54 protein-coding genes and 1 tRNA gene (2 of these 55 only partly in view) are annotated in these 56,371 nt (G+C 70.0%); 18 read left to right on the top strand and 37 right to left on the bottom strand.

Translation table 11 applies throughout. The features are described 5' to 3' along the window. Positions 1-465: the final stretch of an MFS transporter gene (locus FHX50_RS07715; RefSeq protein ID WP_183376282.1), read on the top strand. It extends 915 nt beyond the left edge of the window; 465 of the gene's 1,380 nt are visible here — the last part of the coding sequence; its start codon lies off the left edge, out of view; it ends in the stop codon at positions 463-465. 21 nt (positions 466-486) lie between these two features. Here the strand turns inward: FHX50_RS07715 and FHX50_RS07710 are convergent, their stop codons facing one another. Both FHX50_RS07710 and dcd read right to left on the bottom strand, forming a co-directional pair. Then, positions 487-1,182: a hypothetical protein gene (locus FHX50_RS07710; RefSeq protein WP_183376280.1), complete on the bottom strand. Its 696-nt coding sequence runs from the start codon at positions 1,180-1,182 to the stop codon at positions 487-489. Next, positions 1,179-1,769 (bottom strand): dCTP deaminase, encoded by a 591-nt coding sequence (gene dcd / locus FHX50_RS07705; RefSeq protein ID WP_183376278.1) that lies wholly within the window; start codon positions 1,767-1,769, stop codon positions 1,179-1,181. The genes FHX50_RS07710 and dcd overlap by 4 nt, the downstream gene beginning before the upstream one ends. Before the next feature lie 84 nt (positions 1,770-1,853). Here dcd and FHX50_RS07700 point away from each other — a divergent pair. Next, a tRNA-Gly gene (locus tag FHX50_RS07700) sits at positions 1,854-1,927 on the top strand. A 55-nt stretch (positions 1,928-1,982) separates the two neighbouring features. Here FHX50_RS07700 and FHX50_RS07695 read toward each other — a convergent pair. Beyond that, positions 1,983-3,248, bottom strand: a complete 1,266-nt coding sequence (locus tag FHX50_RS07695; RefSeq protein ID WP_343064063.1) for a GmrSD restriction endonuclease domain-containing protein — start codon at positions 3,246-3,248, stop codon at positions 1,983-1,985. A 110-nt stretch (positions 3,249-3,358) separates the two neighbouring features. On the opposite strand from FHX50_RS07695, the gene FHX50_RS07690 reads away from it, so the two are divergent. Continuing rightward, positions 3,359-5,791: an ATP-binding cassette domain-containing protein gene (locus FHX50_RS07690; protein WP_183376276.1), complete on the top strand. Its 2,433-nt coding sequence runs from the start codon at positions 3,359-3,361 to the stop codon at positions 5,789-5,791. Between the two features lie 70 nt (positions 5,792-5,861). Here the strand turns inward: FHX50_RS07690 and FHX50_RS07685 are convergent, their stop codons facing one another. Genes FHX50_RS07685 through FHX50_RS07670 form a run of 4 tightly spaced genes read right to left on the bottom strand, consistent with a single transcriptional unit; the run spans position 5,862 to position 11,978 of the window. Next, positions 5,862-8,078, bottom strand: coding sequence for a hypothetical protein (locus FHX50_RS07685; protein ID WP_183376274.1), 2,217 nt, complete (start codon positions 8,076-8,078; stop codon positions 5,862-5,864). Continuing rightward, on the bottom strand, positions 8,078-10,003 hold the full coding sequence (locus FHX50_RS07680; protein WP_183376272.1) for a redoxin domain-containing protein: 1,926 nt from the start codon (positions 10,001-10,003) through the stop codon (positions 8,078-8,080). Before FHX50_RS07680 ends, FHX50_RS07685 begins: the two co-directional genes overlap by 1 nt. Next, the gene (locus tag FHX50_RS07675) at positions 9,996-10,688 is read right to left on the bottom strand and encodes an HAD family hydrolase (protein ID WP_183376270.1); all 693 of its coding nucleotides are present in this window, start codon (positions 10,686-10,688) and stop codon (positions 9,996-9,998) included. Before FHX50_RS07675 ends, FHX50_RS07680 begins: the two co-directional genes overlap by 8 nt. Positions 10,689-10,697: 9 nt before the next feature. After that, positions 10,698-11,978, bottom strand: a complete 1,281-nt coding sequence (locus FHX50_RS07670) for an O-acetylhomoserine aminocarboxypropyltransferase/cysteine synthase family protein (RefSeq protein WP_183376267.1) — start codon at positions 11,976-11,978, stop codon at positions 10,698-10,700. Between the two features lie 111 nt (positions 11,979-12,089). Between FHX50_RS07670 and FHX50_RS07665 the strand changes: the two genes are divergently transcribed. Continuing rightward, the gene (locus tag FHX50_RS07665) at positions 12,090-13,295 is read left to right on the top strand and encodes an NAD(P)-binding domain-containing protein (RefSeq protein WP_183376265.1); all 1,206 of its coding nucleotides are present in this window, start codon (positions 12,090-12,092) and stop codon (positions 13,293-13,295) included. Here FHX50_RS07665 and FHX50_RS07660 read toward each other — a convergent pair. The 7 genes from FHX50_RS07660 to FHX50_RS07630 are packed head-to-tail and all read right to left on the bottom strand — an operon-like array spanning position 13,253 to position 20,489. Continuing rightward, entirely contained in the window at positions 13,253-14,941 is a 1,689-nt protein-coding gene (locus FHX50_RS07660) for a CopD family protein (RefSeq protein ID WP_183376263.1), read from the bottom strand. The genes FHX50_RS07665 and FHX50_RS07660 overlap by 43 nt on opposite strands. Further along, positions 14,938-15,324: a fluoride efflux transporter FluC gene (locus FHX50_RS07655; RefSeq protein WP_183376261.1), complete on the bottom strand. Its 387-nt coding sequence runs from the start codon at positions 15,322-15,324 to the stop codon at positions 14,938-14,940. The genes FHX50_RS07660 and FHX50_RS07655 overlap by 4 nt, the downstream gene beginning before the upstream one ends. Then, on the bottom strand, positions 15,321-15,836 hold the full coding sequence (locus FHX50_RS07650; protein ID WP_183376259.1) for a fluoride efflux transporter FluC: 516 nt from the start codon (positions 15,834-15,836) through the stop codon (positions 15,321-15,323). Before FHX50_RS07650 ends, FHX50_RS07655 begins: the two co-directional genes overlap by 4 nt. Before the next feature lie 3 nt (positions 15,837-15,839). After that, entirely contained in the window at positions 15,840-17,279 is a 1,440-nt protein-coding gene (locus tag FHX50_RS07645) for a dihydrolipoamide acetyltransferase family protein (RefSeq protein WP_183376257.1), read from the bottom strand. 11 nt (positions 17,280-17,290) lie between these two features. After that, positions 17,291-18,271, bottom strand: a complete 981-nt coding sequence (locus FHX50_RS07640) for an alpha-ketoacid dehydrogenase subunit beta (protein ID WP_221187265.1) — start codon at positions 18,269-18,271, stop codon at positions 17,291-17,293. Beyond that, complete coding sequence (locus FHX50_RS07635) at positions 18,271-19,407, bottom strand: thiamine pyrophosphate-dependent dehydrogenase E1 component subunit alpha (protein ID WP_183376253.1); 1,137 nt, start codon at positions 19,405-19,407, stop codon at positions 18,271-18,273. The genes FHX50_RS07640 and FHX50_RS07635 overlap by 1 nt, the downstream gene beginning before the upstream one ends. After that, positions 19,404-20,489 carry a histidinol-phosphate transaminase gene (locus tag FHX50_RS07630; RefSeq protein ID WP_183376251.1) on the bottom strand — a complete coding sequence of 362 codons (1,086 nt, stop codon included), beginning with the start codon at positions 20,487-20,489 and terminating at the stop codon, positions 19,404-19,406. Before FHX50_RS07630 ends, FHX50_RS07635 begins: the two co-directional genes overlap by 4 nt. A gap of 41 nt (positions 20,490-20,530) precedes the next feature. Between FHX50_RS07630 and purB the strand changes: the two genes are divergently transcribed. After that, positions 20,531-21,931 carry an adenylosuccinate lyase gene (gene purB, locus FHX50_RS07625; RefSeq protein WP_183376249.1) on the top strand — a complete coding sequence of 467 codons (1,401 nt, stop codon included), beginning with the start codon at positions 20,531-20,533 and terminating at the stop codon, positions 21,929-21,931. Further along, on the top strand, positions 21,924-22,217 hold the full coding sequence (locus tag FHX50_RS07620; protein WP_183376247.1) for a metal-sensitive transcriptional regulator: 294 nt from the start codon (positions 21,924-21,926) through the stop codon (positions 22,215-22,217). Before purB ends, FHX50_RS07620 begins: the two co-directional genes overlap by 8 nt. A gap of 20 nt (positions 22,218-22,237) precedes the next feature. On the opposite strand, the gene FHX50_RS07615 is transcribed toward FHX50_RS07620, so the two are convergent. From FHX50_RS07615 to mshD, 10 genes are all read right to left on the bottom strand, one after another. Next, positions 22,238-23,422, bottom strand: a complete 1,185-nt coding sequence (locus FHX50_RS07615; protein ID WP_183376246.1) for an amidohydrolase — start codon at positions 23,420-23,422, stop codon at positions 22,238-22,240. Positions 23,423-23,429: 7 nt separating this feature from the next. Further along, entirely contained in the window at positions 23,430-25,052 is a 1,623-nt protein-coding gene (locus tag FHX50_RS07610) for an MFS transporter (RefSeq protein WP_183376245.1), read from the bottom strand. A 113-nt stretch (positions 25,053-25,165) separates the two neighbouring features. Next, positions 25,166-25,894, bottom strand: a complete 729-nt coding sequence (locus FHX50_RS07605) for an SDR family oxidoreductase (RefSeq protein WP_183376244.1) — start codon at positions 25,892-25,894, stop codon at positions 25,166-25,168. Continuing rightward, complete coding sequence (locus FHX50_RS07600; protein ID WP_183376243.1) at positions 25,891-26,217, bottom strand: rhodanese-like domain-containing protein; 327 nt, start codon at positions 26,215-26,217, stop codon at positions 25,891-25,893. The genes FHX50_RS07605 and FHX50_RS07600 overlap by 4 nt, the downstream gene beginning before the upstream one ends. A 181-nt stretch (positions 26,218-26,398) precedes the next feature. Further along, a complete protein-coding gene (pstB, locus tag FHX50_RS07595) occupies positions 26,399-27,178 on the bottom strand; it encodes a phosphate ABC transporter ATP-binding protein PstB (protein ID WP_183376242.1) in 780 nt (259 codons plus the stop codon). A gap of 26 nt (positions 27,179-27,204) precedes the next feature. Continuing rightward, positions 27,205-28,464, bottom strand: coding sequence for a phosphate ABC transporter permease PstA (pstA, locus tag FHX50_RS07590; RefSeq protein WP_183376241.1), 1,260 nt, complete (start codon positions 28,462-28,464; stop codon positions 27,205-27,207). 10 nt (positions 28,465-28,474) lie between these two features. Next, positions 28,475-29,425 (bottom strand): phosphate ABC transporter permease subunit PstC, encoded by a 951-nt coding sequence (pstC, locus tag FHX50_RS07585; RefSeq protein WP_183376239.1) that lies wholly within the window; start codon positions 29,423-29,425, stop codon positions 28,475-28,477. A 4-nt stretch (positions 29,426-29,429) separates the two neighbouring features. Next, positions 29,430-30,533, bottom strand: coding sequence for a phosphate ABC transporter substrate-binding protein PstS (pstS, locus tag FHX50_RS07580; RefSeq protein ID WP_183376237.1), 1,104 nt, complete (start codon positions 30,531-30,533; stop codon positions 29,430-29,432). Positions 30,534-30,669: 136 nt separating this feature from the next. Further along, positions 30,670-31,599, bottom strand: coding sequence for an NUDIX hydrolase (locus tag FHX50_RS07575; RefSeq protein WP_183376235.1), 930 nt, complete (start codon positions 31,597-31,599; stop codon positions 30,670-30,672). A 66-nt stretch (positions 31,600-31,665) separates the two neighbouring features. Next, positions 31,666-32,544 carry a mycothiol synthase gene (mshD, locus tag FHX50_RS07570; RefSeq protein WP_183376233.1) on the bottom strand — a complete coding sequence of 293 codons (879 nt, stop codon included), beginning with the start codon at positions 32,542-32,544 and terminating at the stop codon, positions 31,666-31,668. Between the two features lie 76 nt (positions 32,545-32,620). Here mshD and FHX50_RS07565 point away from each other — a divergent pair, with 76 nt between their 5' ends. From FHX50_RS07565 to FHX50_RS07540, 6 genes are all read left to right on the top strand, one after another. Then, entirely contained in the window at positions 32,621-33,388 is a 768-nt protein-coding gene (locus FHX50_RS07565; protein ID WP_183376231.1) for a hypothetical protein, read from the top strand. A 217-nt stretch (positions 33,389-33,605) separates the two neighbouring features. Continuing rightward, on the top strand, positions 33,606-34,148 hold the full coding sequence (locus tag FHX50_RS07560) for a heme-binding beta-barrel domain-containing protein (protein WP_183376229.1): 543 nt from the start codon (positions 33,606-33,608) through the stop codon (positions 34,146-34,148). Then, complete coding sequence (gene ygfZ / locus FHX50_RS07555; RefSeq protein ID WP_183376227.1) at positions 34,145-35,239, top strand: CAF17-like 4Fe-4S cluster assembly/insertion protein YgfZ; 1,095 nt, start codon at positions 34,145-34,147, stop codon at positions 35,237-35,239. The genes FHX50_RS07560 and ygfZ overlap by 4 nt, the downstream gene beginning before the upstream one ends. A gap of 1 nt (position 35,240) precedes the next feature. After that, positions 35,241-36,524: an FUSC family protein gene (locus FHX50_RS07550; protein ID WP_239376238.1), complete on the top strand. Its 1,284-nt coding sequence runs from the start codon at positions 35,241-35,243 to the stop codon at positions 36,522-36,524. Between the two features lie 9 nt (positions 36,525-36,533). Then, positions 36,534-36,827 (top strand): DUF2516 family protein, encoded by a 294-nt coding sequence (locus FHX50_RS07545; protein WP_183376225.1) that lies wholly within the window; start codon positions 36,534-36,536, stop codon positions 36,825-36,827. Beyond that, positions 36,824-37,051: a hypothetical protein gene (locus FHX50_RS07540; protein ID WP_183376223.1), complete on the top strand. Its 228-nt coding sequence runs from the start codon at positions 36,824-36,826 to the stop codon at positions 37,049-37,051. Before FHX50_RS07545 ends, FHX50_RS07540 begins: the two co-directional genes overlap by 4 nt. 20 nt (positions 37,052-37,071) lie before the next feature. On the opposite strand, the gene FHX50_RS07535 is transcribed toward FHX50_RS07540, so the two are convergent. The 3 genes from FHX50_RS07535 to FHX50_RS07525 are packed head-to-tail and all read right to left on the bottom strand — an operon-like array spanning position 37,072 to position 39,619. Continuing rightward, entirely contained in the window at positions 37,072-37,719 is a 648-nt protein-coding gene (locus tag FHX50_RS07535; protein ID WP_183376221.1) for an iron dependent repressor, metal binding and dimerization domain protein, read from the bottom strand. Next, positions 37,701-38,969, bottom strand: coding sequence for an Nramp family divalent metal transporter (locus tag FHX50_RS07530; protein WP_183376219.1), 1,269 nt, complete (start codon positions 38,967-38,969; stop codon positions 37,701-37,703). Before FHX50_RS07530 ends, FHX50_RS07535 begins: the two co-directional genes overlap by 19 nt. Positions 38,970-38,998: 29 nt before the next feature. Continuing rightward, positions 38,999-39,619, bottom strand: a complete 621-nt coding sequence (locus tag FHX50_RS07525; protein ID WP_183376217.1) for a hypothetical protein — start codon at positions 39,617-39,619, stop codon at positions 38,999-39,001. A gap of 216 nt (positions 39,620-39,835) precedes the next feature. On the opposite strand from FHX50_RS07525, the gene FHX50_RS07520 reads away from it, so the two are divergent. Continuing rightward, entirely contained in the window at positions 39,836-41,377 is a 1,542-nt protein-coding gene (locus FHX50_RS07520) for a UDP-glucose dehydrogenase family protein (RefSeq protein ID WP_246370859.1), read from the top strand. A 147-nt stretch (positions 41,378-41,524) separates the two neighbouring features. On the opposite strand, the gene ulaA is transcribed toward FHX50_RS07520, so the two are convergent. Beyond that, complete coding sequence (ulaA, locus tag FHX50_RS07515) at positions 41,525-43,147, bottom strand: PTS ascorbate transporter subunit IIC (protein ID WP_183376215.1); 1,623 nt, start codon at positions 43,145-43,147, stop codon at positions 41,525-41,527. Between the two features lie 51 nt (positions 43,148-43,198). Between ulaA and FHX50_RS07510 the strand changes: the two genes are divergently transcribed. Beyond that, positions 43,199-43,939, top strand: coding sequence for a glutamine amidotransferase (locus FHX50_RS07510; RefSeq protein ID WP_183376213.1), 741 nt, complete (start codon positions 43,199-43,201; stop codon positions 43,937-43,939). Here FHX50_RS07510 and FHX50_RS07505 read toward each other — a convergent pair whose 3' ends face one another. The 3 genes from FHX50_RS07505 to FHX50_RS07495 all read right to left on the bottom strand — a co-directional run bounded on the left by FHX50_RS07505 (position 43,940) and on the right by FHX50_RS07495 (position 48,219). Next, on the bottom strand, positions 43,940-44,779 hold the full coding sequence (locus FHX50_RS07505) for a PTS sugar transporter subunit IIAB (protein ID WP_183376211.1): 840 nt from the start codon (positions 44,777-44,779) through the stop codon (positions 43,940-43,942). 176 nt (positions 44,780-44,955) lie between these two features. Further along, on the bottom strand, positions 44,956-45,987 hold the full coding sequence (fbaA, locus tag FHX50_RS07500) for a class II fructose-bisphosphate aldolase (RefSeq protein WP_183376209.1): 1,032 nt from the start codon (positions 45,985-45,987) through the stop codon (positions 44,956-44,958). A gap of 99 nt (positions 45,988-46,086) precedes the next feature. Next, positions 46,087-48,219: a sensor histidine kinase gene (locus tag FHX50_RS07495; protein WP_183376207.1), complete on the bottom strand. Its 2,133-nt coding sequence runs from the start codon at positions 48,217-48,219 to the stop codon at positions 46,087-46,089. Between the two features lie 151 nt (positions 48,220-48,370). On the opposite strand from FHX50_RS07495, the gene FHX50_RS07490 reads away from it, so the two are divergent. Next, positions 48,371-49,156 carry a response regulator gene (locus FHX50_RS07490; protein WP_183376205.1) on the top strand — a complete coding sequence of 262 codons (786 nt, stop codon included), beginning with the start codon at positions 48,371-48,373 and terminating at the stop codon, positions 49,154-49,156. 30 nt (positions 49,157-49,186) lie between these two features. Here the strand turns inward: FHX50_RS07490 and FHX50_RS07485 are convergent, their stop codons facing one another. From FHX50_RS07485 to FHX50_RS07475, 3 genes are read right to left on the bottom strand one after another with little or no spacing between them, the layout of a single operon-like run. Then, positions 49,187-50,275, bottom strand: a complete 1,089-nt coding sequence (locus tag FHX50_RS07485) for an NAD(P)-dependent alcohol dehydrogenase (protein WP_183376203.1) — start codon at positions 50,273-50,275, stop codon at positions 49,187-49,189. A 38-nt stretch (positions 50,276-50,313) separates the two neighbouring features. After that, positions 50,314-51,048, bottom strand: a complete 735-nt coding sequence (locus FHX50_RS07480; RefSeq protein WP_183376201.1) for a TrmH family RNA methyltransferase — start codon at positions 51,046-51,048, stop codon at positions 50,314-50,316. Beyond that, positions 51,045-51,710 carry a DedA family protein gene (locus FHX50_RS07475; RefSeq protein WP_183376199.1) on the bottom strand — a complete coding sequence of 222 codons (666 nt, stop codon included), beginning with the start codon at positions 51,708-51,710 and terminating at the stop codon, positions 51,045-51,047. Before FHX50_RS07475 ends, FHX50_RS07480 begins: the two co-directional genes overlap by 4 nt. 209 nt (positions 51,711-51,919) lie before the next feature. On the opposite strand from FHX50_RS07475, the gene ypfJ reads away from it, so the two are divergent. Further along, positions 51,920-52,828: a KPN_02809 family neutral zinc metallopeptidase gene (gene ypfJ / locus FHX50_RS07470; RefSeq protein WP_183376197.1), complete on the top strand. Its 909-nt coding sequence runs from the start codon at positions 51,920-51,922 to the stop codon at positions 52,826-52,828. 155 nt (positions 52,829-52,983) lie between these two features. Here the strand turns inward: ypfJ and FHX50_RS07465 are convergent, their stop codons facing one another. Continuing rightward, positions 52,984-53,589 (bottom strand): orotate phosphoribosyltransferase, encoded by a 606-nt coding sequence (locus tag FHX50_RS07465; RefSeq protein ID WP_183376195.1) that lies wholly within the window; start codon positions 53,587-53,589, stop codon positions 52,984-52,986. 27 nt (positions 53,590-53,616) lie between these two features. After that, entirely contained in the window at positions 53,617-54,495 is an 879-nt protein-coding gene (locus FHX50_RS07460) for an SDR family NAD(P)-dependent oxidoreductase (RefSeq protein ID WP_183376193.1), read from the bottom strand. 72 nt (positions 54,496-54,567) lie between these two features. On the opposite strand from FHX50_RS07460, the gene FHX50_RS07455 reads away from it, so the two are divergent. Then, positions 54,568-55,353: an exodeoxyribonuclease III gene (locus tag FHX50_RS07455; protein WP_183376191.1), complete on the top strand. Its 786-nt coding sequence runs from the start codon at positions 54,568-54,570 to the stop codon at positions 55,351-55,353. On the opposite strand, the gene FHX50_RS07450 is transcribed toward FHX50_RS07455, so the two are convergent. After that, complete coding sequence (locus FHX50_RS07450) at positions 55,320-55,838, bottom strand: tetratricopeptide repeat protein (RefSeq protein WP_183376189.1); 519 nt, start codon at positions 55,836-55,838, stop codon at positions 55,320-55,322. The two genes, FHX50_RS07455 and FHX50_RS07450, sit on opposite strands and share 34 nt — an antisense overlap. Positions 55,839-56,096: 258 nt before the next feature. Between FHX50_RS07450 and FHX50_RS07445 the strand changes: the two genes are divergently transcribed. Next, positions 56,097-56,371: the 5' portion of a nucleotide-binding protein gene (locus FHX50_RS07445; RefSeq protein ID WP_183376187.1), read on the top strand. It continues 748 nt past the right edge of the window; the window shows 275 of its 1,023 coding nt (coding positions 1-275); it begins with the start codon at positions 56,097-56,099; its stop codon lies off the right edge, out of view.

The following is a 56,371-nucleotide window of genomic DNA, read 5'->3' as shown; positions in this document are numbered from 1 at the left end:
GCAAACCTCATCGCCGGTGTGGGTGTCTTCATCGGTGGGCGTGTTGAGGACCGGATGGGTCCGCGCGCCGTCATCGTCGCGTCCCTGGTGGCGGTGATCGTGCTGGGCTGCGTGATCCTCGTAGCCGGCACAGCGGCCGCGTTCTGGGCGGCGGGTCTTGCCCTGTGCTTCTTCGTGGGGCCGATCAACGCCTCCAGCCGCACCCTGCTGACGCGCCTGAGCGACCCGGACCGCTACACCGAGAACTTCGGCCTGTACGCCACCTCGGGGCGCGCGTTCGGATTCCTCGGCACCGGCGCGTTCACCCTCGCGGTGACGCACCTGGGCGGGGTCACGATGGGCATCCTCGGGATCGTGGCGGTGCTGCTGCTGGGCCTGGTGCTGTTCCTGCCGGTCAGGCTCGGTGCCGCGGGGCGGGCACCCGTCGGCCCCTCCCCCGCCGAGGAGCGGGAGGCCGACGGGTGATGCCCGCGCGGTGAGGCGTCGTCAGTGGATGTCGTCGGGGTTGACGAGGAAGCCGTCGCCGTCCACGATGAATCCGCCGACCTTCTCGTGCAGCTGCTTGGCCACCGCCGCGCACGCCAGGTAGGCCTCGCGCTCCATCCGCCGGCGGGCCGCGTCATCGAGCCCCTGGCCCTCTTCGCGGTCGGGCCGCTGCGTGAGGGACACGTGGTAGCGGACCGCGCCCTCCTTCACCCAGTCCACGTGCGCCACCGTCATCACTTCGCCATCGAAGAGGGGCCGGGCCCGCACGATGACATCGGCGAAGGGGAACACGGCGGCGGAGATCTGGTGGGCGGCTCCGTTCGCGTGGGGGCCCTCATCGAGCACGGCTTCGCGGATGAGACCCTTCACCACAGCGAGGGTGTCGTCCTCCTCCAGTGCGTACGGGGAGATGACGTCGAGGGCGGGAACGTCGAAGCGGCTCGGCTCGATCTCGTGGCCGCCCTCCAGCTCCGCCTTCCCGCCGATGCGGCGGGCGATCGCGACGATCAGATCCTCCATCCCCTCCGCGTCACCGGGCTCGAGGGTGAGTTCGCGCTCCCCCGCGGAGGTCAAGGATGCGCCCTGACCGATCTCGATGGTGTCGAGGTTGTGGGTCGCTTCGGGGTAGCGGGAGCGCACCAGGGAGTGAACGGCGTCGAGGTCGATCGGGTCGTCGGCCAGCAGGCGGTGGCTCATGCGGTCTCCTTGGGGATGTGGGTGCGGTGGAAGTTCAGGTAGGAGCGGGACGCGGTCGGTCCGCGCTGCCCCTTGTAGCGGTTGAGGTTGCCGGCGCTGCCGTACGGCTTGTCAGCGGCGGAGGACAGCCGGAAGAAGCACAGCTGCCCGATCTTCATTCCGGGCCACAGCGCCACCGGCAGGGTCGCCATATTGGACAGTTCGAGGGTGATGTGGCCGTCGAACCCGGGGTCGATGAACCCGGCGGTGGAGTGGGTGAGCAGGCCGAGGCGGCCGAGGCTGGATTTGCCTTCGAGACGGGCAGCGATGTTGTCGGGCAGTTCCACGGTCTCGTAGGTCGAGGCGAGGACGAACTCCCCGGGATGCAGCATGTACGGCTGGTCCGGGTCCACCTCCACGAGGCGCGTCATCTCGTCCTGCTGCTCGGCAGGGTCGATCATGGCGTACTTGTGGTTGTCGAACAGCCGGAAGAACCGGTCGATGCGCACATCGACGGACGCCGGCTGGATGAACTGGTCATCGAACGGGGTCAGGCGGATGCGGCCCTGCTCGATCTCACTGCGAATATCGCGATCCGAAAGCAACACGCCCCCAGACTACCCGGCCCGGCCGTGATTGCGGCCCCCTCGTTTTGGCCGACGGGGCGTGCCGGGGCTAAGCTGACGGGGTACGCGGGTGTAGTTCAATGGTAGAACTTCAGCTTCCCAAGCTGACAGCGCGGGTTCGATTCCCGTCACCCGCTCCACGGAACCCCAGGTTCCAGCCCCGGCTGGCCTGGGGTTCACTCGTTGCCGCGGGTGTCAGCGCGGGCGCTTCTCGCAGGCGACGCCGTCGCCGTCGCCATCATGCTTCGACTCGTAACCGGGGTCGCCGCGGCGCAGGGGCGCGGCGCCCGCATCCCATGCCTCCCGGCAGTTCTTGAACCGCACCGAGCCGCCGCTCGGCTCCCGCCCGGAGGCGGGCTTCTTCTGGGAGTCGCCGACGACGCCCTGCTTCTGCTCCTTCTTCGGAGCGGCCGGCTTCGGCGACGAAGCGGGCTGCTTCTTCTTCGGTTCGCTGGTCGTCGAATCGCTGCCGCTGACAGGCTTCGGGCGCTCCCCTTCGCCGATCACGTCCCCCTCACCGCGGCCCGGCCACGCCAGGGACGCGCTGGAGTAGGTCTTCTGGTCGGGGCAGGAGGTGAGGATGCGCTCCATCGCGTCGCGCTCCGGCGGGGTCACCCACAGACCGTACTTCTTCTTCACGGAGATCTGCCGCGCCACGTATTCGCAGCGGAACGCCGTGTTCGGCGGCAGCCAGGTCGCGGCGTCAGCAGAGCCCTTCTGCCGGTTGAGGGATGCATCCACCGCGATCAGGTTGAGGGGGTCGTTCGCGAGCTCCACACGCTTCGCACTACCGAAGCGGAACGCACCGGTGACGTGCGCGTTCTGCAGGGCCACGATGTGGTCGATGTCCGCGTCGGAGGGTTCGTCGAAGGTGATGACCTTCCCGGAGTACAGGTCGGTGAACTGCCCGGCCGCTACCACGCAGCCCCTGGTGCCGCGTTTGAGGATCACGGCCTGGAGGTCGCGACGCAGCACGTCGTTGCGGGTGTCGCAGCCGTTGTGGTCGGTGTCCTGGCGCCACTGATAGTCGTCCCGGTCATACCCGGTTTCGGGTGCGCGGCCCTTCACCTCGAGGGTGCGCAGGGTCGCGAGCGCGGTCCCGTCAGCCGGGGCGGGGGAGCCCTTCTGAGCGGGGGCGGCCGACGGGGTCTGCGCGGTGGACGGCTTCGCCGCCGGGGTTGGGGCCGCGCTCGAGGCGGCGGGAGTGGTCGGCTGCGCGGTCGCGGTGGCCGACGGCGTCGGGGAGGCCGACGGGGGCGCGGACGCAGGCGTCGCCGTGCTGGGCTCGCCGGTGGGGGCTTCGCTCAGTTCTATGCCGGGGCGGGTCTGCTCAGGGCTCGCGGTGGTGTCGCCGGCGATCACGCCGATCGCCACCAGCAAGCCGATGAGGAGGACCATCAGCGCAGTGCAGCAGCCGGTGCCGCAGCCGATGAGGCGGCGGGTTTCAGGGGGAAGAGACACGAACCGTCCGATCATTGAAGCAGCAGTGAGGAACCAGCGTACTGCGCTGTGCGGCGCGGATCGGACTGCCGCGCCGCAGTGGTCTCACGGACCGTTGCTACCGTGGCCTCATGTCCGATCTCGTCCGCGTCCGCGACGCCCACCTGCACAATCTCCGCCACGTGAACGTCGACTTCCCCCGCGGGAAGGTCGTGGCGTTCACCGGGGTCTCCGGCTCCGGCAAGTCCTCGCTCGCGTTCGGCACGGTCCACGGCGAATCGCAGCGCCGCTACCTGGAGTCCGTGGCGCCGTTCGCGCGCCGCCTCATCGGCTCAGCGGTGGACCCGCAGGTGGAGCACATCGACGGCATCCCACCCACGGTCGCCCTCGAGCAGCGCACCGCCGCCGGGGGCGCCCGCTCCACAGTCGGCACCCTGACGAACCTCTCGAACTCGATCCGGCTGCTGTTCTCCCGCGTGGGCACCCATCCGGACGGGCTCCAGCTCTACTCCGACTCCTTCTCCCCCAACACCGCCGAGGGGCAGTGCCCCCGCTGCCACGGCGCCGGCTACCTCATGGAGCCCACGGAGTCCTCCATGGTCCCGGACCCGACCCTGTCCATCATGGACGGCGCGATCGCATCCTGGCCCGGCGCCTGGCAGGGCAAGAACTTCCGCGACATCCTCGCCGTCCTCGGCGTGGACGTCCACGCCCCCTGGCAGGACCTCCCGCAGGACACCCGCGACTGGGTCCTGTTCACCGATGAGACCCCCGTGGTGACGGTGACCCCGGAGCGCTCCCCCTCGCAGACGCAGCGCACCTACCAGGGCCAGTGGATGAGCGCCGCCGACCACCTGAAGAAGTCCGCCGCGAACTCGAAGTCCGAGCACACCCGCGCCCGCGCCCTCAAGCACATGAACCGCAGCACCTGCCCCGACTGCCGCGGCCACCGCCTCACCCCCGAAGCGCTCCGCTTCCGGTACCTCAACCGCTCCATCGTCGGCATGACCGCTATGCCGCTGGAGGACCTGCGCGCCCTCCTCACGGACCGCGCCGAGCGCGCCGGTGACCCCACCACCCCGCAGGAGGAGGCGGAGCGGATCCTGCTGCCCACCGTCCTGCCGGTGCTGGACGCCGTCACCGGCCTCGGCCTCGGACACCTCAGCATGGACCGGCAGGCCCGCACTCTCTCCACCGGCGAGCTGCAGCGCCTGCGCCTGGCCGCCCTGCTGCGCTCCGGCCTGTTCGGCGTCGCCTACGTGCTGGATGAGCCGTCAGCAGGCCTGCACCCCAGTGAGAAGGGGATCCTGCAGGACCTGTTCACCGACTTCATCGAGCAGGGGAACTCCGTGCTCATCGTGGAGCACGACATGTCCCTCGTTGCGCAGGCGGACTGGATCGTCGATGTGGGGCCCTGCGCCGGTGAAGGCGGCGGCGAGGTCCTGTTCTCCGGCCCGACGGATGAGCTGGAGTCCGTCGGCGCATCCCAGACCGCGCGTTACCTCGGGGCCGAGAAGCCCCAGCCGACCGGACCCGGCGACGCCCGGGCCGCGGCGGGCGAACTCGTCATCACCGGCGCGAGTGCCCGCACCCTCCAGAACGTGACCGTCCGCGTCCCCTTGGGCACGCTGACGGCGATCACCGGCCGCTCCGGCGCCGGCAAGACCACCCTGCTGACGGAGGTGATCGGGCGGGCCCTCAGCGAAAACGTCCGCACCACCGTCAACGACGACGACCCCGCTGATGCCGCGGACCCCGTCGGCCCCGACACCGACGACTCCGCCCCGGTGCTCGGCGGCGTCACCGGCGCGGACCGGGTGAACCGGCTCGTGCACATCACGCAGAAGCCGATCGGCCGCACGCCACGGTCCTGCCTCGCCACCTACACCGGCCTGTTCGACCGGGTGCGGCAGCTGTTCGCCGGAACCGAGGAGGCGAAGCGACGCGGCTGGGGCGTGGGCCGCTTCTCCTACAACTCCCCCGAGGGCCGCTGCCCCGACTGCTCCGGAGTCGGCCAGATCGAAGTGGAGCTGATCTTCCTGCCGGGCAGCTTCACCACCTGCCCCACCTGCCACGGGCAGCGCTACGCCCCCGACACCCTTGACGTGCAGTGGAACGGCCTCACCATCGCCGATGTCCTCGCCCTCACCGTGGATGACGCAGTGGAGGTGTTCGCCGAGGACCAGCGGGTGGCGCGGGCGCTGCGGGCCCTGCAGGCGATCGGGCTGGGGTACCTGCGGCTCGGGCAGAGCGCCACGGAGCTGTCCGGCGGCGAGGCGCAGAGGATCAAACTGGCCACGGAGCTGCAGCGCACGGCGCGCGGCCGCACCGTCTACCTGATGGATGAGCCGACCACGGGCCTGCACCCGGCGGATGTGGACCTGCTGGTGGCGGAGCTGAACCGCCTGGTCGACGCGGGCGCCACCGTGATCGTGGTGGAGCACGACATGCGGGTGGTCGCCGGCTGCGACCACGTGATCGACCTCGACGCGGGCAGGATCGTCGCCGAGGGCACTCCCGCTGTCGTGGCGGCCTCGGGAACTGCGACCGGCGACTGCCTCTGACTCGCGCCGTTCCAGCCGGGGCGCTCCCGTGCATCCCGCCGGGCCTCAGCGGCGGGGCGGGCCGACGGGGTCAGTCGTCCCGCAGGTCCGGTTCCTTCACGCCGCGCACCTGCGCCCACATGCCGACGATCACCAGCACGCCGCACACCGCGATCAGCAGGCGCAGGATCGGGCTGGACCCATCGGACCCCACCTGGGCGACGAACGGCGCCAGCACCGCGGCGAGGATCGCCGCCGCGGCGACGCCCGCAGCGGTCGCCTGCGCGATCAGCGCCGTGACGCGGGCGGATGCTGCATCCACGGTGACAGCGGAATGGCCCCAGGAGCCGCGGCCGCCGAAGCGGTCCGCGTGGTACTCGGCGAGCGCCGCCACCGCGGTGCGCTCCCGCACCGCCGCCACCACGGTGAGGGTCGCGGCCGCGGCCGCGAGGACCGCGACGTAGGACTGCAGGGCGGCGCCGCCGATGCCGAACGCCGCCACGCTGATGCCCGCGGGAGCGAGCAGCACCGGCACGAGCGCGAGCGTGCGGCCGCGGACCGCGCGGGACTCCAGCGGCGCGTCAGCGCCCGAGTCAGCGGCGTCGCGGGCATCGAGAACGGAGTCCGCGGTGGTGCGGCGCAGCGCCTCCGCGAGCAGCCCGGCGAGGATCGCGGCGCTGACCAGGCCCAGGAGGCCACCGGCGAGGATCGTCGGTGAGGAGAGGGCGTCGCTGCGCAGGGCGCGGTCCTCCCACAGCACCGGCAGGCGCTTCGTGCCGCCCAGAACGTTCGAGATCGGCACCAGCAGACCGATCAGCGCACCACCGAGGACGGCCCCCGTCAGCACCCGTGAGCGCGCCTCGCCGAGAGCGGACAGCACCACAGCGGCGGCGAGCGCCGCGGCGAGGGTGAGCATGAGCGCGAACTCCCGGTTGCCGGTGGTGAGCACCAGCAGACCGGTGCCGGCGGCGGCGAGGACCGCGCCGCTCACCGTGACGACGAGGGCGGTGGTGCCGAACCCTGCGAGCTGCGCGCCGATGTGGCCGGTGCGGCCGGTGCGGGCCTGCCGCTGCACCAGCTCTCCCGCGGTGATGCGGTGGCTGAGGACGGCGATGGCGAGAGCGGAGAGCGCGCCGATGCCGAGGGCGATGCCGATGAGGGCCGACGGGTTCTGCCCGTGCAGCACGATCTCGTCGGCGACGCGCTGCACCGCCGGGGAATCATCGAGGCCCTCCTGGAACTGGTGGAAGTTCCGCGCCATCTCCTCCATCTGCGGCTCCAGCACATCCCGGTTCAGCGGGGCGGGCGGGGACCCGTCGGGGTTCGGGGAGACGAACATCGACAGCAGCAGCGGATCGTCGTAGAAGCCGTGCCCGGCCTGCGCCATCCGCAGCTGGGAGTACCGGCTCGGCAGCCACAGCACCAGTCCGGCGATGAGGCCGGCCAGCGGGATCCCGGCACCGATCGCGGTGCGCAGAACCGCCGACTGCGGGAACAGGCGGCCCAGCAGGTGCGGCAGGACAGCCGCCACCTGGATCGCGATCACACCGATGAGGCCGAGGATGACGGCGTGCACACCGATGAGGGGGCCGCCGGCAGTGATCACAGCACCCGGCAGCAGCAGCGCGAGGACGGCCCGCAGGAGGGTGCCGGACGCGCGGTCGAGTGCGGCGTCGGCCCGCTCCGCGGAGGCGCCGGGCGCGACCTTTTCTTCGCGCTCCAGGACCCCCACCAGCAGGTGGGCGCTGATCGCTCCGACGCCCGTTACCGACCGCACCGCCTGCAGGGCGGCGAGGAACAGGGCGAGGCCGCCCGCCGCGGTGATCAGCGGGATGCCCGCGCTCGCCTGCAGCAGGAACACGGCGATCGCGGTGAGCAGACCGGCAGCACCCAGTGCTGACGTGTCCGGCGCTGCCGTCTCCGCGGCCGCGGTGCCCGGCTCGCCGGAGCCGGGTTCAGGTGCATCGGCGGCGTCCACGGGCGGGACCGCCGACGCCAGCGGGGTGATCATCCGCCAGGTGGTGAGCACACCCACCAGGATGCCGACGAGCAGAGCACCCGCGCGGATGAACCGCACGTCCATCCCGCCGGGCACCACCAGCAGCAGCACCGCGATGATGACGCCACCGATGAGCGCGGGACGAGCGGCTGCGTTCAGCAGGTCCGCGAGCGCCAGCCGCAGCGTGGAATCGGGACGGGCCGCGCCGCGGCGCTCCAGCACCAGCGGCACCACGATCAGCGCCGCCGACACCACGGCCAGCGCGATCAGGGACCAGAGGACATCAGTTCCGAGCGAGAAGTCGGGCATCATCCAAGCAGTGAGAGGTCGAGGTGGTCAGGGGCCCCGTCGGCCAGCGCGATCGGCACACCCCAGTCCTGCTGGTGCATGTGGCAGGCGGGGAACTCGTTCGCCGGGTCCGCGTCGCAGCTGGCGGCGCGGGCGTTCACATGCAGAACACCCTCCGGGATCGACGGGTCCAGTTCGATCGTGCGGGACAGGTCCGTGCTGTCACCGCCGCCGCTGAGCAGCATCTCCGGCGGTGTCGTCGTGATCGACACCTTGGTGGCCGGGCCGTAGGAGTCATCCAGTTTGTGGCCCTCCGGCGGGGTGAAGAGCACGTCCACGCGCAGGCGCCCGTCGGCCGGGACATCTGTGACGGGACGCTGCGTCTCCTGCGCGCCCGTGTCGATGTACTGCTCTGCGGCGGGGGCGGCGGAGATCCAGTTGATGCGGTGCGCACCGGACTCCACCACCATCAGCTGCGCGACCCCGTCGATCGGGTCGGCGTTCTGCACATCCGACGGTTCGTTCAGGCCCGTCGCGATCGTCACCACGGAGTCCTGCGACGGATCCACGATCCGGATCGCGCCGTTGTACGTGTCCGCCACGGCGATGCGGCCATCGGTCATGACAGTGATGCCCAGCGGGTGCTGGAAGCGCGCCGTCTCCAGCGGGCCGTCCACGTATCCGAAGTCGAACAGGCCAGCACCCGCGAGGGTGGTGACGGCCTGGCGCTCATGGTCGACCATGCGGATGGCCGAGGTCTCGGAATCCGCAACGAACAGGGAGCCGGAGCCGTCCACGGTGATGCCGGACGGCTGCGCCCACCAGGAGTCGTGCAGGGGGCCGTCCACGGAGCCCTCCTGGGTGGTGCCGGCGATGACGCCGATGGCGCCGGTGTCGCCGAACTCGCCGTTGTCGTCGACCACGGCCGGGGTGTACGCCCACAGCTGGTGGATGCCGGCCATGGTGATCAGCACCTGGCGGGACACCGGATCGTACTGCAGGTCCCACGGGGTGGAGAGGCTGAACGCCAGCGGGCTGCCGGAGAACGACGCCAGCGGCTCCCCCTGCATCCACTGGCGGCCCGTGCCGGCGAGGGAGCGCACCACGGACGCGGTGCGGGAGCGCAGCAGGCGGGCATGGCCCAGGGCGATGCCGCGCAGACGGTGGTTCGCGGTGTCCGCGACGACGAGGTCGTAGCCGCACTCGTCGGCGACCTCGGGCGGCAGCACGGCAATGCCGTTCGGTTCGGCGAACTGGGCCTCGCCGGCCTCCCCGTCGGCCCAGCCGCGCTGACCGGTGCCGATGACCTCGGAGACCGTGGAGCCGTCCGCTTCGGTGATGACCACGCGGTGCTGGCCGGCATCGGAGACGGCCCAGCGGCCGTCGTTGAGGCGGACCGCCTTCGAGGGGAACCGCAGCGGCTGCAGCTCCCGCTCCTCGATGACGGTGGGGGCCGGGCCGCGGCGCAGGGAGCCGTCGCTCTCGCCTTCGGCGGCGAGGCGCTCGATGATGCCGCGGAGGTTCTCGCGGTGGCCCTCACCGGACATGGACGCGGCGATGCGGCCGTGGGTGTCCAGCACGATCAGGGTGGGCCATGCCTTCGCGCCGTACGCGGTCCAGGTGCGCAGCTCCGGGTCGTCGAGGACGGGGTGGTGGACGTCGTACCGCTCGCAGTTGGCGGCCAGGGCGTCCGGGTCGCGTTCGAACTCGAACTTCGGGGAGTGCACGCCGACCACCACGGCGACGTCTCCGAACTCCTCCTCCAGGGGACGCAGTTCGTCCAGGACGTGCAGGCAGTTCACGCAGCAGAACGTCCAGAAGTCCAGCACCACGACCTTGCCGCGGAGGTCATCGAGGGTGAGGGCGGCGCCGCCGGTGTTCAGCCAGGAGCGGCCGCGCAGCTCCGGGGCGTCGGGCCGCTCGGGCGTGGCGAGGGTGTCAGTCATGATCAGGGGTCTCCTCGGCGGTGGAAGGAACAGCGCCCAGCCTATCGGCGAGGTACTCGATCAGCCTGGGGTCGCACAGCGACTGCACCTGCACGTCGGCGACGTCCACGGGCAGCGCGGTGGAGGGGATGCCGACCAGGCGCATGCCGGCGGCCTTCGCGGCGCGGCCGCCGACGGGTGAGTCCTCGAACGCGAGGCAGTGCTCCGGTTCGACCCCGAGGTCGCGGGCCGCGGCGAGGTACATGTCCGGGGCGGGCTTCGGCCGCTCCACACTGCCGGCGGAGTGCAGGGAGTCGAAGAAGCCGATCAGGCCGCCCTCCTCCAGCTTCAGCTGCAGTTCGTCCGGGGACGAGTTGGATGCGACCGCCATCGGGATGCGGCCGTGCAGGGAGGCGAGAAGCTCGCGGGCACCGGGCATCACCTCGATGCTGCCGTGCAGGGACCGGGTGAAGTGCTCGGACACGTCGCTCTTCACCTGCTCGACGGAGCGGCCGGCTGCACCGGCGATGATCGTGGCCGTGTCGTGCAGGGTGGTGCCCATGATGGCGGCCTCCTGCTCGTCGGTGAGAGTGGTGCCGTAATCGGCGAGGACGGCCTGCTGGGTGCGGTTCCACAGGGACTCCGTGTCCAGCAGCAGGCCGTCGCAGTCGAAGACGAGGGCTCGGGGCGTGAAATCGGGGAGCATCCCTCCACTCTAGGCGCCCACGGCCGCGAACCCCCTCTCCAGGTCCGCGATGATGTCGTCGATGTCCTCCAGCCCCACGGACAGGCGGATGAACGAGGACGAGATGCCGAGCGCCTCCAGCTCCTCAGCGGTCAGCTGGGAGTGGGTGGTGGAGGCGGGATGCACCACAAGGGAGCGGACATCGCCGATGTTCGCCAGGTTGGAGAACAGCTCCAGGGCGTTGACGAACGCGGAGGCCTGCTCGAGGCCGCCCTCCAGTTCGAACCCGAGGACCGCACCGGCGCCCTTGGGGACGTACCGGTCCGCGAGCTCCTTGTACGGGGAGGAGTCCAGCGACGCCCAGGTCACGGACTTCACGCCCGCATGGCCCTCCAGGTGCTCGGCGACGGCGCGGGCGTTCTCCACATGCCGGTCCAGGCGCAGCGGCAGCGTCTCGATGCCCTGGGCGATGAGGAACGCGTTGAACGGGGAGACGGCGGCGCCGATGTCGCGCAGCAGCTGCGCGCGGGCGCGGCTCGCGAACGGCGCGGGGACGTCTGCGAAGCGCAGCCCGTTGTAGGACTCGTCCGGTTCGGTGAAGTTCGGGAACTTCTCGCCGTGGGCGGTGAAGTCGAAGGTGCCGCCGTCGACGATGGCGCCGGCGATGGCGGTGCCGTGGCCGCCGAGGAACTTCGTGGCGGAGTGGATGACCACGTCCGCGCCGTGCTCGAGGGGGCGCAGCAGGTAGGGGGTGGCGACCGTGTTGTCCACGATGAGGGGGACGCCGATGTCGTGGGCGGTGTCGGCGACGGCGCGGATGTCGAGGATGTCGTGCTTCGGGTTGGGGATCGTCTCACCGAAGAACAGCTTCGTGGTCTCGTCCGCTGCGGCGCGCCAGGACTCGGGGTCCGACGGGTTCTGCACCCAGTGGGTGGTGATGCCGAGCCGCTGCAGAGTGTGGGTGAAGAGGTTCGAGGTGCCGCCGTACAGCGACGGGGACGCGACGATCGAGTCGCCGGCGCGGGCGACGTTGAGCACGGCGAACGTGATGGCGGCCTGCCCGGAGGCGACGAGGAGGCCGGCCGCTCCGCCCTCGAGGGCGGCGATGCGGTCCTCCACGGTGCCCTGGGTGGGGTTGGTGATGCGGGTGTAGATCTGGCCCGGTTCGGCGAGGGCGAAGCGAGCGGCGGCGGTGTTCTGGTCGGGGAACACGTAGCTGGTGGTCTGATGGATGGGCAGGGCGCGGGAGCCGTGATCGGAATCAGGGGTCTGGCCTGCGTGGATGGCGAGGGTGCTGAACTTGTGGGTCATGGAGCGATCCTCGCAGCGCAGGCGCGAGCGGGTCGAGGTCCGTGAAGGAACATGACAGGGGCGCCCGTTTAGGATGGCTTCAGCTCAGCCTCTGCACGGAAGGTTTTCCCTATGCCCAAGAAGACGCTCGTGATCGGCGCCGGCCCCGCGGGCCTGGCCGCCGCGTCCTATCTGAAGCGGGCCGGCCTCCCGTTCGATCTGGTCGACGGTCGCCCTCAGGTGGGCGGCGTGTGGTGCACCGAGGCGCCCGACGCCCCGGCATGGCCCGGCATGCGGATGCACTCCTCGAAGTCGATGACGGAGTTCGACGGCCTGCGCATGCCCGTCTCCTTCCCGACGTTCCCGACCGCGGAGCAGTACGGCATGTACCTGCGGGCGTTCGTGGCGCACGCGGACCTGTCCGAGGAGTTCGAGCCGAACACGCAGGTGCGCTCCGCTCGCTCGCTGAAGGAGGGGCTGTGGGAGGTGGAGTTCTCCACCGGTGAGGTCCGCCCGTACAGCGCGGTCATCGTCGCCACCGGGGCGTCGACGCGCCGCATCCTGCCCACCCAGCTGCGCTGGGATGTGGAGGACGCGGGTGTCCGCTGGATCCACTCCGATGATTACGCCGGCTCCGAGCAGACCCCGGAGGGTCGCGTCCTCGTGGTGGGCTCCACGCAGTCCGCCGCCGATGTCGCCGTGGATCTCGCTGGAGACCCGGACCGCCGCATCACGATGCTGTGGGAGGAGCGCCGCTGGGTGGTGCCCCGCTCGATCGGCCCCGTCCCGGCGGATGCGATCGCTTCGGCGAAGCCCGGGTTCCTCGGCCGCCTCAACGAGAAGATCGCGGCGAAGGCGGTGTCCGCTCTGCAGGGCGACCAGGAGGCGGCGGGTCTGCCGCTGCCGTCCACGCCGCTGCTGGAGTCCGAACCGGTGGTGTCCGATGAGCTGCTGCCGCTGGTGCGAGACCACCGCATCGCCCTCGCACTCGACGGCCGCCACCTGCCGCTGGAGTCGTTCGACCTGGTCGTGTTCGCGACCGGCCACGAAGCCGGGGTGGATGTCATCGACCCAGCGCTGACCGCGGACATGTACCTCGACACGTTCCCCCGCGACCGCGGAGACCTTGCGGTCCTCGGCCAGGTCAGCGCCACCACGGGCACGATCCCGCTGCTGCAGTCGCAGGCGGAGATCGCTGCCCTGCAGCTGCGCGCCCAGGCGATCGACCCGGCCGCAGCCGAGGAGTTCGCGCGCGTGCGGACGTCGTCCCGCGCCGGCCTCGAGGAGGGCCTGGATCAGGCCCGGTCGATCTTCGCGCGGGGCCGCGTGCGCCGCTGAAGCACCTGCACGATCGCGATGAGCGCCGCACCGGTCACGAGGGCCAGTGCGGCGCTTCGCTGATCTGCGAGCGCGTCGGCCAGCCAGGTGCGGCCGGTGGCGCCGAACCAGGAGGGCGCGAGCACGCGGTCGCTGATGGTGAGCGCGAAGCCCCATGCGGCGAACAGCGCCGGGAGGATGAGGACCGACGGGGCCCATGCCCGTGACACGGCGCCCCAGATGACACCGGCGACGACGGCGGAGAGGACCATCGCCAGGTGCGCGGTGTGGGTGTCCAGCGCTGCCCACAGCGCGGCCGGCCAGTGGTACCAGAGGACCATGATCGCCAGCGGCGCCGCGGTGAGGACCCAGCGGCGCCGCCCGGTGATCCGTGCGATCCACGCCGACGGCAGCAGGCGCGACAGGGGCAGGCCGACGGCGGCCAGCAGCACCAGGTGCTGAATGAGGTGCGCGGAGAACAGGACCTTGCCGTACACGGCGATGCTGCTGGACTGGATCAGCGCGAACAGGACCATTGCGGTGACGAGGGTTCGGCGGTGCGGAAGGTCCGCCCACAGCCATACGGCGATGAGGATGCCGGCGGTGAAGATCGCGAACACGTCCGGCCGCAGCTCGGTGAGGATCCCCCACTGCGGGTTCGGCGGCAGCGGGAACCCGGTGAGCAGGCCCGCCGGGCCGGGCACGACCTCCGCTTCGGGGGCGGGCGGCGGGGAGGAGCTCATGGCGGCGCCGAGGCCGACCGCGAGCATCATCAGCACGGCCTCGAGCCGGGCCAGGGCGATGAACCCGTCGGCCCGCTGGGCGATGAGGCGGCGCTGCCCCCAGCCGGCTGCCCCGAGCACGAGCAGCAGCAGGATCTTGCCGGTGGCGAGCTGCCCGTACGGGACCGCGACCAGGTCGTTGACGGAGGTGATCCGCACCCAGAGCGCCCACACACCGGAGAGGGCGAGGACCGTCCAGGCGATCAGGGCGACGGCGGAGAAGCGCCGGATGATGCGGGCGCGCAGGGCGGCATCGTCCACGCGGATGAGCTGCAGGAGCAGCAGGGGCCCCACCCAGACGGCGACCGCGGCGAGGTGGAACAGCAGGGAGCTGGTGGCGGTCTCGTGGTCGGAGCCGCCGGAGGCGTGGCCGGTCATGGCCTTGCCGAACAGGGCCAGGGCCGCGAGGGCGCCGGTGATGACGGCGGTGCTGCGGCTGGTGCCGGTGAGGGCGGTGACGCTGGCGGCAGCAGCGAGAAGGATGCCGACGATGAGCCAGCGGCCGAGGTCGGAGGCGAGGTAGACCGGCAGGTCGGAGCCGAAGCGGCCGGATCCGAGGGACTGCCCGGTGGCGAGGGAGTAGGACAGCAGCAGGTGGGCGATGTCCCCGAGGGTCCACACGACGGCGGCGCCGGCGACGATCTGCAGGATGCGGGTGCGCTGAGGGCCGACGGGTGCCGCAGCGGGCAGGATCCACGCGGCGAGGACGCAGCCGCCGAGCACCAGCAGCATGGCGGTGTCCACCACGGTGCCGACCAGCGGCAGACCGTACTGGGTGAGGGGGCCGGCGGCGTCGAACAGGACCGCGGCGCTGCCCTCGGCGAACAGAGCGCCCGCCGCGGATACGGCGAGCGCCAGGATCAGAGCGGCGGCGAGGACGATCATGGGACCAACATAGTGCCCACCCAGAACGCCGCCATCGCACAGCCCATCGACAGGGTCAGGTACCCCACAGCGGTGACGGTGGAGGAGCGGCGCACCAGCATCAGCAGCTCGAGCGCAAACGTGCTCATGGTGGACATGCCGCCGCAGAAGCCGGTGGCGAGCAGCAGCAGCAGGAGCGATTCCTTCAGCGGGTCGGTGGAGGAGCCGAGGATCCTCACCACCACGCCGAGCACGAAGGAGGCGAGGACGTTCGCGCTGAACGTCGCCCACGGGAAGTCGAGCAGGATGCGCTCATCGTCGGTGTCGCGGTCGATGAGAGTGAGCGACCAGCGGGTGAGCGCGCCGAGGCCGCCGCCGAGCATGACCATCGCCAGGGGCATCATGCGACCCTCCTCTTCGCTCCGGCGCGGCCCACGACGAAGCCGAACACGACCGAGAGGACGACCAGGCCGACGGTGAGGAACGCGTACTCCAGTGCCACCAGGGCGGCGTGACCGCCGATGATGGAGCCGACGCCGATGATGAACGTGGACAGGGAGGTGAAGCCGCCGCAGAACCCGACGACTGTCAGCGGCCGCACCCACCCGGGGGTGTCGGGGCGCGCGTCCAGGACACCGGCGATGAGGCCGGCGACCAGGCAGCCGATGACATTCGCGCTGAGGGTCGCGACGGGGATCTCCGCGAGCGTCGGCGTGACGGAGAACGGGTAGAGCAGTTCGAGGGACCAGCGCATCGCGGCGCCGAGGGCACCGCCGACGCCGACGAGCAGGGCGGTCAGCCCAGCGCCGGGTTCGGGCGCCTCGGCGGGGCGGTCATCGGCGAGGTCCGCGCTGGTGACGGCGTGGAACTCCGCCGTGTGCATCAGGTCGGAGCGGCGTGACGACCGTTCGGTCATGCCTCAGCCCCAGACCAGGCCCAGCTGGGGGCGTTCGAGGACGGCGGAGATGTCGCGCAGCAGTTCGGAGCCGAGCGCACCGTCGATGAGGCGGTGGTCGAAGCTGACGGCGAGCTGACAGATCCTCCGGGGCTCGATCCGGCCGTCCACCACCCACGGCTTCTCCTTGATCGCACCGAAGCCGACGATCACCGACTCCCCGGGGTTGAGGATCGGGGTGCCGGAGTCGATGCCGAACACACCGAAGTTCGTGATGGTGATGGTGCCGCCGCGGGTGGCGGACAGCGTGGTCTTGCCGGCGCGGGCGGTCTGCGCGAGCTCCGTGATGGACTGCGCCAGCTCCTTCAGGGTCATCAGGTGCGCATCCTTGATGTTCGGCACGATGAGGCCGCGCGGGGTGGCGGCGGCGATGCCGAGGTTCACGAAGTGCTTGTAGACGATCTCCTGCGCGTCCTCGTCCCAGGAGGCGTTGACCTCCGGGTTGCGGCGGATCGCCACGAGCACGGCGCGGGCGAGGACCGCGAGCGGGGAGATGTGGATGTCGGACCATTCGCGGGACGCCTTCAGCTGAGCGATCAGCTCCATCGTCTCGGTCATGTCCACTTCGTTGAACACAGTGACGTGCGGCGCGGTGAACGCGGAGGACACCATGGCTTCAGCAGTGCGCTTGCGGACCGACCGGATCGGGACGCGGGTGGTGGAGTCGTCGCTGGTGACGCCGGGGAACGGCTGACTGCGGGGCGCCTTCATCGACCCGGACAGGTCCTCGGGGGCCTGCGGGGCGTCATCGGGGAAGAAGTCGCCGTCGAGGGCGCGCTGGCTGGCGGCGAGGACGTCCTCGCGGGTGACGGTGCCGCCGGGACCGGTGGCGAGGACGTCGTGCAGCGCCACGCCGAGGTCCTTCGCCATCTTCCGCACGGGCGGTTTGGCGAGGATGCGGTCGATCGGCACCTGCTTCTGGTCATCACCGCTGGGGGCGGTGCGGCGGCGCCGGCGGGCGGTGGGAGCGGCGGCGCCGTACCCGACGAGGGTCTTCGGCTCCTCCGCTGCGGCGGCCGCGTCGTCACCGCCGGTCTCGGCGGCGGCCTGCGCACCCGCAGGGGCCTCACCAGCGACGGCGCCAGCTGCGGAGCCGGCGTCAGCGTCGGCGGCCGAGGCGTCGGCACTGCTGGCGGGGGCGGATCCGTCGGCCCCTCCCCCGCTGGTGTCGATGTCCAGCAGCGGATCGCCGACGGGGACCTCCTGGCCGACGGCGACGTGGATCGCAGCGACGGTGCCCGCCACGTGCGAGGGCAGCTCCACCGCGCTCTTCGCGGTCTCCACCGTGACGATGGGGTCGTTGATCTCGACCCGGTCGCCCACCTGGACGCGGATCTCGATGATCTCGGCCTCGGTCAGGCCTTCGCCCGGGTCGTTCAGCTGAACGGTGACGATGTCGCTCATAGCGGTCCCTCTCAGTACGCGAAGCTTGCGGTGACGGCGTCGAGGACGCGTTCGGCGTCCGGCAGGTAGTGGCGCTCCATCCGTGCCGGCGGGTAGGGCGTGGAGCAGCCGCCCACGCGCTGCACGGGCGCCTCCAGGTGGTAGAAGCACTGCTCGGTGACGCGCGCGGCGATCTCACCGCCGAGTCCGCCGAACACCGGCGCCTCATGGACCACCACGAGCCGGCCCGTCCGCTGCACGGACTCGATGACGGTGGGCATGTCGATGGGGTTCAGCGACCGCAGGTCGATCACCTCCACACTGCGGCCCTCCTCCTCGGCGAGCGCGGCCGCTTCCAAGGCGGTGGAGACCGTCGGCCCCCACGCGACCACGGTGGCGTCCTCACCGGGGCGGGCGATGCGTGCCTGGAACGCCGACTCCTCCGGGGCGTGGTCGAGGTCGACCTCGCCGCGCAGCCAGTAGTGGCGCTTGGGTTCGAACACGATGACGGGGTCCTCGCATTCGATGGCCTGGCGGGTCATCCAGTAGGCGTCGTTCGCGGTGGACGGGGTGATGACGCGCAGCCCCGCCGTGTGCGTGAAGTACGCCTCCGGCGACTCCGAATGGTGCTCGACCGCGCCGATCGCGCCGCCGTAGGGGATGCGGATGACCACGGGGACCCGCACACGGCCCTCGGTGCGGTTGTGCATCTTCGCCAGCTGCGTGGTGATCTGGTTGAACGCGGGGAACACGAAGCCGTCGAACTGGATCTCGCAGTTCGCGCGGTAGCCGCGGAACGCCAGCCCGATCGCGGTGCCGATGATGCTCGCTTCGCTCAGCGGGGTGTCGACCACGCGGTCGCCGCCGAACTCGTCGAACAGGCCGTCGGTGACGCGGAAGACACCGCCGAGGCGGCCCACGTCCTCGCCCATGATGAGGACCTTGTCGTCGGCGCGCATGGCATCGCGCAGGCCGAGGCCGATCGCCTTGGCGATGGGGAGCTTCTCGACCATCACTCGTCCTCCTCGAACTGGGCCTGGAACGCCTCGAACTGGGCGCGCTCCTCCTCGATCAGGGGGTGCGGTTCGGCGTAGACGTACTCGAACATCTCCCGCGGGTCCGGGTCCGGCAGCGCATGGATGTGGTGGTGCAGCTCCATCGCGAGGTCGTGGCCCTCCGCCTCGCAGGACTTCACGAAGTCGTCATCGATCTCGTCCAGGGAGTCGAGGTGGGCGCCCAGGCGCTTGATCGGGTCCTTCTGCCGCCACGACTCCTCCTCCTCGGAGGGCCGGTAACGGGTGGCGTCATCACTGGTGGTGTGCGCCGCCATGCGGTACGTGACCGCTTCGATGAAGCGGGGGCCGCCGCCGGAGCGGGCCGCATCCATGGCGATGCGGGTGGCGGCGAGGACACCGAGCACGTCGTTGCCGTCCACGCGGGCCGACGGGATCCCCCACCCGCGGGAGCGCTGCGCGAGCGGCACCCGGGTCTGCACGGACGTGGGCACGGAGATCGCCCACTGGTTGTTCTGGGTGAAGAACACGGTCGGGGTCTGGAACGACGCCGCCCACGTGAACCCCTCGGACACTTCGCCTTCGGAGGACGCGCCGTCGCCGAACAGGGTGAGCACGGCCGTGTCCTTGTCCGGGTCGCCGGTGTCCACGAGGCCGTCGCGTTTGATGCCCATGGCGTAACCGACGCCCTGCGGCACCTGCGAGCCGAGCACGATCATGTACGGGTGCGTCTTCAGCGCCTTCGGATCCCAGCCGAGGTGGCTGACGCCGCGGAACATCTCCAGCAGGCGCCACGGTTCGATGCCGCGCGCCCACGCGATGCCGTGCTCCCGGTACGTGGGGACCAGGTAGTCGTGGGGGCGGCAGGCGTGACCGGCGCCGATCTGGGCGCCCTCCTGCCCCAGGGCGCTCGCCCACAGGCCCAGCTGCCCCTGCCGCTGCAGGTTCGTCGCCTCGAGATCGGCGGCGCGGATCATCACCATGTCCCGGTAGAAGCCGCGCATCTGCTCAGCGGTCACATCGGCGATGGCCGCATCCAGCTCCTCGTGCGGATGCCGGGTCCCGTCGGCCTCCAGGAGGCGGAGCGTGGGCTCCTCCTGCGGGGCCTGCGGGATGCTCGTTCGAAAAACAGTCACGGAATGAGACTATCGGAGGGCGCTGAGGCGAACCATTCGCCGACCACCGCGATCGTCCGGTCGTTCTCCTCGGCGGTGCCGATGCTGATGCGGGCCCCGTCGGTCCCGTAGGCGCGGACGACGAGGCCGCGCTCCCGCGCGAAGTCCGCGAACTCACCCGACCGCTCCGCCAGCGGCAGGAACACGAAGTTGCCGCCGCAGGCCGGGAGGTCCAGCTCCAGCGCTTCCACGATGCGCTGGCGCTCAGCGATGACGAACTCGACCCGTTCCTGCAGCTCAGCGGCAGCAGCGGGCTCGAGAGCGGCGACGGCCGCGGCCTGCGCGAGGGTGTTCGCCGCGAACGGCATCGTCACCAGGCCCAGGGCTGCGGCGAGCTTCGGGTGGGCGATGGCGTAGCCGAGGCGCAGCCCCGCGATGCCGTGCACCTTCGAGAACGTCTTCAGCCGCACCACGTTGCCGAACTCGCGGAACAGGGCGTCCGCATCGGGGTGGAGGTCGCCGGCGAACTCGCCGTACGCCTCGTCGAGGCAGACCGCGATGTCCGACGGGATCCTCTGCAGGAAGGACCGCAGCTCCTCGGTGGTGGCGCAGGTACCGGACGGGTTGTTCGGCGTGCACAGGAACACCAGGCGGGTGCGATCGGTGATCGCGTCCGCGATCGCGTCGAGGTCCACGCGGTGGTCCTCGGTGAGCGGGACGCGGACCTGGTCGCAGCCGTGGGACTGCACGATGATCGGGTACAGCTCGAAGGACCGCCACGGGAACACGACCTCGTCACCGGCGCCGGCGACGGCGCGGAGGATCTCCCCGAGCACGGAGGAGGCACCGGTGGAGACGTGGATCTGCGTCCAGTCCACACCGTGCTTCTCGGCGAGGGCGGTGCGCAGGGCGACGGAAGCGGCGTCGGGGTAGCGGTTGAGGCCGTCGACCTCGGCGACGACAGCGTCCCGCATCGCCGGCAGCGGCGGGAACGGCGATTCGTTGCTCGAGAGCTTCGCCGATTCGGCGGGGGCGGGCTTCCCGGGGACGTAGGCGGGGATGCCCTCCAGGCAGGCGCGTATGCGTGTCATCTCCTCAGTCATGGGGCCGATTCTAGGCACTGCCGCCATGAGATGATGGACCCATGCATCTTTCGGACATTCAGCCGCCCATTGCCCTGACCCCGCTCGACGGACGCTACCGCCCGCAGGTCGCCCCGCTCGTGGACCACCTCTCCGAAGCCGCCCTCAACCGTGCGCGCATCATCGTGGAGACCGAATGGATGATCCACCTCCTGGACAGCGAGGCCATTCCCGGCCTGCGCCCCCTCACCGATGAGGAGCGCGCCCTGCTCCGCTCCATCCCGGAGGGCTTCGGGGCCGACGGCATCCGCGAGCACGCCGAGATCGAACGCGAGACCGTGCACGACGTCAAGGCCGTGGAGTACTACATCAAGCGGCGCCTGACCGGCACCAGCCTGGAGGACCTCGCTGAGATCGTGCACATCTTCTGCACCTCCGAGGACATCAACAACCTCTCCTACGCCCTCATGGTCAAGGGCGCCGTGCAGGACGTGTGGCTGCCGGCCCTCAGGGGCATCATCGCTGACCTCGAGGAGCTGGCCCGCTCCTGCCAGGACGCGCCGATGCTGTCCCGCACCCACGGCCAGCCCGCCACTCCCACCACCCTCGGCAAGGAGATCGCGGTGTTCGCCTACCGCCTTCAGCGCCAGGCCCGCCGCATCGAGGCCGACGAGATCCTCGGCAAGATCAACGGCGCCACCGGCACCTACGCCGCGCACGCCGTGTCCGTGCCGGGCACCGATTGGCAGGAGGTCTCCCGCACGTTCGTGGAGCACCTCGGCCTCACCTGGAACCCCGTCACCACCCAGATCGAGTCGCATGACTGGCAGGCGGAGCTGTTCTCCGATGTGGCCCGCGCCGGCCGCATCCTGCACAACCTCGCCACCGACATCTGGACGTACATCTCGCTCGGCTACTTCCGTCAGCGCCTGTCCGCCCAGGGCGGCACCGGCTCCTCCACGATGCCGCACAAGGTGAACCCGATCCGCTTCGAGAATGCGGAGGCGAACCTGGAGATCTCCGGCGCTCTGTTCGACGTCCTGGCGCAGACCCTCGTCACCTCCCGCCTGCAGCGCGACCTGACGGACTCCACCACGCAGCGCAACATTGCGCCGGCGTTCGGCCACTCCCTGCTCGCCATCTCCAACATCGAGCGCGGCCTGAAGGGCCTGGATGTGGACACCGAGCAGATGCTCACCGATCTCGACCAGAACTGGGAGGTGCTCGGTGAAGCCGTCCAGTCGGTGATGCGCACCCTCGGTGTGCAGGGCGTGGAGGGCATGGATCAGCCGTACGAGCGACTGAAGGAGCTGACCCGCGGTCACCGTGTGGACGGTGAGGCGATGCGGGAGTTCATCATGGGACTCGGTCTGCCGGAGGAGGAGCAGGCGCGTCTGCTGGAGCTGACGCCCGCCGCCTACATCGGGCTGGCGCCGCGGATCCTGGAGCACCTCGATGGCTGACGAGGTGGGCCCCGGCTACCACGATGCGAAGTCCAAGTACCTGGCCCGCCTCAAGAGGATCGAGGGCCAGGTGCGGGGACTGCACCGCATGGTGGACGAGGACACCTACTGCATCGACGTGCTCACGCAGATCGCCGCCACCACGAAGGCGCTGGAGTCCGTCTCCCTCGCCCTCGTGGAGGACCATATGCACCACTGTGTGCATGACGCGGTCGCGTCCGAGGACAGCGCCGTCATCGAGGAGAAGCTCGATGAGGTCCTCGCCGCGATGCGCCGTCTCATGTGACGCACCGCGGCGCTGAATGACTACTTCCCGACGAACGCTCGCACCGCAGTGATCTGCGCCTGAACCATCACATCGAGGGTGGGCTGCAGAACCGGCGCGAAGAACGGCGAATGGTTCGCGGGAGCCCCGTCGGGTTCCTCGAAACCACCCACCGTCCAATACGTGTACGGCGCCCCGAGCGCATCGGGGATGCGGGAGAAGTCCTCCGACGCCGTCACCGGCACCTGTGTGCCGACCTTCTCCTCACCGAACTCGGCGATGAACGCATCGGTGACGACCCGGGTCGGGTCCTCGTCGTTCGTGGTGAGCGGGAACTGGTCGTAGAACTCGATCTCCGGGTCCTTCTCGCAGCCGCCGGCCGCGCATTCGGCCCTGACGATCCGCTCCAGGGAGGCGACCACGCGGTCCCGGACCGCCGGCTCGTAGTGCCGCAGGTTCAGCAGCAGCTGGGCCGAATCCGGGATGATGTTCGACTTCGTGCCCGAGTTGATCGCACCGACGGTCACCACGGAGAACTCGTTCGGCGGCACCTCACGACCCACGATCGACTGCAGCCGCACCACGATCGAGGACGCGATCACCACCGGATCGATCGCCAGATGCGGCATCGACCCGTGCGACCCCTTGCCGTGGATCGTCACCCTCACCGAATCACCCTGCGACAGGATCGGACCCACGGCGGTGCCGATGTGCCCGGCCTTCGCCGGCATCACGTGCTGCGCCAGGGCCACATCCGGTGCGGGGACAGCATCCGCGAGGCCGTCCGCCACCATGGCGGCGGCGCCCTCCGCGGTTTCCTCACCCGGTTGGAACAGGGCGATCACCGTGCCGGACCAGGAGTCGCGGTCATCCACGAGATCCCGTGCCGCGCCGATCAGCGCGGTGGTGTGGAAGTCGTGCCCGCAGGCATGCATGACCCCGTCGGCCTCCGAGGAGTACTCCAGCCCCGTGTCCTCCGTGACGGGCAGGGCGTCGAAGTCGGCGCGGGTGAGCACCACGGGTCCGTCACCGTTCTCGATGACGGCGACCACTCCCCCGCCGATGCGCTGCGGCTGCAGGCCGAGCGCCCGCAGCTCCTGTTCGATGCGCTTCGCGGTCCTCTCCTCCTGCATCGACAGTTCGGGGTGGCGGTGGAAGTGCTTGTACAGCTCCTCCAGGTCGGTGCGCTCGGTGAGGGCGGATTCGAACGGCGTGATCAGAGACATGCGGGGTTCACTCCTTGGTTTCTTGACCGGCGGGAACGGTGATGACGGTGGCGACCAGGGCCACGACCATCATGATGACGACGAAGAGGTTGCCGAGGAACGCGCCGAAGCGCAGCGGGCCCGCCTCAGCGGTCCACCCGGTGAAGAAGCCCCAGTCCTGAACGGTCTGGATCGCGACACCGGACCCGGCGACCATGAGCGCCGCCGCGATCGCGATGCCGATGGCGCCGCCGAGGGAGGAACCCATCTTGAAGATGCCGGACGCGGCACCGGTCTGCGACTTCGGCACCGAGGAGATCGCGGCATCCGTCGCCGGCGTGGCGAAGAAGCCCAGTCCCATGCCGAAGCAGGTGAAGCCGATGAAGGCGAACACCAGGTACGGAGTCTGCGGCACGAACGTGAGTGTGTTGAGGGCCGTGCCGATGGCGACGATGCCGAGCCCCCAGAGCATCGGCTTCTTCGGGCCGAAGCGGCGCAGCAGCTTCTCCCCCACGCGGATCACGAGGAAGATCGCGATCATGTAGCCGAGGGTCAGCAGGGAAGCCTGCAGGGCGCTCATGCCCGCGCCCTTCTGCGCGAGTGTCTGGGTGACGAGCAGGACCGCCACACCCATGTTGACGAGGAAGTTCGCGAGGGTCGGGCCGAAGAACCGCTTGTTGCTGAACAGGCCCAGGTCGATGAACGGGGCGAGGCCGCGCCGCTTGTTCTCCCACAGGATGAAGGCGACCGCGAACACGGCGAACACCACGAGCAGCAGGATGCCGATCCAGGACGTCCAGCCGATCAGCTTGCCCTGCGAGATGTACACGTTGATCGCCACCAGCGCGATCATGAAGGTGAGGAAGCCGCCCCAGTCGAAGGCCGGGTAGCCCTTCGCCTCGTCGAACTCCGCCTTCACGTTCGGGGTCTTCCGCACCAGGTACAGCGACAGCGCCGCCGCCAGGATCGACGCGATGAAGATGAACCGCCACCCGATGGCGGAGGCGACGATGCCGCCCACGATCGAGGTGAGGGCCGAGCCGCCGAAGGTGCCGATGGAGAAGAACGACACGGCGCGCTGACGCGCCGCACCCTCGTAGAAGGTGCTGATGAGCGCGAGGACGGCGGGCATGATCGCCGCGATGGACAGGCCCTGGATGATGCGGCCGCCGAGCAGCATGGACGTGGTGAGGCCGCCCGCGTTGACGGGAGTGCCCGCGATCAGACCGGAGCCGATGATGCTGAGCAGGAGGCCGAACTTCAGGATGGTGGCCCGGCCGAGCCGGTCGGCGAGGGAGCCGGCGAGGACTACGAAGATGCCGGAGAACAGGGCCGTGATGGAGACGGCGAGGTTCGTGATGGTGGTGGCGGTGCCGAGCTCCGCCTCGATGTCGGGCTTGACGTTGACGAGGGTCTGGGCGAACAGCCAGAAGGTGAGGACCGCGAGGACTGCGCCGAACAGCCACGAGTCAGTGGCGCGGAACCCGTCGGCCCGCGGGATGCCCTCCGTGGCGCTGGCCTCAGCGGCCCGGCGCGCGCGGCGGGGACCGTCAGCGCGGTCGGTGCCCGAAGGGGCAGACCCGTCGGCATGGTCGGCGCCCGGGCCGCGGGAGGCGGCGGATGCCCGTCGATGGGATGGGGTTGAGCTCATAGAGGCCTCCGAGCGGTTCAGGTCACAGAAAGATAACAGCCCTCATCCTAAACCCGCGCGCCCGGGACCTCCGACCCCGCCTCAGCGCCCCACCCCCGCGCAGACCGACGGCCTCAGGCGGGGCGGACGCTGACCGATTCGATGGTCGCGTCCGGCCCCATCGCCAGGGTCGAGGCGACGACCGCAGCGACCGACTCCGGCCGCATGTACTTCTCCGCCTCGTACTCCCCCTCTTCGAAGGACCGCAGCTGCCGCTGCATATCCGTATCGACACGGCCGGGGTGCACGCTGATGACCCGCACCCCGTTCTCCCGCTCTTCCGCGCGCAGCGAATCGGCGAAGGCGCGCAGCGCGAACTTCGAGGCGCTGTAGGCACCGCCGCCCGCACCGGCCGTGAAGCCGCTGCCGGAGTTGATCAGCACCACCGACCCGCGGCTCTCCCGCAGGCGCGGCAGCAGCGCCGCGGTCAGCACCGCCGGCGCGGTCACGTTCAGGGTGAGGGAGCGCTGCCAGTCCGACGCCGTCAGATCCGCGACGGTCCCGGACACCAGCACACCAGCGGAGTGGATGACTCCGTCGATGGGACCGTCGATGCCGTCGACGGCCCCTGGAATGGAGTCCGGGTCGGAGAGGTCGAGCGGGAGGGTCTCGACGGATCCTCCGGCGGCGACGCGCTTGCGGACCTTGCCGCCGCGGCTGTCACCGGCGCACAGCTCCTGGGCGGCGGCATCCAGGCCGTCAGCGCAGCGAGCGGTGAGGATGAGGTCGTGGTGGGGGTGGAGGACACGGGCGATGGCGAGGCCGATGCCGCGGCTCGCCCCGGTGATCAGGTAGCGGCTCACAGCACGTACGGCTCTCGCGAGTCGTCATCGCTGACGAGAGGGAGGTCAGCCATGAACCACTGGTCCATGCCGCCGGTGACGTTGATGGCGTCGAATCCGTTCTGGTTCAGCCACTGGGTCACTTGGGCGCTGCGGCCGCCGGAGCGGCAGATGATGTAGAGGTCGCCGTCCTCGGGCAGCTGGTCGAGGTTCTCCAGGAGACCGGAGGCGGCGATGTGCTGGGCGTTGGGAGCATGGCCAGCGGCCCACTCCTGGTCCTCGCGCACGTCGATCAGATGGGCGTTCTCAGGCACTTCAGTGGGGCCGACGGATTCGAAGCTCATACCTCGAGTGTACGGGCGGGCCCTGTGGGAGGCGAGGGGACCGACGAATGCGGAGGGCCCCGCCGAGCACATGCTGTGCCGGGCGGGGCTCTCCCTGTACGGTGTCGCCTCCATCTCGCGGGGACCGCTGGTGCCCTGCGGTCCCGACGGCTGGAGGGACCCGTCGGTCTGCGGTGGCCGATCAGCCGAAGCGGCCGGAGACGTAGTCCTCGGTCTGCTTGTTGGCCGGGGAGTTGAAGATCGTGTTGGTGTCGTCGTACTCGATGAGCTTGCCGGGCGTGCCGGTGCCGGCGATGTTGAAGAAGCCGGTCTTGTCGCTCACGCGCGCAGCCTGCTGCATGTTGTGCGTGACGATCACGATCGTGTAGTCCTTCTTCAGCTCACCGATCAGGTCCTCGATGGCGAGGGTGGAGATCGGGTCGAGCGCGGACGCCGGCTCGTCCATGAGGACGACCTCCGGCTTCACTGCGATGGTGCGGGCGATGCAGAGGCGCTGCTGCTGACCACCGGAGAGGCCGCCGCCCGGCTTGTTCAGGCGGTTCTTGACCTCTTCCCACAGGTTGGCGCCGCGCAGCGACACCTCCACGATCTGGTCCGCCTCAGCGCGGGAGACGCGCTTGTTGTTCAGCTTCACGCCGGCCAGGACGTTCTCCGCGATCGACATCGTGGGGAACGGGTTCGGCTTCTGGAACACCATGCCGACGCGGCGGCGCACGTTCACCGGGTCGACGCCCGGGCCGTAGATGTTCTGGCCGTCGATCTTCACGGTGCCTTCGGCGTAGGCGCCCGGGATGACCTCGTGCATGCGGTTCAGGGTCCGCAGGAAGGTGGACTTGCCGCAGCCCGACGGGCCGATCAGCGCGGTCACGCTGTTGGGAGCGATGGTCATCGAGACCCCGTCCACGGCGCGGAAGTCGCCGTAGAAGACGTTCAGGTCCTCGATCTCAATGGGGAGGGACACAGTGGTTCCTTTCCTGAGCCGGATGCTCAGCGGCCCGTCTTGGGGGCGAAGTAGTAGGACACGAGGCGGGCGACCACGTTCAGCACCATCACCAGGATGATCAGCGTCAGCGCAGTGGCCCAAGCGCGTTCGAGGTTGATGCCGGTGTTGCAGGCGTACTCGGCGCGGGTGAAGTAGTTGATCACGGTGTCACCGGAGCACGGTGCTGCACCGGCGGCGTACTGGCCGTTGATGACCAGCGGCAGAGCCGCCATACGACCCTCGAACAGGTTCGCGTTCAGCAGGGTCAGACCGCCGATGGTGAACATCAGGGGCGCGGTCTCACCGATGACACGGGCCACGGCGAGGGTGACCGAGGTGGTGAGGCCGGCGATCGCGGTGCGCAGCACCACGCGGACGGTCACGATCCAGCGGGGCACGCCGAGGGCGAGGGCTGCTTCGCGCAGGTCGTGCGGCACGAGGCGGATCATCTCCTCGCTGGAGCGCACCACGGTCGGGATCATCAGCAGCGACAGGGCCACAGAGCCCATCAGGCCGGAGCGGATGCCCGGGTCATTGGTGATGGTGATGAACAGGGCGAGGGCGAACAGGCCGGCCACGATCGAGGGGATGCCCGTCATGACGTCCACCAGGAAGGTGACGCCGCGGCCGAGCATCCGCTTCACACCGGTCTTCGAGTACTCCACCAGGAACACGGCGGTGAACAGGCCGATCGGAATCGAGATGATCGACGCACCCAGGGTGATGAGGACGGTGCCGACGATCGCATGGAGGATGCCGCCGCCGTCGGCGCCGCCGGTGAAGCCCTGCATGGTGCCGGTCAGGAAGCCCGGGGTGAGCAGACGGGGCAGGCCGCGTGCAACGACCTCGGCCAGCAGGGAGACCAGCGGAATCATGGCGATCACGAAGGCGCCGGTGACCACGAGGGTGACCACGCGGTCCATCGCCCAGCGGCGTCCCTCGCGCAGTCGGGAGTAGACATAGGCGACCGCGAGGTGCAGCACGTAGCCGAACACCAGCACGGAGGCGAGGGAGAAGGGCGAGAAGTCCCGGCCCACCAGATTGACCTGCTGATCCTCCGGGAGGAGGCCCACCAGCGCCTGGACGCCGGCGAGGATCACCACGGACAGCGCCAGGGCGATGCCGGCGGTGACCAGTGCGTGGTACCAGGGCAGGCGGCGCTCTTCACGAGCGGCGGCGGAACGGGGGCCCTTCGGGCGCGGGGACTGCTGAGCAGCGCGACCACGGACGAGGTCCTGGTCCTTGATGACTGCAGAAGACGACATATCCGAACTCCTACTTCTTGCTGCTCGCGGAGACGATCGCGCGTGCGATGAAGTTGATGATGAAGGTGATGACGAAGAGCACGAGGCCGGCGAAGATCAGCTTGGACATGTCCAGGCCGGTGGACTCGGCGTTCTGCGCCGCAATGTAGGACGCGATCGTCGAGTGCTGGCCGACGGCGAGCACGTGCAGGGTGTAGGTGAGGCCCGGGGCCATCACCATGAGGACCGCCATGGTCTCGCCGAGCGCACGGCCGAGGCCGAGCATGGAGGCGGACACGACGCCGGAGCGGCCGAACGGCAGCACCACCGTGCGGATCATCTCCCAGCGGGTGGCGCCCAGTGCAAGGGCGGCCTCTTCGTTGAGTCGGGGGACCTGGAGGAAGACCTCCCGCGACACGGCGGTGATGATCGGCAGGATCATCACGGCGAGCACCACCGCCGCGGCGAGGACGTTGCGCATGGGGCTGGTGACCTCCTGGTCACTGCCCTGGAACATCGGGAACCAGCGGGTGAACAGCGACTCGTGCAGGAATCGGAACGCCGGCTCGAGCTTCGGGACCAGCCACACACCTCCCCACAGACCGAACACAACGGAGGGGACCGCTGCGAGCAGGTCGACCACGTATCCGATGGGCGTCGCCAGCTTGCGCGGCGCGAAGTGGGAGATGAACAGTGCGATGCCCACGGCAACGGGCACTGCCATCACAAGGGCGAGTCCGGCCGCCAGCACCGTGCCGAAGACCAGCGGGCCGACGAACTCCGCGAGGGAGAACTCACCGGACTGGCCCATGACTTCAGTGGAGGCCCGGATCGCATCCCAGCTCTGCGCGAGCAGGAACAGGAAGACGGCCAGGAGCGCGGCGAAGATGAGCAGGCCCGAGCCCACGCTCAGCGAGGTGAAGATCCTGTCGCCGAGGCGGACCGGAGTCCTGTTCGTCTTCTGAGGGGAGGTGGTGGTCACAGGGTCACTTAGCCTTGATCTTGTCGACGTTCTCCTGCGCCTTCTTGCTCATCTCGGCGGGGAGCGGGGCGCTGCCGGAGGAGCTCTCGGCGTCCTTCTGGCCCTGCTCGGAGATGACGAAGGAGGCGTAGGCCTTCACGAGGTCTGCCTTCTCCTGGCTGTCGTAGGTGTCGCAGACAGCCATGTAGGAGACGAGGACCAGCGGGTAGGCGCCGTCAGCGGTGGTGGTGCGGTTCAGCTCGAGGGCGAGGTCGCCGTCCTTGACCGGCTTGGAGTCGTCGACGGTCTTGCCGGCGCCCTCAGCGGACAGCTCGACGAACTTCTCGCCGACCTTGATCTTGGCGACGCCCACGTCCTTGGCCTGCGAGGCGTCGGCGTAGCCGATGGTGCCGTCGCCGCCCTTGACGGTGGACATCATGCCGGCGGTCTTGTCACCGGACTGGCCGCCCGACTCGTACCACTCTTCGATCGCACCGTGGGTCCACTCGTTCGGAGCAGCCTTGGAGAGGTAGTCGGTGAAGTTGCCGGTGGTGCCGGACTTGTCGGAGCGGTGCACCGGAACGATCGGCTTGGAGGGGAGCTCGGCGTCCGGGTTGTCAGCCTTGATCTTCGGGTCGTCCCACTTGGTGATGGTGCCCGCGAAGATGCCGGCGAGGGTCTCCGGGGAGAGCTGCAGGTCGTCCACGCCCTCGAGGTTGTAGACCACGGCGATCGGGGAGATGTACACCGGGATGTTCATCGCGGTGCCGCCCTCACAGCGGTCCTTCGCCTTGGTCATCTCCTCCTCGTCGAGGAAGTCGTCGGTGCCGGCGAAGTCGGAGGCCTTGGAGAGGAATGCCTCGCGGCCCTTGCCGGAGCCGGTGGCGTCGTAGGTGACCTGTGCTTCGGGGTTCTGCGCGGTGAAGCCGGCGAGCCACGCGTCCTGTGCGCCGCCCTGGGAGGAGGCGCCGGAGCCCACGAGCTTGCCGGAGACCGGCTTGGAGTCGGACTTGCCGGTGTCGGCCTTGCCGCCGTCGACCGGCTTGCCGCCGTCGGAGCCGCATGCGGACAGAGCAAGGACGCTGACTGCACCCAGCGCAGCAATGGTCTTACGGGAGAAAACGTTCACTTCTCGTTCCTTTCCGGACGCGGTGTCCGGCACGGGGTCAGGGGTCCCGAATGGGACGGACCCAACGTACGGAGACGAGGTGTCCTCCAGCGCTCCGGTTGGTGAACACTGGGTGAACTCAGGGAACCTGGAGGAATCAGCCCAGGTCAGGCATATGTTTCTCGGTCGCTATGACCTTGCCCTCACTGGTCACATGAGCAACCAGCATCTCCCCTGAGAGCAGATACGGGTCCCCGTCGGGGAACGACGCGGCCACCTTCTTCTTCGCGCAGTTGCGCAGCGTGGTGAACACGGTCGGCAGCACGGGGCGGTGGGTGCAGATGAGGGTCGCCTCGCTCTGCTCCAGGGAGCGCGCCACCAGCGCCGCCACCTGGGAGGGCCGGCGGGAATGGTTGTCCTCGGTGAGCTGGGTCTTGACCACCACGTCCTGCCCGGCGCTCTCCGCGTACGGGATGACCGTGTCCAGACAGCGCTGCCACGGGGAGCTGATGACGCTGGAGGGGTCGAAGGCGGAGATCAGATTCGGCAGCGCGGACGCCTGTTTGCGACCCTTCTTGGTGAGCGGCCGACTCGCCTCCTCACCACTGGGCCACTTCGAGCGGGGCAGGGCCGAGGCGTGGCGCTGCACGATGACCGCGGCCGTCCGGTGCTGGTTCTTCCTGACGGACTTCGCGAACGTGCGGATCAGCTCCTGATCGTGCTCGCCGGTGGCGCGGGCGAGCGCTTCGTCGAGGCTCATCCACTGAACCTGGTCCACTTCACCGCGGTTCACCGGTCCCGGGCGACGGCGCGCACGCACCGTGCCGACCCAGTAGGCGACGAACTTCGTGTTCCGGCCCACCTTGTACTGGGTGGACGGCAGCGGCCGGTGGAGACGGATCGCATAGCCGGTCTCCTCCTCCACTTCGCGGACGGCCGCGGCGGGGAAGGATTCGCGCTTGTCCAACTTGCCCTTGGGGATCGACCAATCGTTGTAGCTGGGGCGATGGATGAGCAGAACTTCGATGGACCCGTTGTGCTCGCGCCAGACGAGCGCACCGGCGGCCAGAACGATCTTGGAGGGCACGGATTCGCTTTCGCTTGCTGGTGATGTCGGCGCCCATGTTCCCCCTGCGGACTGCCGATCTGACTGTCAGGAACGGCTGCTGTGAGGGATCAGCTGGAGGTGCCGGCCCGTCACGGCGAAGCCGAGCTTCTCATACATGGTCACCGCAGGCGCGTTGTCGCCGTCGGCGAAGAGGTCCACCGCGGCGCCGTCGGCTGCGGCGATGCCGCGGGTGGTGAGGGCGGCGCCGAGCTTCTGCCCCTGGGCCGACGGGTCCACACCCACCACGTACACCTCGACCCCGCCGTCCTCCCGCTTCAGCCAGGAGAAGCCGAGCAGGTCGCCGTTCGCGCTGCGGGCCAGCAGCAGGTCCTCCGCTCTGAACCACGGCTCGGCCATGCGCGCCTGCAGGTCCTCACGGGTGAGCCGCCCCTGTTCGGGGTGGTCGGCGAAGGCGCGGGCGTTGACGGCGACGAGATCGTCGAGGTCGCACTCACCGGCGTAGGGGGCGAAGGCGATGTCCGCGGCCGACGGGTCCACGACTTCGATCGGTGCGGCCTCGCGGCGCATCTGCAGCAGCTCACGCACCGCGGTGAATCCGCGGCTGCGCAGGAAGGTGAGGGAATCGCCGGATCCGCCGTGCACCCAGACGGCGGGGGTGGTGCCGTCGGCCGCGGCCTGGGCGGTGGCGGCGGTGAGCAGTCGGGAGCCGAGGCCCGTCCGGCGGTGATCGGGGTGGACCATGCCCTGCACGGTTCCGTCGGCCAGCAGGCTGACGTACCCGAGCGCAGCACCGCCGTCCCCGGTGATGAGGCCGTGGCGGGCGGCGCCAGGACGAGTGAGGGCGAGGTGGGCCGCTTCGTCGAGGGCGGCGTCCCCGTCGGCCTGCTCGGCTGTCCGCAGAAGGTCCCGCACAGCGTCCACCTCGGCGGGCGCGAGTTCGGTGACCAGGGCGTCGGATGTCATCGGTCCTCCTCATCGGAACTACACTCAACTGTAACGAGTTGTCTGAGCAGAACGGCGGTCGTCGATGGTCCAGCAGGTGCGGGCTCCCCTCGGGAGCGCCCTGACGCTGCTCCTCTCCCTGTCCACGCTGTCCACGCTGTTCGCACGCGAACTGCTGATCGCGGGGATCGTCGTGACGATCGGCCTGCTCGCCTGGGGGTGGCCGCGCCTGCTGGAGCTGCCGGCGCCCCGTTCGGCGACCTTTCTGATCGCAGCGTCCGGCCTGTCCGCCCTCGGGGTGGGCTGGCTGCTGAACACGGAGCTGAGCCTCGAAGTGCCGATCTCCGTGGTGATGGCGATCGTGTTCTTCCTGTGCATCATGCGGGAAATGCTGCGGCCCTCCCGTCACCGCCTCACCCTGTCGCTGTCCGGCACGGTGGTGGGCTGCCTGTTCAGCCTGCTGTGCGTGACCTGGCTGCAGGCGTTCTCCCTGGCGCAGGCGTCGCCGTGGCGCGCCGACGCCCTGTTCGCCTCCCTCACCCTGGGGCTGTGCGCCAGCCTCGCCGTGCTGGCGCTGCCGGGCAGCGGGAAGGCGCGGGTGCCGGGCTCAATCATCGCCGGTGCCGTGATGTGCTCCCTGATGGCGACCGTGTTCACCTCTCCGATCCTCACGATCCTGCTGTGCGGGGCGATGGGGGCCGTGGTGGCGGGCGTTGCCGTGTCCACCCACTATCTGATGGTGCGCGTCATCGCCGCGTACGACAACGCCGGGTACGCAGCCGTCGGCGCCGCCCCCGTGGCGGTGGCCGGGGTGGCGGTGCTGCTGTTCATGCGCGCCGGCATCCAGTGGCTCGGCCTCGGCTGAGCGCCCTCCCCACCTGCCCAGCCGATGCTCCCATCGCCGTGTCCGACGCGTCCGCTGCGGTGACGGCGCTGATCGCGGTGCGCGCAGCAACGACGTAGGATGGCGGGCATGGAACAAGCACTGTCTGTCATCTTCCTCATCCTCTCCGGCCTGGTGGGCGTGGGCACAGCCGGCTTCGCGTACGTCGTGGTCTCCCGCCTGTTCAACCGCGGCTGATATGGCGATCCCGCTCGACGACACCCTCCACCCCGACATCCGCCCCCTCGCGTGGCTCGTCGGTGAATGGAGCGGCACCGGCGCCGCTCAGCTCACCGGTGACGACGGCGAAGAGCACGGCCGCCGCATCGAACAGCGCGTCACCGTGTCCCACAGCGGCACCCTCGAGCTCACCTGGACGATGCAGACCTGGCTGCTGCGCACCGACGACGACGGCCCCGAACGCGAACTCCTCATGAAGGAGCGCGGCACCTGGACCACCACCGGTCTGCTGCCCGGCCAGAACGAAGAGGCCGCCGCTGCCGCCCCCGCCGGCTCCCCCGAGTCCTACCTCTCCCACGGTGTCCGCTTCACCGTGGACGGCGGAGAGACCTGGAACGGTGAGGTCCGCGGACCGCGCCTCCATGTGGGAGCGCAGGCCGACGGGCGCTTCTTCATCCGCATGTTCGGCATGATCGGCCCCCGCATCATGTGGCTGCAGGAAGCTGGGGACTCCCCCACGAACCTGTCCCCCACCCTGTCGGTGGAGCTGGATCGCTCATGAGCGCGCTGAACACCCTCATCACCCGGGGCGCCGTTCCCGGCGACGGGCCCGACGCCGCTGCCGCCTGGCACTACGGCGAACTGCTGCGCGAGCAGCGCCGCCTCGAGGACGGCCGCGCCGTGGTGGACCTGCCGCACCTGGAGATCATCGAAGTCTCCGGTCCGGACCGCCTCACCTGGCTGACCACCATCACCTCGCAGGACCTCTCGGCCCTCGCCGACGGTGACAGCGCCGAACTGACGGTGCTGTCCCCGCAGGGCCGCGTGGAGCACTGGGCGCAGGTCATCGGCACCCCTGATTCCGTGCTCATGATCCTGGATACCGGAGCTCGGGCAGGCCTGCGCGGCTACCTGGAGCTGATGACGTTCGCGAACCGGATCGAGCTCACCGACCGCGACGATCTGCGCGCCCTCGGCGCCACGTGCTCCCTGCGCGGGTTCATCGACGGCGCCGAGCCCGTCGCCGAGTTCGAGGAGTCATGGCCTGAGGTGGCGCCCGGGGGTGTCGCCTACAGCACCGGCCCGGATCTGGTGGAGCCGTGGTTCATCGGCCTGTTCGAGGAGTCCGCGCTGCGGACCGCCGTGGCGGAGGGCCGCCTGAAGGCCGAGCAGATGGCCGGGCTGGCCGCCGCTGAAGCGATCCGCGTGCTCAACCACCGGCCCCGTTTCGCCCGCGACGTCGACGACCGCTCCATCCCTCACGAACTGGACCTGCTGCGCACCGCCGTGCACACCGCGAAGGGCTGCTACCGGGGCCAGGAGACGGTCGCGAAGGTGCTGAACCTTGGGCAGCCGCCGCGCCGGCTCGTCCTGCTGCACTTCGACGGCTCCCAGGACCTGCTCGTGCCGGTGGGCGCCGAGGTGAAGTTCGGGAAGAAGAGCGTCGGCACCGTGACGACATCGGTGGTCCACGCCGATGCGGGGCCCGTCGGCCTCGCCCTGGTGCGCCGCGCCGTCCCCCTCGACCAGCCGCTGACCGTGCAGTTCACGGTGGGTGAGGACGAAGTCGCGGTCGACGCCGCTCAGGAGCCGATCGTGCGCGAACGCGAGCATGCCGCCCGGCCGACGACGTCCAGCCTGACGAGGCGCTGACGTGGCTCCGCCGGTCTCGGACCGTGTGCGCATGGCCGTCGGCGGCTGGGCCGGGGGCGGCTTCACACGCGTGAAGCTGAGCCTGCCCCAGATCCTCCTCGCGGCGGGCACCGCCGCGGTCGCGTACCTGATCTGCCTGACCCTGTGGGGCCACCAGTACCCTTTCTTCGCGTCCATCACCGCCTTCATCATCATCGGATTCACCCTGGAGACGAAGGTGAACAAGGTGCTGGGGTTCTCCTTCGGGGTTCTGCTCGGCGTGCTGCTCGGGGAGACCGCCCGGCTCACGATCGGCTCCGGCGTATGGCAGATCTTCGTGACGATCACGGTGGCGGTCACGATCTCCCGGTTCCTCAACGACGGCATCGTGTTCTCCATCCAGGCGGGCATCCAGTCCCTGCTGGTGATGGTGATGCCGGTGACGCCGGTGATGGAGCCGACCAGTCGCATCGTCGACGCCCTCACCGGGATCATCCTCGGCGCGATCGCGTCGTTCCTGTTCACCGGGGATCCGCGCCGCGCCCAGTCCCGCGCCGCGAACAGCTTCTTCCTCGAGCTGGAGGATGCCCTCAACTCCCTCGCGCTCAGTGCCCGCACCGGCACACAGGACGTGGCGCGGGCCGCGCTGCGGAGTCTGCGCCGCAGCTCCCAGCGCCACACGGACGCCTGGCAGCTCGCCAATGATGCGGCGGAGGAGATCACCACCTACTCCCCCACCGCGCACCGGCACGCCCGGCATGTTCAGAAGGTGCATCATCTGCTGGTGGGCTCCGACCGCGCCATGCGCAACGTCCGAGTGATCGCGCGCCGCCAGGTCGAGTTCATGTCGGCCTCGCCCGGGCGCGAATTCCCCACCCTCGCCGCTGCCTATGTGGCAGGCGTGGACGCTGTGCAGGCGATCCGCCTCTCGGTGGGTGAGGACGCGGAGTTCACCGAGGCGCGCCGCAAGCTCAAGGAGTTCACCGCGTACCTCACGCCGGAGGACCTGCTGCGTCCTCGCGGCGAGGATCCGCTGGGCCGTGCCGCTCACTTCCAGGGCATCACCCTCGTTATCCAGCTGCGGTCGCTCGCGATCGACCTGCTGGAGGCGACGGGCCTGGAGGCGGCGGAGGCGCGCAGGTTCCTGCCGTCGCTGATCGTCGCGTCCGACGGCAACGCGATCGGGCCGCGCCCCCTCACGATGGAGCTGCAGGCCGTGGAGCCGCCGGCCACGACCGAGGCGCTGGAGCTGCTCATCACCGACCGTACCGACCCGGACCGCAATCACCCGCGGCGTCTGACATAGGATGGCTGCGTGTTCGCCTTCGTCATTGCTTCGTGGATCCAGTTCGTCCTGCTCATCCTCACCCTCGGTGTGGAGGTGTGGGCGTTCATCAACGCAGTCCGCTTCAGCAATGACGCCTACAACGCGACCTTCCGGCGCCCGAAGGGCTTCTGGGTGGCGCTGACTGGAGGCGCGCTCGCCGTCGGCGTGCTCAGCTTCCTGTCCGGCGGCCGGCTCTTCCTGCTGTCCATGGCGGCGGTGTGCGTGGCCGGCGTGTTCCTCGCGGACATGCTGCCGAACCTGAAGCGGGTGACCGGCCGGTGAACCGCGCACCGCAGAGCCGCAATGATCTGCGCGCCGACCCCGCTGGGGAGCGGCGCCTCCAGATCGCGTTCGCACTCATCGTCATCGCGGCGATCGCCGGTCTGGTCGGCATCTTCTTCATCTTCACCGGGAGCGCCCTGGCGTCCGCCCCGGTCATCGTCTCCACCGTGGTGACGGCGATCTTCTTCGGCGCCGGCCTGTTCCTCTGGACCCGGGACGTCTGACCGCGGGGACGACGGATCGGCTAGTCGGCAGCGGCATCCGTCGGCCGCACGAGGACGGCGGCGGCGAGGCCCTCATCGGCCAGAGCGTCCGCACCCACAGTGACGCGCGCCCCCGGCAGCAGGCCGTGCTCACGCGCCCGGCCGAGGACGGCAGGGTCCGCGTCGGACACCCGCACCACCGTCACCGAGGACCCCGTCTCCGCGTCCGCGAGCGCGGCGGGCCGGGAGGAGCTCAGCGGCGGCAGGACGCCGTCGGCCGACGGGATCGGATCCCCATGCGGGTCCTGCTGCGGATGCTCGAGCAGGCGGTCGATGCGGTCCAGGAACAGGTCGCTGACCGCGTGCTCCAGCCGTTCGGCCTCATCATGCACCTCGTCCCACGCATACCCCACGGCCTCCACGAGGTACGTCTCGATGAGGCGGTGGCGGCGCACCATCTGCAGGGCGAGGCGCCGGCCAAGGTCGGTGAGCTCAGCCGGCCGGTACGGCTCGTGCGTCAGCAGGCCCTGCGCGGTGAGGCGGCGGACCGTGTCGGTGACGGCGGCGCGGGAGGTGCCGAACCGTTCGGCGAGCTGGGCGGCCGACGGGGGCTGGGAGTCCCATTCGGCCGCGGCCCAGATCGCCTTCACATAGTCCTGAGCCACCGGGGTCAGATCGTCGATGTCCACGGTCCCCACCATAGTGCGACCAGCAGGAGGTTGAGTGCGATGATCGCGACGGCCGTCGTCCACGCGGCGACGATGACCCAGCGGGACGTGGGGTGCTCGGCCATGAGGGTGCGGTCGGAGGCGAACCGCACCAGGGGCACGAGCGCGAACGGGATGCCGAGGCTCAGCACCACCTGGCTGAGGACGAGCGCTTCTGTGGGGTCGGCGCCGATCGCGAGGATGAGGAGGGCCGGCAGGACGGTGACGGCGCGGCGGGCCAGCAGGGGGATCCGACGGTGCAGCAGGCCCGCCATGATCTCCGACCCCGCGAACGCTCCCACGCTTGTGGAGGCGAGGGCGGAGGCGAGCAGACCCACCGCGAACAGTCCCCCGACGACGGGGCCGACCTGAGCGGCGATCTGCGCGTGGGCGCCGTCGATCGTGTCGGTCCCGTCGGCCCCTGGGAGGGCCGCGGCGGCGAGCACGAGCATGCCGATGTTGACCGAGCCGGCGAGGAGGAGGGAGAGGACCACGTCGATGCGGGTGGCGTGCAGCAGGCGGGCCCGGGTAGTGGCGCCGGAGCGGCCGGTGCCGGTGCGGGCGGCGCTGGTTCGGGTGGCGCCGGTGCGCTCGGCGTGATCCCGCCCCAGGCTGGAGTGCAGGTAGATGACGTGCGGCATCACGGTGGCGCCGAGCATGCTGGCGGCGATCAGCACCGCGTTCGTGTCGGCAAACCGAGGCACCAGGCCGCCGGCGATGCCGGTGGCGCTGACCGGGGCGATGACGAGCCCGGCGAGGAACCCGCCGGTGATGATGAGCAGCAGTCCGAGGATGACGATCTCGAAGGTACGGGAGCGGTGGCGGGTCTGGAGGGCGAGGATGCCGAGGGAGACCACCGCGGTGATGACCCCGCCGACGAGCAGGGGCAGGTCGAAGAGGATGTGCAGCGCGATGGCACCGCCCACCACTTCGGCGAGGTCGGTGGCGGCGGCGACGAGTTCCGCCTGCGCCCAGTACGTGAGGCGGCTGCGCCGGCCGAGGCGCTCCCCCACCAGCTGCGGCAGGGAACGGCCGGAGGTGATCCCGACCTTTGCGGAGAGGTACTGGACGAGCACCGCCATGAGGTTGGCGAGCACCAGCACCCACAGCAGGCCGTAGCCGTAGTCGGCGCCGGCGGTGAGGTTGGCGGCGACGTTGCCGGGGTCCACGTAGGCGACAGCGGCGACGAACGCGGGACCGAGCAGGACGATGAGGCGAGACCGAGCAGACATGAAAGTTAAGTTACCTTAACTTCCGGTGATCACCTCATCAGCTGATCCACGGCGATCTGCGCATCCACCAGGTCGCGCAGGGGCCCGTCGGCCTGTCGCGATACCCGCAGCAGGATCGCGAGCGCCCCGATGACCTGCTCGTAACGGTCGGACGGCTCGTCGATCGGCCACGGCTCGGTGCCGAGTCGGCGCAGAAATGAGCTGGCGGATGCGTCGTGGTACGGCACGTACTCCCACGGTGCGAGTCCGAAGAGGACCGCGGCGCCGATGCCCATGACGGCTTCGGCGGTGAGGTCGGAGTCGTAGGCCCGCAGCGCGGGGACCATGGAGTCGAGAGCACTGGAGCCGGTGCCGGCGGCGAACAGCTGGGCGAAGGCGGAGTCCACCTGCTGGGCGCCCACCCGGTCTCGGGCGTCGCCGATCATCCGCAGAGCATCAGGGTCGGCGAGGGCGCGGGTTTCGGCGGCGGCGCGGAAGTCGTCGAACCAGGTGTCGTCACCGCGGGAGAAGGCCTCGGCGATGGCGGCGAAGTCGTCAGCGTAGGAGAGCGCAGCGACGCGGCGCTGATCCCGAGTCGGGGCCTCGGCGGGGACGGTCTCGACGATGCGGCCGATCGCGTCGATGAACTCCGGTGTGGTGGTGATCCTCATGGCCTCACTCTAGCCGCGACGGCCCGGGACCTCAGGCGAGCCCACCAGCCGAGGCTCGGCGAGGTTGCCTGGACGCTCATCTGTCCCTCACCGGTCGATCATCCTGTGTTCCCCATCGTGTTGCTGGGCCGCACCAAGGTGGGCATCGTGACCGGCCCATCCGGACGCTGCGCCGCGGGGCCCTCACGATGACCGAATCCTGGAAGGAGCCCGTCCATGAAGATGTCAGTGATCGGAGTCGGCTACCTCGGTGCGGTTCATGCCGCGTCGATGGCGAAGCTGGGGCATGACGTGGTCGGCATCGACATCGATGCCGACCGAGTCGCCGCTCTCAACGAGGGCCGCTCCCCCTTCTTCGAACCGGGATTCGATGAGCTGCTGTCCGACGGGATCAGCAGCGGCACACTGCGCTTCACCACCGACTGGGCGGACCTCACCGACTGCCGGGTGCACTTCCTCGCGCTCGGCACACCGCAGAAGCCGGATTCGAACAGCGCGGACCTGTCCTACATCCAGTCGGCGCTGGCCTCCCTGACCGGCGCCCTCGCTGCCGCCGGTGCCTCCGGCGGGGGCGACGGGTCCCGCCCGCTGATCGTCGGGAAGTCGACCGTTCCCGTCGGCACTGCCCGCAAGCTGCGCGACCAGGTGGCCGACCATGCTGACCTCATGTGGAACCCCGAGTTCCTCCGCGAAGGCTTCGCCGTCCAGGACACCCTCACCCCGGACCGCCTCGTGTACGGCGTCGCCGCCGACGACGAGACCGCACCCGAAGTCGCGATCCTCGACGAGGTGTACCGGGCCATCATCGACACCGGTGTGCCCCGCTTCGTCTACGGCCTGGAGACCTCCGAACTGGTGAAGGTCAGCGCCAACGCGTTCCTCGCCACGAAGATCTCCTTCATCAACGCGATCGCCGAGGTGTGCGAAGCCACCGGCGGTGACGTCACCCAGGTGGCGGAGGCGATCGGGGCGGATGAGCGCATCGGGTCGAAGTTCCTGCGCGCCGGTCTCGGCTTCGGCGGCGGCTGCCTCCCGAAGGACATCCGGGCGTTCATGGCCCGCGCGGAGGAGCTGAACGTCGGTGAGGCGGTCGGTTTCCTCCGCGAGATCGACGCGATCAACATCCGCCGGCGTGAGCGCGTCCTCAACCTCGCCCGCCTCGAACTGCAGGGGGATCTCGCCGGTAAGCGCGTCACCGTGCTCGGCGCCGCGTTCAAGCCGAACAGTGACGACACCCGCGACTCCCCCGCTCTCGACGTGGCCCACATGCTGCATCGGGAGGGCGCGAAGGTGACGGTGACGGACCCGCAGGCGATCCCCAATGCCCGCAGGCGCTTCCCGGAGCTCACGTATGTGGAGAACTGTGAGGAGGCGATGATCGATGCGGAACTGGTCATCCTCGGCACCGAGTGGGCGCGCTTCAGGGAACTGTCGCCGACGGTGACGATGCGGCTCGTGCACCCGGGCGCGTCCATCATCGACGCCCGCAACGTCCTCGATCCGGCCGCGTGGCGCGCCGCCGGCTGGGTGTTCCACGCTCTCGGCCGCATGTCGCCCCAGCACAGCTTCCCGGTGCAGCAGCCGTCGTGGATGGCCGACGGATGCCGATCTCAGAAGAAGCGCGTCGCGCAGCCCGTTGCCGCCCGGCCCGCCACTGCGCACGCGAATGTCCCCCAGCCCACCGCCGCGCACGCGAGCGCCGGCGCGGCCGCAGACACCGGCACGGTCACCAGCGTCGGCGCGGCCGCAGGCGCCTGAGAGCAGGCACGGGCGTCTATCGGCTGGCTGTTGCGATAGAGCGGCTGCCCTGCCGCTAGGCGCCCATGCCCGTCCCGGCGGGGCGGGTCAGGGAGCAGACGGCCGGGCCAGAGCGGAGCCGGAGTAGTCGGTGAGCAGGCGGCAGGGTCAGAGCGCGGCCGGAGGGGTCGGGGCGCCGGCGGGCGGCTGGATCTTCGGGTAGCGGCCGCTGACGGCCGAGACTGCGGCAGCGGAACCGGTGGGGGCGGTGGCTCCGTCGGCCCCTGCAGCGCCCGCGGCGCCAGCGGATCCGTCAACACCCGGGGTCCCCGCGGTGACGGTGCGGCGGGCGGGCGCCGGATCCCAGTGGCCGTCCACGAGGCGGCGCTGCACCAGGATCGCCGCCCCGAGCAGGAGGGCGCCGAACACGAGCAGCAGGACCGCGCCGAGCACGGTGCCCGCCGACGCTCCCCACCCGAGCAGGATGCCGACCACGGCGAAGTCCGTGTCGCCGAACGTGGTGTTCGCGGAACCGAACGAGCCGAGCACCCCCATCAGCAGGGCGGGCAGGAACGTCACCAGCAGGCCGTTGACGAACGCGCCGACGATGGCTCCGCGCCGGCCACCGGTCGCGTTGCCGAACACGCCCGCTGCGCCGCCGGTGAAGAAGTGCGGCACCAGGCCCGGCAGGATCAGCGCGAGGCCGAACGCCGGCCCGAACACGGTGCCGAGCAGCAGCAGGCCGATCAGACCGCCGGTGAACGAGGACAGGAATCCGATCAGCACGGCGTTCTGCGCGTACGGGAACACGATCGGGCAGTCCAGCGCGGGGATCGCGCCCGGCACCACCTTCTTCGCAATGCCCTGGAACGCGGGCACGAGCTCACCGAGGATGGTGCGCACACCGAACAGGATCACCGCCACGGCGATGCCGAACTGGAGGCCCTGCGTCACCGCCAGCATGATGAAGTTGCCGACGCTTGATGCGCCCGCCTCCCCCGGCCCGGCGGCGAACGCCGCGAACGCCTTCTCCTGGCCGACCCGGGCCAGCGCCACCAGCGCCACGATCACGTACATGATCACCATCGACAGCGCGGTCGCGACCATCGAGTCGCGCAGGAACCGCAGCGACTCCGGCACCCTGATGTCCTCGGTGGAGCGGGAGCGGCCCTTCGGGTCCACGAGGCGGCCCACAGCGCCCGCGGCGATGTACCCGGCGGTGCCGAAGTGGCCGATCGCGATCGCATCGTTCCCGGTGACCTTGCGGGTCCAGACGTGCCCGAGTGCGGGGGTCGCGACCATGATGATGCCGAGCAGAACGGCGCCGATCAGCACCACCAGCACGGACGGCATCCCCGCGGACGCCAGCACGATCGTCAGCAGGGTGGCCATGAACAGCAGGTGGTGCCCGGTGAGGAACACGTACCGCAGCGGAGTGATGCGCGCCAGCAGGATCGCGACGAGGAACCCGGCGATCATCAGCCACGACACCTGCGCGCCGAAGTCCTGCTGGGCGATGCCGACGATCGCCTCATTCGTGGGCACCACACCCTGCGCGCCGAGCGCGTCCTCGATCATGGTGCCCAGCGGCGCGAGCGAAGCGACGACGAGGCCGGCGCCGGCGCCGATGAGGAGGAACCCGAGGGTGGCTTTGACGGCGCCCCCGATCACCTGGCCGGTGGAGCGCCGCAGCGCGAGCAGGCCGACTGCGGTGATCAGGCCGATGAGGAAGGCGGGGACCGCAAGGATCTCGTTGACGATGAACGCGGCGATGCTGACCAGGATGTCCATGACGTCAGACTACCGGGCGGGGAGACCCCGTCGGCCGCTACGATTCCCGCCATGAAGCCGTTCATTGTGATCGCCACCCGAGCCGACGCCGCCGCCGACCCCGAGTACGAGGCGATCCTGCGGTTCTCGGGCCTGCAGCCGTCTCAGCTGCGCCGTGTCCGCCTCGAAGCAGGGCCCTTCCCCTCCGACATCGACCTCGACGACATCTCCGGCATCATCGTGGGCGGCTCGCCCTACACCACCTCAGATCCGCCCCATGCGAAGTCTGCGGAGCAGGTCGCGGCGGAGGCGGAGCTGTCGGCGCTGCTGGACCAGGTCATCGACCGCGACATCCCCTTCTTCGGCGCCTGCTACGGCGTGGGCACGCTCGGCGTCCACCAGGGCGCGGTGCTGAGCACCGAATACGGGGAGGAGGTGGGCCCCACGCCGATCACGCTCACGGCCGACGGCGCCGCCGACCCGCTGATCCGGCAGGCTGACCTGCCGGGCACGTTCCCCGCGTTCGTGGGGCACAAGGAGGGAGTGGCATCCCTGCCGGAGCATGCCGTGGTGCTCGCCACCGGTGAGGCCGCACCGGTTCAGATGTTCCGCGTGGGGACCCGGCAGTACGCAACCCAGTTCCATCCGGAACTGGACCAGCAGGGCCTGGCGGAGCGCATCCGCATCTACCGCCACGAGGGATACTTCGCGCCCGAGGAGATGGACGAGCTGCTGGGCCGGGTGGCGCAGGCGCGCACCCCGGAGGCGAACCGTCTGCTGCGGGCGTTCGTGGAACTGTTCGCGCGGGACTGATCAGACGTCGTAGATGCGGCGCAGCGCCTGGTCGATCTCCTGCTTCGAGGTGAAGTCGCCGATCACTTCCATCGGCACCCCCACATCGCCGAGGGTCTTCGCGATCTCGCCGGAGGTGAGGATGAACGCCGCCTCCTTCGCACGGCCCTTCGCGGAGATCGTGTCCGTCGCCTCCGCATTCACGTAGCGGGTCCAGCCCCAGTCCTCCAGCACCTGCTCGAGCGTGTTCTTCAGGAACAGACTGGTGCCCAGTCCGTTGCCGCACACGGTCAGCGCCAGGTGCGTCTCAGTGCCGGTGCCGGCGGCGCGGTCGGCACCCGTCGGCCCCTCATCATCACCACGAGAAGGCGGGTCCGTCGCGGGCGGCGGCCCGGCGGGCGCCGCCCCGGCATCGCGGGTGCGCAGCACCCGTCGGACCGACTGCTCACTGCGGGCCGCGAACAGGCGCCGCCGCTGCTCCGCATCCGCGAGCACGCCGGCGAGCTGCGCGAGCGCCTGCTGATGCTGGTCGGAGTCCGCAGCGGCGAGCGCCACCACCATCTCCACCGGGTCGTTGCTCTCGTGCCCGAACTCGACCGGGTGGGCGAGCCGCAGCACCGACATCCCCGTGCGGGTCACGGAGTCCGACGGGCGCGCATGCGGCAGCGCGAACCCGGGGGCGATCACGATGTACGGGCCGTGCTCCTCCACGCTCGCGACCATCGCGTCGGTGTAGGCGGAGTCCGCAACCCCTGCCTCCTCCAACAGGGCACCCGCCGCGACGACGGCGCTGCGCCAGTCGGCGACCTCGGCTCGGATACGAACCGCTCCGGCGGGGATCAGGTCGGCGAGATCGGTCATGCGCTCCTCCTGGTGTGCGGGCGAATGCCCGGGGCTCGTGCGGGCCGAGGCCGGCCAGCGGTTTCAGCGTACACAGCGAACGACCGCCCCCCGGGTCTGCGGGGACGGTCGTTCACGTCAGCGGGCTGGACCCGCGTCGATTCGGCAGTGCGGGACCGTGGCGGTCCCGGGCCGCATCACTTCATCTTGGTGCCGGCGGAGCGGAGGTTCTCCGCCGCCTCGACCACGCGGGCGGCCATGCCGGCCTCAGCGGCCTTGCCCCAGGCGCGCGGGTCGTACATCTTCTTGTTGCCGACCTGGCCGTCCACCTTGAGGACACCGTCGTAGTTGCGGAGCATGTGCTCGGCGACGGGACGGGTGAAGGCGTACTGGGTGTCGGTGTCGACGTTCATCTTGATGACGCCGTTGTCCACGGCCTCCATGATGTCCTCGTGGGAGGAGCCGGAGCCGCCGTGCATCACGAGGTCGAACGGCGCGTCCTTGCCGTACTTCTCGCCCACAGCGTCCTGGATCTCCTTGAGGATCGACGGGGTGAGCTTCACGCCTCCCGGCTTGTACACGCCGTGCACGTTGCCGAAGGTGAGGGCGGTGAGGTAGCGGCCGTTCTCGCCGAGCCCGAGGGCCTCCACGATCGCCATGCCGTCCTCAACGGTGGAGAACAGCTTGGTCTTGTCAGAGGTGTCCGCGGCGATGCCGTCCTCCTCGCCGCCCACAACGCCGACCTCGATCTCGAGGATCTTCTTCGCCTCCTGCGACTTCTCCAGCAGGCGCTTGGCGATCTCGAGGTTCTCCTCGACCGGCACAGCGGAGCCGTCCCACATGTGCGACTGGAAGAGGGGGTTCAGGCCCTTCTTCACCCGGTTCTCGAGGTCCCAGTCGATCAGCGGGTCCACCCAGGTGGGGAGGATGTCCTTCGGGCAGTGGTCGGTGTGCAGTGCAACGGTGACGTCGTAGCTGTCAGCGATCACGTGGACGTACTCGGCGAACGCGAGGGAGCCCTTGACGCGGTCCTTGACGGTGGAGCCGGAGAAGTACTCAGCGCCGCCGAACGACACCTGGAGGATGCCGTCGGACTCCGCCTCTGCGAAGCCGCGGATGGCGGCGGTCGCGGTCTGCGAGGAGGACACGTTGATCGCGGGGTAGGCGAACTTGCCCTTCTTCGCGCGGTCGATCATCTCGGCGTACTTCTCTGGGGTTGCGATGGCCATCCCTGATCTCCTTCATGGGGCTGTCGAACAGAACGCTTCCATCCTCCCACAGGGCACCTGGCCGTCCAGCAGGGCGGAAGTCCCCCGCTGCGGCACCGGTCACCGGCTCGGCATGCGTCCAGCCGTCGGACCGTTCGCCGGCACGGTCACGGCGAGGACGAAGCCGCCGTCCTCCGTGGGCTCCGCGGTGACCTCCCCGCCGAGAGCGCCGACGCGTTCGCGCACTCCCCGGATTCCGAGACCCGCACCGGGGGCGGCGACGGCGTTCTCATCGACCGCCTTCCCGGACCGGATCCGCACCGTCACCGCGTCCGCGCTCCGCTCCAGGTCGACGTCCACCGCCGCGCCGGGCGCGTGGCGCATCGCGTTGGACAGTCCCTCCTGCACGGTGCGGCACACCGCGAGCTGCAGGGTGGGCGGCAGCTCCAGCGGCGCCTGCTCCCAGTCACCGTGCCAGTGCTCGGTGACGCTGACCCCGGCCCGACGGGTGCCGTCGATCACCTGGGGCAGGTCCGTGAGGTCGGGCTGGGGCGCGGTGAGAGCGGACCCGTCGACCGCGCCTGCTCCCCCGCCGCCCGTCTCGGATCCCCCGCGGGAATCACCGGCCGCACCGGGTGCGGCTGTTCCCACAGCACCGGCGCCCGCGGCGCCTGCCGCGGCCGGATCCGGATTCGCTCGGAGGATCGCGAGCAGCGACCGCATCTCCGTCAGCGCCTGCCGGGACGTCGCCGCGATCTGGTCGAACTCCTCCACCACCTCCGGTGCCATCTCCCCCGGGAGGCGGTACTGCGCTGTTGACGCCTGCACGCTGATCACCGACATCGAATGCGCCACCACATCATGCAGCTCGCGCGCGATCCGGGTGCGCTCCTCCAGGTCGGTGCGCGCCTGCTCCGACCGGTCGCGCTCCTGCACCACCCGCAGCGACTCGCGCCGCTCCGCCGCCAGCGCCTGCCGGTTCTCCAGGAACTGGTTCAGCAGGTACCCGGCGACCCCCGCTGTCGCGAGGGTGCTCGCGGCGAGGATCGGCAGCACGATCGTCACTGCCCAGCCGAGCGAGGTGTGCAGGAGGACCCCCGCCGCTTCGGAGACGATGATGGCGCCGAGCAGGGCCGAGGCGACCGTCAGGCCGAGGACCTGCCGGCCGGCGAACAGCTGCAGGTACACGAAGACGCTGACCGCGAGGGTCGCCGCCAGCGTGGTGGGCAGAGCCACCAGGGCATCGCCCGAGATGAAGCGGATGCTCAGCAGGAGGACCGCGCTGAACAGGATCGTCGCCGAGGTGATGCGCGGCCACCATCCGGCCGCCGCCACCGACGCGCACATCAGCGCCGGCCCCGCCACCAGCAGCGCGATCGAGGTCAGCGCAACCGGCCCGAACACCTCCGTCCCGGCCCCGGAATCCGCGCTCGACCACGAGGAGACCACCGCGAACATCAGCAGCAGGATCGGCACGAGGGCGGTGGCCCCCAGCAGTGCCTGCACCACCACCCAGCCGTGCAGGGAGAAGCCGAGACGATCGCGGGTCCCGTCGGCCTCCTCCCACCCTTCCAGCGGCACCGCACCCCGACGGTCCCCCAGCGCCGCCAGCGTCACCCGCGCTTCGATCAGCGCCATCACCCGCAGCAGCAGCGGGGCCGTGACGATGAACGCGACCGCCATCGTGGTGAAGACGACCAGGTCAGCGACCATCCAGCCGCCGCCGGCCTCCTGGACCGACGGGTCCATGCCCATCAGCATCCGCACCACCTGCAGAGTCGCGGGCTCTGTGCCGGCGACCCCCAGCGACCCGAGCGCCGCCACCGCGCTGACCGTGGAGAACAGTGCGAGAGCCGCCCACCCGACCAGCATCACCGCCCAGCATCCGCGCATGATCGGCGCGACCACCGCTTCGAACAGCACGTCCAGCCAGCGCCGCACATCCGCGAACGCCCGGCCGAGGGTCTCCATCGACGTGATCGGCTCGTACCCCGCATCGGGGATCCGCCACCCGTCGTCCTGCGCCCAGAAGTTGACGCGGGAGCGGGTCAGCTGCGCCGCCCACCCGCACAGCAGCAGAGTGGGCGGCAGCAGCAGCACCATCGCCGGGATCACCAGCGGGCCGACCACACCGAGGAGGGTGAGCACGCCGAACGTGGCGATGGTGAGGGCGGCGGAGATCAGCATGCCGCCGGACACGAACACGAGGTCGTGGCCGGCTCGGATGAGCTGAAAGCGCAGAGCGGTGATCATGTGTCCACGCTAGCGGCGGGGTCGGGCGCGCGCGTCATGCCGAAGGACCATTGCGCCCGGCGCGGCTCAGCCGAGCGGAGGAGGGGCTCGGCGGGTGGGAGGGGCCCGTCGGGGGAGGCGCCGCGGCGGGGCCGACGGATACTCTGAGACCATGAGCTCCGCACCTGAGAAGAACACTCCCACCGCCGCGCCCGGTACCGGCCCGTCCGAGGGCGGTGCGGACGCGGCCGCGCCGATCCGCGTCGCCATCGTGGACGACCAGCCGATGGTCCGCGAGGGCTTCTCGGCCATCCTCGCAGCGCAGCCGGACATGGAGGTGGTGGGCACCGCCGCCGACGGGTTCCAGGCCGTCCGCCTCGCCCAGTCCAGCCCCCTGGACGTCATCCTCATGGACATCCGCATGCCGCAGATGGACGGGCTCGAGGCGATGCGCCGCATCTTCGCGGAGCACGGCGCCGATGCCGACGCCCCGCGCATCATCATCCTCACGACGTTCGATGCGGACGACTATGTGTTCACCGCCCTGCGCGACGGCGCCAGCGGCTTCCTCCTCAAGGACGCCGCCGTGCCGGAGCTCCTCAACGCCGTCCGCGTGGTGCACGAAGGAGGGGCTCTGCTCGCGCCGAGCATCACCCAGCGGGTCATCGCCGACTATGCCGCGGACCCGGAGCGGAAGTGGACCCCGTCGGACGACTCCGGTCAGCCCCGCTCCGACGCTGCTGCCGCGTACGACACCCTCACCGAGCGGGAGCAGGGTGTGCTCCAGCTGATCGCCGCGGGCCGGTCCAACGCCGAGATCGGCGCCGAGCTCTTCCTCGCCGAACCGACCGTGAAGACGCACGTGTCGCGGATCCTGCAGAAGCTGGATCTGCGCGACCGCACGCAGATCGTCGTGTTCGCGTACGAGAACGGCCTGGTCCGCAGCGCCGGGCGGTGACCGGGGGCCGGGTCAGGCGGCCGGGCGCTGCTATGCGGCGCTGGCGGCTGCGGCTGGGCCGACGGGGGCGTCGGTGATCGTCGCGGTGTCGATGACGAAGCGGAAGTGCACATCGCCTGTGACCACGCGCTCGTACGCCTCGTCGATCTGCTCAGCGCTGATGACCTCGATCTTCGCAGCCAGGCCGTGCTCCGCGCAGAAGTCGAGGGTCTCCTGCGTCGCGGCGATGCCGCCGATGTTGGAGCCGGCGAGGACCTTGGAGTTGCCGATGACCGCGCCGGCCGGCAGCGGCAGGCCCTCGGGTGGCAGGCCCACGAGCACCATGGCGCCTCGCGGCTTCAGCAGGCCCAGGTAGTCCTTCAGCTCGAATGCGGCGGAGACGGTGTTGAGGATGAAGTCGAATTCGCCGCGGTGATTCGCGAAGAAGTCGGGATCCTCCGCGGTGGCCGCGAGGCGGTTCGCGCCGAGGGCGAGCGCGTCGGCCTCCTTGGCGCGGGTGCGGGACAGGACGGTGACATCGGCGCCCTTCGCAGCGGCGATCTGGACGCCCATGTGGCCGAGCCCGCCGAGACCGACGACGGCGACCTTGTCGCCCTCCTTCACGTCCCAGTGGGTGATGGGGTTGTAGGTGGTGATGCCGGCACACAGCAGCGGCGCGGCTTCGAGGAACTCGAGCTTCTCGGGGATGCGGACGGCGAAGCGTTCGTTGACCACGATCTTCTCGGAGTATCCGCCCTGGGTGATGGTGCCGTCGACGTCTTCGGAGTTGTAGGTTCCGGTGGCGCCGTTGAGGCAGAACTGTTCGTTGTCCTCGCGGCACTGCTCGCAGTCGCCGCAGGAGTTGACGAGGCAGCCCACTCCGACGCGGTCGCCGACCTTCCATCGGGTCACGTCCGCGCCGACCTCGCTGACGACGCCGGCGATCTCGTGGCCGACGGTGAGCGGGAAGTGCGCCCGGCCCCACTCGTTGGTGATGGTGTGGATGTCGCTGTGGCACACGCCGGCAGCCTTGATGTCGATGACGATGTCGTCGGCGCGGGGGTCGCGGCGTTCGATCTCGGCGACGTCGAAGGGCTGATCGGGTCCGGTCTTCTGCAGGGCTTTCACGGTGAAGGTCATGCCGCCAGGGTAGCGACGCGGCCTGGAGGTTCGGCGGGCTACCGGTGCAGGTCGCGCGGCACGTCGACATGCTGCGTGACCCAGGTGTGCATGACGATGGCGGCGGCGTGCCCCACGTTGATGGAGCGGGTGGAGCCGAACTGGGAGATCCCGACGATGGCCGATGCGGCTCTGAGGATCTCGGGGCTCACTCCCCCGCCCTCCTCACCGAACACGAGGACGCTGCTGGCGGGCAGCGGGGTGTGCTCGAGCGGCACGGCGCCGTCGACGTTGTCGATCGCGATGATCTCGCGGCCCGCGCTGCGCGCCCAGGCGATGAACTCTTCAGGCGTGGGGTGGTGGTGTTCGTGCTGGTAGCGGTCGGTGACCATGGCGCCGCGGCGGTTCCAGCGGCGTCGGCCGACGATGTGGAACGCGGCCACGCCCATGGCGTTCGCAGTGCGGACGATGGAGCCGATGTTGAAGTCGTGCTCCACGTTCTCGATCGCAATGTGCAGGTCGTTGCGGGTGGCGCGGTCGAGCTCGGCCACGATGGCGTCGCGCCGCCAGTAGCGGAAGCGATCGGGGACGTTGCGTCGGTCCCCGTGGGCGAGGAGGTCCGGGTCGAGGCGGGGATCCGTCGGCCAGGGCTCCGGGTGCGGGCCCACGCCGACCGCCGGCCGGCCCGGGGAGGCCGACGTCGCAGGGGCTGCCGGGGCGGTGCGCTCCGCCGGCTGAGCCGGTGCGGCGGGCGCCGCCGGGTCAGCGGGGCCGACGGGGTCGCTGGCGCTCACTGGTCCTTCTTGAGCTCTTCGAGGTGCTTCTCGTCCGGGTCCGGCAGGCCCGCGGCGCGGCGCTTGCGCTCACGCATGATCAGCTTGACGAGGATCCACAGGCACACCAGCACGACGAGCACGTAGCAGACCTTGGAGAAGATGTCGGTGTACGGCTCGATGACCTGCCAGCGGGAGCCGAGGTAGTAGCCGAAGGCGATGAAGATCGCGTTCCAGATCGCGGAGCCGGCGGCGGTGAGCAGGGTGAACACACCGAACGGCATGGCGAACATGCCGGCGGGCACGGAGATCAGGGAGCGGATGCCGGGGATGAAGCGTCCGAGGAACACGGCGGTCTTGCCGTGCTTCTGCATGAACTCGTCGGTCTTCTGGAAGTCCTTGGCGTTGATCAGCGGCAGACGGATGAAGATCTCGCGGGTTCGCTCCGGGCCGAGGGCGCGGCCGATGCCGTACAGGATGTACGCGCCGAGCACGGACCCGATCACGGACCAGATGAGGATGCCGATGTAGGTGTGTTCGCCGCGGCCGGCGGAGACGCCGCCGAGCGGGAGGATCACTTCGGAGGGGATCGGCGGAAAGACGCATTCGAGGAGGAGAAGCAGGGCAACGCCCGGCCCGCCGAGCGTCCCCATGGTGTTCACGGCCCAGTCAATGATGTTCACTCCGGCAATCCTACGCACCTCCCCCGACGACCCGGCCGGCCTCCACGAGTTCTGCACGTCGTCTGCGCGAACGGGTGACGAACCCGACTGGAGGGTGGGCAGGAGCGGGGGCCGACGGATGCGGGGATGAGGGGCGACGGACTCCCCAGACGGGCACGGATCCGCCGCATTCAGTAGGAATGCGACGGTCGGAGGGTTACCGTACTATTATGACTTTCAATCCGAATGCCAACATCGGCTCAGGGAACGTGGGCCGCGCCGGCGGTGGCGGCGGATTCGGGGGCGGCGGACTGCCCCTGGGCCCGCTCATGATGCTGGGCGGCGGTGGCGGCGGCACCATTGTGCTGATCATCCTGTTCCTCCTGTTCTCCGGCATGTTCAGCGGGGGCGGCGGTGGCGGCCAGGAGCAGCAGAGCGCCCAGGGAGGGGCCCTGGAGCACTGCCAGACCGGCAAGGACGCCAACGAGAAGGACGACTGCTACGTCCAGGCCGTGGTGGAGACTGCGGACGCGTTCTGGCAGCAGGAGGCGAAGTCCGCCGGCTTCACCTGGAAGGAGCCGCAGGGCCGAGTCTTCTCCGGCAGCGTCAGCACCGGCTGCGGCGCCGCCTCCTCGGACACCGGCCCGTTCTACTGCCCGGCCGATTCCACGATCTACGTGGACGTGTCGTTCTTCGATGAGCTCTCCAGCCGCTTCGGCGCGAACCAGGGGCAGCTCGCGAAGGCCTACGTGGTGGCGCACGAGTACGGCCACCACATCCAGAACCTCGACGGCACGATGAACCGCATCAACCGTCGTGATACGGGCCCGAAGTCCGACCAGGTGGCGCTCGAGCTGCAGGCCGACTGCTACGCCGGTGTCTGGGCCCGCAATGCTGTGGAGACGAAGGACCCGGACGGCAACCGCTACATGGAGCCGCTCACCGAGCAGGATGTGAAGGACGCCCTCTCGGCCGCCTCCGCGGTGGGCGATGACCACATTCAGGGGGAGGTCGCCGGCGGTAGGGTTCAGCCCGATACGTGGACGCACGGCTCCAGTGAGAAGCGCCAGCAGTGGTTCATCACCGGCTACAACGAAGGCTCCTACGGCGCCTGCGACACGTTCAGCAACCGCGGCTGACCCACAGCGGCAGCGGGAGCGGACCCCGCAGCCCGATTCGGATTGACGAAGCGCCCCGTCGGATCATCTCCGGCGGGGCGCTTTCTCATGCGCACACACCTGCGCCGGCGGCACGGGCGCAGGGGGAGCAGGCCTGGTCGCTGGCGAGTCTGAGGTCAGAGCCCGAGTTCGGACAGTTCGTAGGCGTAGATGTAGTCGTAGCCGGCGTCGGTGACGGCACGGCGGGACTCCTCGGAGCGGTGCATGATGACGGCGACCGCGCGGATGTCCGCACCCTCCTGTTCGAGCGCCTCGGTGGCGGTGAGCACCGATCCGCCGGTGGTGGAGGTGTCCTCCACGGCGATGACGGGGCGCCCCTGCACACCGGGGCCCTCGATGCGGCGCTGCAGACCGTGCGCCTTGTTCGCCTTGCGCACCACGAACGCATCCAGCGGGTCACCGGTGAGGGACCCCGCGGCGGACAGCGCCGCGGACGCGTGCATGATGGACGTGGCGACGGGGTCGGCACCGAGGGTGAGGCCGCCGACGGCCTCCACCGTCCCCAGCAGGCCCTGGGATTCGAAGAGGTCCAGCATCACGCGGCCCACGAGCGGGGCTGCTTCGTGGTGGAGGGTGATGCGGCGCAGGTCGATGTAGAAATCGGCCTCCTTGCCGGAGGACAGGGTGACGCGCTGGTGGACCACGGCGAGTTCGCCGATGAGGTCGAGCAGGCGGGCGCGAGCGGTTTCAGAGGAGACGGTGAAGGGGCTGTTGGTGACCATGCCCCCAGTCTAAGCGGCGCGACTGCCTCAACGGCGGGGCTTGTCGCCGCGGCCCCCGTCGGCCTCCGGGGCGTCCCACCACGGCATCCGCAGGCGGCGCAGCGCACTGCCAGTGCGGGCGGTGCGCAGCTTGCGTTCGTTCAGGCGGCGCGACCATCCCGGCCCCGTCAGCCGACGGATCAGCGGCCGCGGCATGATCCGGGAGATCTCCGAGGCAGTCCGGTACTTCAGCGACGGGATCGACAGCACCTCCCCCTTCGCGCTGTCCTTCAGCGCCTGCTCCACCACGTACGGGGCCTTCAGCCAGGTGACGCGGGGCAGGCCCTGCACATCGATCGCGGCGCGCTCATGGAACTCCGTCTCCACGAACCCCGGCAGCAGCGCAGTCGCGGTCACCCCCGTGCCCTCCAGTTCGAGAGCGAGCGCTTCGGTGAACACGGTGACCCAGCTCTTGGCGGCGGCGTACGTGCCGGCGGCGGTGTATCCGGCGAGGGAGGACACGTTGATGATGGCGCCGCGGCCGCGCTGCATCATCGAGTTCGCGGCCGTGTGCGAGAGCACCAGCACCGCCCTGACCAGGAGGTCCAGCTGGATCTCGTGCTCCTCGACGTCCGTGGCGAGGAACTCGGTGTGCAGGCCGTAGCCGGCGTTGTTCACCAGCAGATCGATCGGAGTGACCGGGTCGGTGAGGCGCCGCGCCGCGCGGTCGAGCCCGTCGCGGTCCGACAGGTCCACCGCGAGGGTGCTGACGCGGACGTCGTGGAGGGATTCGATCTGTGCAGCGACAGCGTCCAGGCGTTCGGCGTTGCGGGCGACCAGCACCAGATCGTGCTCGAGCCCGGCCAGCTGCCAGGCGAATTCGAGACCGAGGCCGGAAGTGGCGCCGGTGATCAGTGCTCGAGTCATAGCGCCACTGTAGACCGCGATGCTCACCGGGGTCCGAGGAATCGGCCACCCGCCGCCCGTAGACTGGCCCGCATGCGCATCGCTTCGTGGAACATCAACTCACTGCGCGCCCGCATGGGCCGCCTGCTGGACGTGCTGGACACCCGGCAGATCGACGCCATCGCCCTTCAGGAGATCAAGGCGAAGCCCGAACAGCTGGACCTCGCCGAGCTCGAGGCCCGCGGCTACGAGGTGGCGGCGCACGGGCTCAACCAGTGGAACGGTGTCGCGATCGTGTCCCGCGTGGGTCTGGAGGATGTGGAGATCGGCCTGCCGGACATGCCGGAGTACGACGGCGTCGCCGAAGCCCGCGCCATCACCGCGACCGTCGGCGGGGTGCGCCTGACCTCCCTGTACATCCCCAACGGCCGGGAGATCGACCACGCGCACTACGACTACAAGCTGGAGTTCCTGGACTGCCTCACCGAGCATGGGCGCTCTCTGTTGGCGAAGAACCCGTCGGCCCCCATCGTGTTCGCCGGTGACTTCAACGTCGCGCCGACGGATGCCGACGTGTGGGATCCGTCGTTCTTCGAGGGGAAGACCCACGTGACACCGCCGGAGCGCCGCCGCATCCGAGCGCTGGAGGAGGCGGGGTTCCGCGACGCCACCCGCGACTGGCTGGACGCACCCGGCACGTTCACGTACTGGGACTACACCTCTCGCCGCTTCCAGAAGAAACAGGGCATGCGGATCGACTTCCTGTTCTCCTCACCGGCGGTGCATGAGGCCGCCACCGGCGCCATGATCGACACGGAGGAGCGCGCCCAGAAGGGCACCAGCGATCACGCGCCGATCATCCTCGACGTCTCGCTGTGAGCGAGCTGCTTGGCGCGGTCCAGCGCCAGCATGGATGACTCGATGAGGTCGTCGTCGGCGCCGCCGGCGATGCGGAGGTCGAGCGCGCGGCTGAACGCGTTCTCCGCTTCGGTGAAGCTGCCGGCGACGAACAGCGCCTTGCCGAGGTGCTGCCACATGACGGCTTCGAGCGCGCCGCCGCGGGTCGCGTCCACGAGCTGGTGGTAGGCGGCGACCGCCCAGTCGGTGTCGCCCTGGTCCCGGTGGGCGTCCGCGAGGAGGGCGCGGTAGCGGAGGTTCGACGGGTTCTCGGCGCTGAGCTCCATCAGCAGCTGTTCGGCACGGTCCGGGTGACCGGTCCAGAGCGCTTCGACGGCGTCACGGGCGGGGTCGGCGGCGTAGTGGGCGCGGAATGCGGCGAGGTCGTTGATGACGGGCAGAAGCGTGCGGACATCGATGTACCAGCCGCATGCCGCAATGGGCTGGGCGGGGATCTCTGAGGTCACGGGTGGCTCCTTCGCTGAATCCTTGATCCGAACGGACCGGGAGCGGATGACGGGGGTGTATCAGCGCGGCATCGCGGACGTCCTCCATTGTGCGGCGCTGTGATCCAATGCACAAGACCCTGTGACCCGATGGTTACCTGACAGTCGTATGGAGATGGGGATGGGGTGGAGGCATCGGGACGTCCGTCCCCCATCCCACTTGTCCCCATCCCGGGCCCGCCCCTGGCCCGGTGCCGGCGGCTCCCGTTCGATGGGGACATGAGCGTTTTCCCCACCCACCCGCACAGATCACAGCCGACGGCGGCCGTGGTCGACCTGCCGCCCGACCTGAGGCAGTCGGCGATCGACCATGCTGAGGCGGCGCAGATGCGCGTGGTGACCGAACCCCAGCCCGGCTGCGCCGTCGTCCTCACCGGACTGACGGGGCTGGCGAACCTCAGCTCCGCCGCCGGGTCCGCATCGCTCGCCTCGCCTGACGCGCCGGTGATCGTGCTGACCTCGACTGCTCCCCGCGCCGCTGATTGGCGCCGCGC

Source organism: Helcobacillus massiliensis (assembly GCF_014191425.1).
Lineage (GTDB): Bacteria > Actinomycetota > Actinomycetes > Actinomycetales > Dermabacteraceae > Helcobacillus > Helcobacillus massiliensis.
The sequence above is the reverse complement of the archived record's forward strand: the minus strand, read 5'-3'. Positions and strand labels throughout refer to the sequence as shown.

Excerpts from the sequence above, each read along its gene's own strand:
- FHX50_RS07710 (WP_183376280.1), bottom strand. The coding sequence starts at position 1,182 with ATGAGCCACCGCCTGCTGGCCGACGACCCGATCGACCTCGACGCCGTT.
- FHX50_RS07690 (WP_183376276.1), top strand. The coding sequence starts at position 3,359 with ATGTCCGATCTCGTCCGCGTCCGCGACGCCCACCTGCACAATCTCCGC.
- FHX50_RS07685 (WP_183376274.1), bottom strand. The coding sequence starts at position 8,078 with ATGCCCGACTTCTCGCTCGGAACTGATGTCCTCTGGTCCCTGATCGCG.
- FHX50_RS07680 (WP_183376272.1), bottom strand. The coding sequence starts at position 10,003 with ATGACTGACACCCTCGCCACGCCCGAGCGGCCCGACGCCCCGGAGCTG.
- FHX50_RS07675 (WP_183376270.1), bottom strand. The coding sequence starts at position 10,688 with ATGCTCCCCGATTTCACGCCCCGAGCCCTCGTCTTCGACTGCGACGGC.
- FHX50_RS07670 (WP_183376267.1), bottom strand. The coding sequence starts at position 11,978 with ATGACCCACAAGTTCAGCACCCTCGCCATCCACGCAGGCCAGACCCCT.
- FHX50_RS07665 (WP_183376265.1), top strand. The coding sequence starts at position 12,090 with ATGCCCAAGAAGACGCTCGTGATCGGCGCCGGCCCCGCGGGCCTGGCC.
- FHX50_RS07660 (WP_183376263.1), bottom strand. The coding sequence starts at position 14,941 with ATGATCGTCCTCGCCGCCGCTCTGATCCTGGCGCTCGCCGTATCCGCG.
- FHX50_RS07655 (WP_183376261.1), bottom strand. The coding sequence starts at position 15,324 with ATGATGCCCCTGGCGATGGTCATGCTCGGCGGCGGCCTCGGCGCGCTC.
- FHX50_RS07650 (WP_183376259.1), bottom strand. The coding sequence starts at position 15,836 with ATGACCGAACGGTCGTCACGCCGCTCCGACCTGATGCACACGGCGGAG.
- FHX50_RS07645 (WP_183376257.1), bottom strand. The coding sequence starts at position 17,279 with ATGAGCGACATCGTCACCGTTCAGCTGAACGACCCGGGCGAAGGCCTG.
- FHX50_RS07640 (WP_221187265.1), bottom strand. The coding sequence starts at position 18,271 with ATGGTCGAGAAGCTCCCCATCGCCAAGGCGATCGGCCTCGGCCTGCGC.
- FHX50_RS07630 (WP_183376251.1), bottom strand. The coding sequence starts at position 20,489 with ATGACTGAGGAGATGACACGCATACGCGCCTGCCTGGAGGGCATCCCC.
- purB (WP_183376249.1), top strand. The coding sequence starts at position 20,531 with ATGCATCTTTCGGACATTCAGCCGCCCATTGCCCTGACCCCGCTCGAC.
- FHX50_RS07620 (WP_183376247.1), top strand. The coding sequence starts at position 21,924 with ATGGCTGACGAGGTGGGCCCCGGCTACCACGATGCGAAGTCCAAGTAC.
- FHX50_RS07615 (WP_183376246.1), bottom strand. The coding sequence starts at position 23,422 with ATGTCTCTGATCACGCCGTTCGAATCCGCCCTCACCGAGCGCACCGAC.
- FHX50_RS07610 (WP_183376245.1), bottom strand. The coding sequence starts at position 25,052 with ATGAGCTCAACCCCATCCCATCGACGGGCATCCGCCGCCTCCCGCGGC.
- FHX50_RS07600 (WP_183376243.1), bottom strand. The coding sequence starts at position 26,217 with ATGAGCTTCGAATCCGTCGGCCCCACTGAAGTGCCTGAGAACGCCCAT.
- pstA (WP_183376241.1), bottom strand. The coding sequence starts at position 28,464 with ATGTCGTCTTCTGCAGTCATCAAGGACCAGGACCTCGTCCGTGGTCGC.
- mshD (WP_183376233.1), bottom strand. The coding sequence starts at position 32,544 with ATGACATCCGACGCCCTGGTCACCGAACTCGCGCCCGCCGAGGTGGAC.
- FHX50_RS07560 (WP_183376229.1), top strand. The coding sequence starts at position 33,606 with ATGGCGATCCCGCTCGACGACACCCTCCACCCCGACATCCGCCCCCTC.
- ygfZ (WP_183376227.1), top strand. The coding sequence starts at position 34,145 with ATGAGCGCGCTGAACACCCTCATCACCCGGGGCGCCGTTCCCGGCGAC.
- FHX50_RS07530 (WP_183376219.1), bottom strand. The coding sequence starts at position 38,969 with ATGTCTGCTCGGTCTCGCCTCATCGTCCTGCTCGGTCCCGCGTTCGTC.
- FHX50_RS07525 (WP_183376217.1), bottom strand. The coding sequence starts at position 39,619 with ATGAGGATCACCACCACACCGGAGTTCATCGACGCGATCGGCCGCATC.
- FHX50_RS07520 (WP_246370859.1), top strand. The coding sequence starts at position 39,836 with ATGAAGATGTCAGTGATCGGAGTCGGCTACCTCGGTGCGGTTCATGCC.
- ulaA (WP_183376215.1), bottom strand. The coding sequence starts at position 43,147 with ATGGACATCCTGGTCAGCATCGCCGCGTTCATCGTCAACGAGATCCTT.
- FHX50_RS07510 (WP_183376213.1), top strand. The coding sequence starts at position 43,199 with ATGAAGCCGTTCATTGTGATCGCCACCCGAGCCGACGCCGCCGCCGAC.
- FHX50_RS07505 (WP_183376211.1), bottom strand. The coding sequence starts at position 44,779 with ATGACCGATCTCGCCGACCTGATCCCCGCCGGAGCGGTTCGTATCCGA.
- fbaA (WP_183376209.1), bottom strand. The coding sequence starts at position 45,987 with ATGGCCATCGCAACCCCAGAGAAGTACGCCGAGATGATCGACCGCGCG.
- FHX50_RS07495 (WP_183376207.1), bottom strand. The coding sequence starts at position 48,219 with ATGATCACCGCTCTGCGCTTTCAGCTCATCCGAGCCGGCCACGACCTC.
- FHX50_RS07490 (WP_183376205.1), top strand. The coding sequence starts at position 48,371 with ATGAGCTCCGCACCTGAGAAGAACACTCCCACCGCCGCGCCCGGTACC.
- FHX50_RS07485 (WP_183376203.1), bottom strand. The coding sequence starts at position 50,275 with ATGACCTTCACCGTGAAAGCCCTGCAGAAGACCGGACCCGATCAGCCC.
- ypfJ (WP_183376197.1), top strand. The coding sequence starts at position 51,920 with ATGACTTTCAATCCGAATGCCAACATCGGCTCAGGGAACGTGGGCCGC.
- FHX50_RS07465 (WP_183376195.1), bottom strand. The coding sequence starts at position 53,589 with ATGGTCACCAACAGCCCCTTCACCGTCTCCTCTGAAACCGCTCGCGCC.
- FHX50_RS07460 (WP_183376193.1), bottom strand. The coding sequence starts at position 54,495 with ATGACTCGAGCACTGATCACCGGCGCCACTTCCGGCCTCGGTCTCGAA.
- FHX50_RS07455 (WP_183376191.1), top strand. The coding sequence starts at position 54,568 with ATGCGCATCGCTTCGTGGAACATCAACTCACTGCGCGCCCGCATGGGC.